Genomic DNA, 55,031 nt, shown 5'->3' on the forward strand with positions numbered 1-55,031 from the left:
AGCAGCATCATGGTCTTGTTGACGATGTTCAACAGGATGCCGAACAGGATCAACCCACAGAGCATGGTGATCGCCGCCACGATCCGCCCGCCGACGGTGACCGGGTACATGTCGCCGTAACCGGTCGTGGTCATCGTCTCGATGCACCACCACATCGCGGCCGGGATCGAGGTGAAGTTGCGCGAGGCGGCGGGGATCGGGCTGCCCGAGATCGGATCGACCGGCACGAAGACGCCGGCATGGGCCCCCGCCGGGGCCGCCGCATCCAGCGCCGCCTGTCCGGCCTGCATCGCATCGGGCGAATAGAGCGAGCCTTCGACGTAATACATCGAGGTCGAGGCCAGCATGAAGACGGCGAAGAAGATGATCACATAGATCTTGAGATTGGCCAGGATCGGGTTGGCCTGGGTCACATCGGCGCCATCCGCCGCCGTCCGTGCCAGCTTCAGCACCCGCAGGGCGCGCACCACCCGGACCAGCCGCAGCATCTTGGTCGAGCGCAGCGAGGTGAGGTTGACCAGCATGAAATAGGACGGCACCACCGAGATGATGTCGATCAGCCCCCAGATCGAGAAGACATAGCGCCAGGGCTTGGGCGAGAAATAGACATTGGCCACCGCATCGATGGTGAACATGACCACCGTGCTCCATTCCGACCAGGTGAAGAGGGCGGCGTGGTTGTCGGCCAGGTCGCGGACGCTTTCGAGGGCGAGGTCGATGCAGGAGCCGATGGTGAAGGCCATGATGATCATGTGCCAATAGCGGTAGCCGGCATAATGCGGATCGGTGAAGACCCGCCGCAGACCAAAGCCCTTTGCGCCCGTGCTCACATCATCCATCCGGCCGATTCCCTGTGGTGGCAGGAGGGCACCCTAGTCCGGCGGCGGCTGGACCTGCCAGAGGTTAGCGAAAGCCTAACGGAAATTTGAATTTCCTTGATGATCAATAGTTTGTGACGGATTGCACGCGTGCAAAGGCCAGCCTCCGGCATGGGCCGGGGACAGCGCCGCAGCCCTGCCAGCCTCAGCCGAGGATGGCCAGGACGTAGTTCTGGGTTTCCTGGTATTCCGGCACGCCACCCGCGGCCTCGACCGCCTCGGGGCCGGCGTTGTAGGCGGCCAGGGCGAGCTTCCAGCTGCCGAAGCGGGCGAACATCATCGAGAGATAGCGCGCCCCGCCCTCGAGGTTCGATTTCGGGTCGGTCTCATCCACGCCAAGGTGATCCGCCGTGGTCGGCAACAGCTGTGCCAGCCCCACCGCGCCCTTGGCCGAGACGACATCCGGGTTCCAGCCGCTTTCCTGCTGGACGAGCTTGAGGAAGATATTCTCCGGCACGCCATATTTGGCGGCGGCGGCCTTGGCCATGTCGAGATAGACGCCGCGGTAGCGCCCCGAATAGCGGACCGAGGCGACGCTGACATCCTTGCCGGCGCCGGGCTTCAGCCGTGCGGAGTTGGAATATTGCTGGGCAAGCTTGCCGTCGAGCAGGGCAAGCTGGTTGCGGAACTGCGCCGTGCGTCCCTTGCCCGCCCCACCCAGCACCAGACCCTCTGCCAAGGCAGGTGCGCCAAGCGCCACAATCACCGCCCCCGCCACGACCGCCGCAGCGATCCGGCGCCCAGGCCTTGATCCGATCACACGCATTTTGCCCCCAACCGCAGGAACCAGCGGCTTGCTGCTGCGTTAGTCATAGGAAATTGATCGGCCTTGGCAAGCGAAATTGCCAAGGCTCGGCGGCAGCCTGCCCAGATTTCAGGGTTTGGCTGCCCGCGCCTCGCCGACCAGCGCACCACGGAACAGGTCCTCGACCAGGACCGAGACCAGCTGCGCCCGCCCCGCCGTGCCGGATTTGCGATAGATCGCGTTGAGATGGGTCTTGATCGTGCCCTCGGCCGAGCCGCGCAAGGAGGCGATCTCGGCGATCGAATAGCCCTTGATGGTGAAGGCCGCCACATCGGCCTCGGTCGGGGTCAGGGCCCAGCTGCGGAAATAACCCTCCATCAGATCCGACAGCGCCCCGGTCGCCACGGTCAGGCTTTGCTGCATCCGGTGCTGGCGGTGCATCAGGCGCCAAAGGACCAGCACCTCGAAGACCAGCCCCAGAATCAGCCCCAGCGAGGCGGCAAGCTCCGAGAGGTTCGAAGGATTGGTCAGGGCGGCCATGCCCTGCGGCAGGATGTCGGTCGCGACATCGGCCATGAAGATCACGGTGCAGATCGCCTGGATGATGATCAGGGCCAGGACGGGCCAGACGCCCCTCGCGCTCAAAAGCTCTTTGCCGCTCATAAATCGCCCTCTGGAACTGCCCTTCGGCCCAGGCTGCCCAATCCGGCGGCCTGACGCCTGATTAGCGGCAAGCCGGCAGCGCCGGAAGGGGGGCGCCCATCACAAGGCTGCAACCGGCGCGCCTCTGCCCGCGGCGCAGGCAGAGGCGTGCCGGAAAAGAGGCAGGGCGAAAGGGGCCGCACCAAAACCGGCAGGCGCATTGCAGCCGGGACGCTGCTCGGTCTATAGGTTTTCTTAACCAAGTCCGGCGACCCTGCCGGCACAAACGGAATCAGGGAGAGCAGTATGGCGGGTTCGGTCAACAAGGTCATCATCGTGGGCAACCTCGGGCGCGACCCGGAAGTGCGCAGCTTTCCCAATGGCGGCAAGGTGGTGAACCTGCGCATCGCCACCTCGGAAACCTGGCGCGACAAGGCCAGCGGCGAGCGCAAGGAGCGCACCGAATGGCATTCGGTCGCGATCTTCAACGAGGCTCTGGGCAAGATCGCAGAGCAATATCTGAAGAAGGGCTCCACGGTCTATATCGAGGGCCAGCTGGAAACCCGCAAATGGCAGGACCAGTCGGGCGCCGACCGCTACACGACCGAGATCGTGCTGCGCCAGTTCCGTGGCGAGCTGACCCTGCTCGGCGGCCGGGATGGCGGCGGCGGTGGCGGCAGCTATGACGACCGTGGCGGCGAGGACCCGGGCTATGGCGGCGGCGCGCCCTCGGGTGGCGGCTATCGCGGCGGCGCCTCGGGTGGGGCTTCGGGCGGCGGCTATGGCGGCGGCCGCTCGGGCGGCGGCGGTGGCGCGGGCGGCGGGCGTTCGGATCTGGACGACGAGATCCCGTTCTGATCGGGTCCTCCCGGCTGCTCTGGACCTTTGGGGGATATTCCCTATATAATCGCTCAACAACCCAAGTGAGCGCGTCATGACCGAGCAGCCGGACAAGATCGAGGGCACCCCCCTGATCCGCCCCTCCACCACCGAACATGCCCTGTACGAACAGGTCGTCGACGCCTGTCGTACCGTCTATGACCCTGAAATCCCGGTCAATATCTTTGATCTGGGCCTGGTCTACACGATCGAGATCTCGGCCGAGAACGCGGTGGAGATTCACATGACCCTCACCGCGCCCGGTTGCCCCGTGGCGGGCGAGATGCCCGGCTGGGTCGAGGCCGCGGTCGAATCCGTGCCCGGCGTCAAGGAGGTCAGCGTCCTGATGACCTTCGATCCGCCCTGGGGCATGGAGATGATGTCCGACGAGGCCCGTCTGGAACTCGGCTTCATGTGACAAGCCTCAAGGCTTGATTTTTAAACTTTAAAGCCTTATAACTTGATTTATGCAGATCAAGCCAAGGGGCTTTCCATGCCACGGATCTACGCCGTCCTGACCGGCGATCTCATCGGCTCGACCGCGGCGGGGGCCGAGGCGCTGAGCGCCGCCATGACCGAAATCGCAGAGGTGGCAGGCGAGATCGCGGCCTGGCAAGGTGGCGCGGACAGCCGCTTCACCCGGTCGCGCGGCGATGCCTGGCAGATGGTGCTGCACACGCCATCCCAGACGCTGCGCGCTGTCCTGATGCTGCAGGCCCGGCTGCGGGCGCAGGAAGGCGGCATCCCGACCCGGATTTCGCTGGCCATCGGCCCGGTCGACAGCCTCGGCACAAGGGATCTTTCCGATGCCGGAGGTGCCGCCTTCACCGCCTCGGGCCAGGGGCTGGACCACATGCCCCGAATGCAGAGGGTCGCGGTCAGCGCCGGGCCGGAGACGCCCCTGCTGCAGGCCATCCTGACGCTCGCCGATGAACTCGCCCGCCGCTGGAGCCGCGAACAGGCCGAGGCCATGGCCATGGCGCTCGCCCCGGCCCAGCCGACCCTCGCGGCGATGGCGACACGGCTTGCCATCTCGGCACAGGCGGTCAACTATCGGCTGAACGGCGCGGGGTTGCGCGCGATCCGCCAGGCCCTGCAGGGCTGGGAAGCGGCCTTGGCGCCGAAGGAGCATGACCGATGATCGCCACATTCGCCGCCCTGCTTCTCGCCCATGCCCTTGCCGATTTCGTGCTGCCCATGGGCAAGACCGAAGGACCGGGCGCGCGGGCCCGGCAGAGCCTGCTTTTCCTTCTGATCGCCAGCCTGACCACCGGCAGCGCCTCGCTCTGGCTGCTGGTCCTGGCCGCGGTGCACCTTGCCATCAAGGCGGGCCTCGGATTTGGCACGCGCAAGTTCGGGGCCAAGGCCGGGCTCACCACCTTCCTCGTCAGTCAGGCCGCCCATCTGGCCATCCTCCTCGCCTTCGCCGCCCTCGCGCCGGGCCTCTGCTCCGGCGGCTTCTGGGCCGCCTGCCCCCGCCTTGCGCCCCTGATGGCGCTGGTCGCCGGGCTGATCCTGACCACCCGCGCCGGCGGCACCGCCGTGGGCCTTCTGATGGAGCCCTGGGCCGCCGAGGCCCCCGCCGGCCTGCCCGGCGGCGGAAGGATGATCGGGCTTCTGGAGCGCGGGCTGATCTTCGCGCTGATCCTGACCGGCCAGTCCCAGGGCATCGGCTATCTCGTCGCGGCCAAATCCGTGCTGCGTTTCGGCGCCGTCGGCGATGACCGCAAACTGTCGGAATATGTGATCATCGGCACGCTGGCCTCGGTTTCCTGGGCCATCGTGATCTCCGCCGCGATTTCTGCCCTGCTTCACCACCTGCCCCCGCTTGGAATTCCCGATCTGACACCCTAGATTGGGACTCTACAGGAGATCTCCCCATGTTTGGCATCCCCGGCAAAGCCGCCGTCACCCTCTCTCCCACCGCCGCCCGCCAGATCGCGGGGCTCATGGCCACCAAGGGGGCCGAAGGCCTGCGCATCGGCGTCAAGAAGGGCGGCTGTGCCGGCATGGAATACACGATGGATTACGTGACCTCGGTCAATCCGCTCGACGAGGTCGTCGAACAGGACGGCGCCCGCGTGCTGATCGCGCCGATGGCGCAGATGTTCCTGATCGGCACCGAGATCGACTACGAGGTGGGCCTGCTCGAAAGCGGCTTCAAGTTCCGCAATCCCAACGTGGCCGAGGCCTGCGGATGCGGCGAGTCGATCAAGTTCAAGGACGCCCCCGCCGCCTGACCGGCGCCCCCCCCCGCCATTCCAACATCTCCCCAATTCCCCCTGCCCCCTTCATTGGTCCATAAATATCCCACGGGGGTCTGGGGGTGTGAAACCCCCAGCCGGGTCCGCCGAGCGCCCTCCCCCGTTTTCCGCTTCCCAAGCCGCGCCCTTTTGGCTACCCCTCGGACACCGAAATGGAGGGGCAGATGAAGAAACTCGCAGCAGGCAATTGGAAGATGAACGGCAGCAAGGCGGCGCTGGCCGAATTGACCGCCCTGGTGGCGGCCCACCCCGCCCCGGCCTGCGAGATGCTGATCTGCCCGCCCGCCACCCTGATTGCCGCCGCCAGCGCCCAGGTCGCAGGCGCTGCCCTCAGGATCGGCGCGCAGGATTGCCACGCCAAGGCCTCCGGCGCCCATACCGGCGACATCTCCGCCGCCATGCTGGCCGATGCCGGGGCCTCCCATGTCATCCTCGGCCATTCCGAACGCCGCGCCGATCATGGCGAGACCGATGCCCTGGTGAAAGCCAAGGCCGAGGCCGCCCTGGCCGCCGGCCTGATCGCCATCGTGTGCGTCGGCGAGACCGAGGCGCAGCGCGATGCCGGCGACACGCTGGCCCATTGCGGCAGCCAGCTCACGCTTTCCCTGCCCGCAGGTGCGACCTCTGCCAACCTGGTGATCGCCTATGAACCGGTCTGGGCCATCGGCACCGGCCGCACGCCGACGCTCGACCAGATCGCCGAAGTCCATGCCGCCCTGCGCGCCGGTCTGGTGATGGCGCTCGGTGAAGACGGCAACGGCGTCCGCATCCTTTACGGCGGCTCGGTCAAGCCCTCCAACGCGCGCGAGATCTTTGCGGTCAGGCACGTCGACGGCGCCCTCGTCGGCGGGGCCAGCCTCAAGGCCGCCGATTTCGGCGCCATCGTCGCGGCGCTGTCGGCCGCCTGAGCACCGGCGCCAAAATCCCTTAACGACACCCCGGGTCGCATCCGGCGCAGAGCGCGCCCGGCGGCCCGGTTAGGCTCCTCCCATGTCCATCGCCATTGCCCCCCCGCGCAGCGCGCTTGTCGCGAACCTGATCTGTCTGGCCTCGATGCTGACCTGGGCCGCAGGTCTGCCCGCGGCGCAGCTGGTCATTCCCCTGATCCCGCCGGTCACGCTGACGGCGCTGCGCGCCTCGCTGGCCGCAGCCTTCCTGATCCCGCTCTGGATCGCGATGGAGGGTTTTGGCCCGCTCCGTTCGGCCAATTGGGGCAAGGGCATCCTGGTCGGCGGCATCTGCATCGGCCTTGGTGCCGTGCTTCTGGTCATCGCCCAGGCCAAGACCGACCCGGTCACCGTGGCGGTGATCACCGCGATCATGCCGGTGATCGGCATCGCGCTGGAGGTGATGTTCGACGGCCGCCGCCTGACCATCGCGCTGATCCTCGGCCTCGCGCTTAGCCTGTTCGGCGGTTTCATGGCTTACGGCGCGGGCATGGGCTCGATGAAACTCGGGCTCGGCGCGCTGGCGGCCTTTGCCTCGGTCCTAGCCTTCACCTGGGGCTCGCGCGCCACGGTCACCGCCTTCCCGACGCTGACGCCCCTCGGCCGCACCGCGATCACCGTGACCGGCGCCGCGATCCTGATGAGCGTGGTGGCCGTGACCTACAGCGCGCTCGGCGGACCTGCGACGCAATGGCAGGCGATGGGATTGCCGCAATGGTCGGCGCTCATGCTCTTCGGCGTGGGCTCGCTTGCGATCAGCCAGGTGCTCTGGATCATGGCGGTGGGCCAGCTTGGCATCGGGCTTTCGGCGCTGCACATGAACGCGGTGCCCTTCTATGTGATGATCATCATGTTCGCGCTCGGCGCCGGCTGGAACTGGCCGCAGGCTTACGGCGCGGTCATCGTGGCGGTCGGCGTGCTGATCGCGCAAGGACTGATCCGACTGCCCAAATGATCACGCTCTCGCAATCCCCGACCGATCCGGATTTCGTCCAGAACCCCTATGAATTCTACGAAGCCGCCCGCAAGGCCGGCCCATTCTTCCGCTGGGCCGAATATGACCGCATCTGCACCGGCAAGGCCGCCGCCTGCAGCGCGATCTTCCGCGACCGCCGCTTTGGCCGCGAGGCCCCGGCCGAACGCGCCCCGGCGATCCCGGCCCATCTCGCCCCCTTCTACGCCGTCGAAGCCCATTCGATGCTGGAGCTGGAACCGCCACGCCACACCCGCCTGCGCAGCCTCGTGCTGCGCGCCTTCACCTCGCGCCGGATCGAGGCGCTCAGGCCCGAAATCGCCACCCTCAGCCATGACCTGATCGACGCCTTCCCCGCGGGCGACTTCGACCTCATCGCCGAGTTCGGCCAGAAACTGCCGGTCATCATCATCGCCCGCCTGCTCGGCGTGCCCGAGGCGATGGCGCCGGACCTCTTGCGCTGGTCCAATGCGATGGTCGGCATGTATCTCGGCGGCCGCGGCGACAAGGCCGAGATCCGCGCCCGCGAAGACCGCGCCGTGGCCGCGACCGAGGCCTTCGTGGCCTTCCTGCGCCATTACGTCGAGGAACGCCGCGCCAGCCCCGCCGATGACCTGATCACCCATCTCATCGCCGCCGAAGAGGCCGGCGATCGCCTGACCACGGACGAGCTGATCACCACCTGCATCCTCTTGCTGAACGCCGGCCACGAGGCCACCGTCCACACCATCGGCAACGGCGTCAAACTGCTGCTGGAACAGGGCCAGCAAGCCGCCCTCGCCACGCCCGAAGCCACGGTCGAAGAGATCCTGCGCTTCGATCCCGCGCTCCACATCTTCAGCCGCTGGGCCTATGAGGATGTCGAGGTCATGGGCCACACCTTCCACCGCGGCGACCAGGTGAACCTGCTCCTCGGCATGGCCAACCGCGACCCGCAAACCTGGGACGCGCCCGCGATCTTCGACCCGACCCGCCCGCTCAAACCCAATGTCTCCTTCGGCGCCGGCCTGCATTTCTGCGTCGGCGCCCCGCTCGCCCGGCTGGAACTGCAAACCGCCCTGCCGATCCTCTTCGCGCGCCTGCCCGGCCTCCACCTCGCCGAGGCCCCAGCTTACGCCGATATCTACCATTTCCACGGCCTGAAACGCCTGACGGTCCGCCGCTGACCCTTCATCCAGATCCAAATATCCCCGCCGGAGGCTAGACCCTGAATGCGGGAGCCTCCGGCGGGGATATTTGGGCCAAAATGAAATCGCAAGGCAAGGCCCCAAGCCACGACGGGGGGCGGTAGGATGGGCAATCTGCCCATCTTCGGGGCGTCACAGCGGCAGGGCGGTGGTCATCTTGATCTCTTCCATGCTCAAAAGCGCCGTGACGTTGTAGATCTTCACCTCGGCGATCAGCGCCTGGTAGAAGGCGTCATAGGCGCGGGCGTTCTTGACCCAGACTTTCAGGATGTAATCGACATCGCCTGCCAGGCGGTGCGCCTCCAGCACTTCCGGGCGGCGGCGGACCACGTCGAGAAAGCGTTTCTCCCAGCCGACCTCGTGTTCCGAAGTGCGGATCAGGACGAAGAAACAGGCCTCGAGCCCAAGCCCCTCCGGATCGCAGATCGCCGTGGTGCGCTTGATCACCCCGGCGTCGCGCATCCGCTTGATCCGGTTCCAGACCGGGGTCTTGGAAGAGCCGACCTTGCGGGCGATTTCATCCAGCGATTGCTCGGCATCGGTCTGCAATTCGCCGAGGATCTTCCGGTCCAATTCGTCAACTTGGGCTGCCATTCCACCATTCCCTCAAAACGCGGAACCGCGTTCCATTTCGCCGGACTATCAGAACAAACGTCCTTATTGGCAAGGGTCTATGGCGCAACCATGGGAAAATATTCTATATTGGGACAGGAAATCGAGGGATCCGATGTCAGACCTGCCGCACTTCACCCCTGTCACCGCCGCCGTCACCTTCGTGGGGGCCGGGCCGGGTTCGGCCCAGCACCTGACGCTCGGCGCCTTCCGGGCGCTGCAGGGCGCCGATGTGGTCATCCATGACCGCCTCGTCGGACCCGAGGTCCTGGCCCTGATCCCCGCCACCACCCGCCGCATCGACGTGGGCAAGGAAGGCTTCGGCCCTTCCACCGCGCAGGCCGACATCAACGCGCGTCTCGTCGCCGAAGCCCTGACCGGCGCCCGCGTCATCCGCCTCAAGGGCGGCGATTGCGGCATCTTTGCCCGTCTCGACGAAGAGATCGAGGCGCTGGAGGCGGCTGGCCTCTCCTTCACCATCCTGCCCGGCCTGACCTCGGCCAGCGTCGCCGCCGCCACCATCGGCCAGAGCCTGACACGGCGCGGCCGCAACGCCTCGCTGCGCATCGTCACCGGCCATGACATGGCCGGCTTTGCCGATCAGGACTGGCGCGGCATGGCGCGCGAGGGCGAGGTCACCGCGATCTACATGGGCAAGAAATCCGCCCGTTTCGTCCAAGGCCGCCTGATGATGCATGGCGCCGCGCCCGAAACCCCGGTCACCCTGGTCGAAAACGTCTCGCGCCCCGAACAGCGGATCGTCTCGGCCACCCTTGCAACCCTGCCCGAAGCTGCCCAGATGCTTGAAGGCCCCGCCGTCATCCTTTATGGCCTCAAGCCCAGACGGGCTGCAGCCGCCCTGTCCCAGTTGAAAGAGGCACGCGCATGAGCCGCCAGTTCACCCCCAAAGTCGTCACCGCCAACCGCCTGCGCGAAGGCGATGTCGTCTACCTCACCGCCGATGACCGCTGGTCGCCCCTGCACCGCGAAGCTGAGCTGATTTCAGACGAAGCCCATGCGCAACTGCGGCTTTTGCATGCCGCGGCGCAGAAACTTCTGGTCGTCGGGCCTTATCTGGCGGATGCTAAGCTTGGCGCCGATGGCCCCGAGCCGATCCACTTCCGCGAGGCCTTCCGCACGCGCGGCCCCTCGAACTACAACCACGGCAAGCAAGCGGATTACGACCATGTATGATTACACCGACTTCGACGAGGCCTTTGTCCGCGCCCGCGTCGCACAATTCTCCGACCAGGTCGCGCGTCGTCTGGATGGCAGCCTGACCGAGGACGAGTTCCGCCCGCTGCGCCTGATGAACGGGCTCTACCTGCAGTTGCATGCCTATATGCTGCGCGTGGCCATTCCCTATGGCACGATCAACCCGCGCCAGATGCGCCAGCTCGCCTATATCGCCGACACCTGGGACAAGGGCTATGGCCACTTCACCACGCGGCAGAACATCCAGTTCAACTGGCCGAAGCTGCCTGACGTGCCGGCGATCCTGAGCGCCCTGGCCGATGTGGGCATGCATGCGATCCAGACCTCGGGCAACACCGTCCGCAACGTCACCGCCGACCACTTCGCCGGCGCCGCCGCGGATGAGATCGAAGACCCCCGCCCCTATGCCGAACTGCTGCGCCAATGGTCCACCGACCACCCGGAGTTCCAGTTCCTGCCGCGCAAGTTCAAGATCGCCATCACCGGCAGCCCACATGACCGCGCCGTCACCGCCGCGCATGACATCGGCCTGCGTATGACCCGCAATGCCGAGGGCGTGCCGGGCTTTGAAGTCTTCGTGGGCGGCGGCCTGGGCCGGACGCCGATGATCGGCCATCTGGTGCGGAACTTCCTGCCGATCGAGGATCTGCTGCCCTATGTGGAATCCGTCCTGTCGGTCTACAACACGCTCGGCCGGCGCGACAACAAGTACAAGGCCCGCATCAAGATCACCCTGTTCGAGACCGGCCAGGCCGAATTGACCCGGATGATCGAGGAGCGTTTCGCCGAGGTGCGCCCGCTGTTCGGCGGCGCCGACCAGAAGCTTCTGGCCGATATCCGCGCCGCCTTTGCGCAGCCGGACCTCAAGACCGCGCCGATCGACGGGTATGAGGCCTTCTACAAGGCCGACCCGGTGTTCCGCGCCTGGGCTGACACCAACCTGGCCGCCCATCGCAAGGATGACCACGCCATCGTCACCGTCTCGGTCAAGGCCCCGGGCGAGACGCCCGGCGACGCCTCCTCCGACCAGATGCGGGTCATCGCCGATCTGTCGGAAAAATATGGCTATTCCGAATTGCGCATCAGCCACGAGCAGAACGTGATCCTGCCGCATGTCCACAAGGGCGACCTGCCGGCGGTCCATGCCGCATTGGCGCAGGTCGGCCTCGCCACGGCCAATGTGGGCCTGCTGTCCGACATCATCGCCTGCCCCGGCATGGATTACTGCGCGCTGGCCACCGCCCGCTCGATCCCGGTGGCGCAGGAGATTGCCACCCATTTCGAAGCGCTGAAGCTGGAGCATGAGATCGGCCCCTTGAAGATCAAGATCTCGGGCTGCATCAACGCCTGCGGCCACCACCATGTCGGTCATATCGGCATTCTCGGCCTCGACCGCGCCGGGGTGGAAAACTACCAGATCACCCTCGGCGGTGACGGCACCGAACGCGCCGCCATCGGCGAGAAGACCGGCCCGGGCTTTGCCTATGACGAGATCGTGCCCGCGATCGAACGTATCCTGCGCGCCTACCTGGGTCTGCGGACCCATCAGGAGGAAACCTTCCTCGACACCTTCCGCCGCGTCGGGATGGAGCCGTTCAAGGCCGCGCTCTATCCTGAGGAAGGCGAAAAGGATGCCGCATGATCTGCACCAGGGCCCGGTGGCCGAACGTGTCGCCGCCCTGAACGCCCGTTACCGTCACCATTCGGCGACGGCGGTGGTCGAACATGCGCTGAAGGACCATGACCTGGGCAAGGTGGCCCTGGTCTCCTCCTTCGGTGCCGAATCGGTGGTGCTGCTGCACCTCGTCTCGGTCATCGCACCCGAGACGCCGGTCCTGTTCGTCGATACCCAGATGCTCTTTGCCGAGACGATGGAGTATCAGCGCGAGGTGGCCGAAAAGCTGGAGCTGCGCGACCTTCGGGTGATCCGGGCCAAACAGGCGACGGTGGATTTCGAGGACCCCGACGGCACGCTGCACCAGTTCAACACCGATGCCTGCTGCGCCATCCGCAAGGTCGAGCCGCTGGAACGCGCCCTGTCGGAGTTCGATGGCTGGATCACCGGCCGCAAACGCTATCAAGGCGCCAGCCGTCAGGCGGTGGAGTTCTTCGAGAACGAGGGCGATCTTCGGATCAAGGTCAATCCTCTGGCCCATTGGGGCCGCGAGGATATCGAGGAATATATGGTCAACAACCGCCTGCCGCGCCATCCCCTGGTCGCCAAGGGCTATCCCTCCATCGGCTGCGCGCCCTGCACCACGCCTGTGAAACCGGGTGAAGATCCCCGTGCAGGCCGTTGGCGGAACACGGAAAAAGTTGAATGCGGCATCCATTTCATCAATGGCAAGGCCGTCCGCATTCCCCTGAAGCCCACTGAGGAGTCCGCCGCATGAGCGTGATCGTCACCGACACGGGCTTTGCGCCCGCCACCGCCGTCGAAGCGGTCAAACTGGCCGATATCGCCGGCCACAAGGGCGTGCTGGATCTGGCCCATACCGATGATCCGACCCTGGTGGAGCCCTATCTGGCCGACCTCACCCTGATCCGCGTGGCCTTTCCGTCCTTCAGCGACGGGCGGGCCTTCACCATCGCCCGGCGTCTGCGGATGGCAGGCTACAAGGGCAAGTTGCGCGCGCTCGGGCCGGTGATCGCCGACCAATATGCGATGGCCCGCCGCGTCGGCTTTGACGAGGTCGAGATCCCCGACGACCTCGCCGCCCGCCAGCCCGAGGCGCAATGGCTGTTCCGTGCCGATTGGAAGGCCCACGACTATCTGTCGCGGCTGAAGGCGTAAATAACGCTTCCCAAAGCCCCCCGATCCGCATTATAATTGTTCGCATACAAACGATCCAAGTGAGCGCCATGACCGACGCGATGCCCGCCGTTGCCCCCGCCAAACCGCACCTGCCCGATGCCCAGACCGTGACCGCGGTCACCCATTGGACCGACCGGCTGTTTTCCTTCCGGGTGACGCGGCCGAAGAGCCTGCGCTTCCGCTCGGGCGAGTTCGTGATGATCGGGCTGATGAACGACAACGGCAAGCCCTTGCTGCGCGCCTATTCCATCGCCTCGCCGGCCTGGGATGACGAGCTGGAGTTCTATTCGATCAAGGTGCCGGATGGCCCGCTGACCTCGAAGCTGCAGCATATCAAGGTGGGCGACGAGATCATCCTGCGCCCGAAGCCGGTGGGCACCCTGGTCCATGACGCGCTTCTGCCCGGCAAGAGGATCTGGTTCCTGGCCACCGGCACCGGCTTTGCCCCCTTCGCGAGCCTCCTGCGCGAGCCGGAGACCTGGGACAAATACGATCAGGTCATCATGATGCACACCTGCCGCGAAGGGGCGGAGCTGGCCTATGGCAAGGCGCTGGTCGAAAGCCTGAAGGATGATCCGCTGATCGGCGAACTGGTCGGCGACAAGCTGAAATACTACCCGACCACGACGCGCGAGGCCTCGCCGCTGATGGGGCGGATCACCGATAATCTGACCTCGGGCAAGGTCTTTGCCGATCTCGACCTGCCGCCTATGAACCCGGAAGACGACCGGGCGATGGTCTGCGGCTCGCTCGCCTTCAACCATGACGTCAAGGCGGTGCTGGAGAAATTCGGCCTGCATGAGGGCGCCAATTCCGAGCCGCTGGAATTCGTGGTGGAAAAGGCCTTCGTCGGCGACGGGATCTGATTTCCGGCCTTCGGGCCACAAATTTTCTGCGAAAATTTGACGCGCGGCGGCTTAGGCCGCGCGCAAACGCTCCTTCGGGAAGCCGGCAGCGGCGAAGCGCGCCCAGATCTCCGCCTCCAGCCCCGGCGTGCCGAGGCGCAGGCAGTGTCGCAGGAAATACCAGGCGAGGTATTGCGCATAGCCGCCGCGCCGAGCAAGCTGGCTTTCCAGCACGGCGGGGAAGTCCTCGGGGTTTTGCACGGTCCCCGCGAAATGGTGGAAATCGGCCCGACCGAAGAGAACGGCGGGACGGCGGTGCAGGAAGCCCTCCAGGGCGACGGTCGAATTGATCGAGACGGTGGCGGCGCAGGCCTCCAGGATGTCATGCACATTGGCATCGGTCAGCGTCACCCGCGCGTCGCCGTGCAGGCGGGCATGGAGCGCGGCCAAGGTGAAGGGGTTCTTCACCAGGGGATGCGGCTTGACCACGATGGGGCGATCCCCGGCATGGGCCAGCACGACCTCCAGCATGGCCATGTCGTCATAGCGCGTCACCCCCTGCCGTATCGGAAATTCGCCCTGCAGGAAAATGGCCAGCGCGCCCTTGGGCAGTGCGGTGGTTTCGGGCTTCTGGCCGTATTTCGACCGGCGCGGCGCGACCAGACGGGTGCGCTGGGTGTCAAAGAAGCTTTTCGCCCGGGCAAAGGGCATCGCGGCGGGGTCGTAGTCCAGCTGGCCTATCGAGGACAGCGCCTTGGTGCCGACCGGGTCGAGGTGCCAGAACTCCCAGAAATAGGCGACGGCGGCGTTCAGCACGCCTTCGGCCTGGACCGAGCGGTCGTCGATGATGTGCAGATTGCCATCGGCAAAGCGGTCGTCGCCGACATGGCGGGTGGCGGGGGTCAGATCCTCGGCACGGCGGCGGATCTGCAGGGCAATCCCCTCGGCCCGGGCCATGTCGCGGATCACCCGGTACAGCCGCAGGTGGCGCCCGCCGAGGTCGGGGCCGGCTGTCTCGGGCAGGTGCAGCACGATTTCGGGCAAGGGGCTTCCTTCGGACCGCTGGGGCCTCCCCTGCCTATCCAAAGCGGACGCCGCCGCCAAGCGGGCATGAAAAAGGCCGCAGGGCAATGCGCTGCGGCCTTCCTTCCGGGTCCGGTGGCATGAGCCGCCGGGGGCACTTACATGCCGAGGGCTTTCTGGACGGCGGCGACGGCTTCCGGCACCTTGGTGGCATCGGAGGCGGCGGCGGCGACCGAGGCCTTCAGCGAGGCCTTGGTCGCGTCATCAAGCGAGGAATCGTCGATCAGCTTGGTCACCTTGGCGGCGTCGAACTTGGTCGGGTCGAGCGTCGCCATCATTTCGGCCATCGAGGAGGCGGCGCTGGTGGCGGCGGCCCCGGCGGCATCGGCCCCGGCCTTGGCGGCATCGGTCACCGCGGTGGCGGCTGCGGCTGCGGCGGCAGCGGCGTCGGCTGCGGCCTTGTCAGCGGCGGCCTTGTCGGCAGCGGCCTTGTCGGCGGCGGCTTTCTCGGCGGCGGCGGCATCTGCGGCGGCTTTGTCGGCAGCAGCCTTGTCGGCGGCGGCCTTCTCGGCTTCCATGGCGGCCTGTTGCTGGGCTTCAGCCATCTTGTTGGAATTGTACTTGTAGTACGCTCCGGCGGCTGCCGCGATCAAGATGATGGCGAGGATGGTTTTTCTGTTCATTTTGGTCTCCAAACCGGCGGTTAAGCATGCTGCGGCCATATGACAGAGGATACCACCGAAGGAAAGCCTTGGGAAAGGCTTTGCTGAGGCCCCCAATGAGGCCCTGAAGACCGCTTTGCCCGCGCCTATTGGGTTGAAGCCGGCGCAGAGGAGGTCTATCTTGCGCCATCATGTCAACGATGAAGGACCACAACCATAGCACGCCGCCCTCACAACGCTCCGCCGCAACGCGAAACCGGCCCGCGTATCAATGACCGCATTCGCTCGCCCGAAATCCGCCTGATCGGCGCGGATGGTGAGAATGTGGGTGTCGTGACCCCCGCTCGCGCGATGGCCATGGCCGAGGAAGCAGGTCTGGATCTGGTCGAGATTTCCCCCACCGCCGAACCGCCGGTCTGCAAGATCATGGACTTCGGCAAGTACAAGTATGAGCAGCAGAAACGCGAGGCCGAGGCCCGCAAGAAGCAGCACATCATCGAGATCAAAGAGATCAAGTTCCGTCCCGGCACCGACACCAACGACTATGAAGTCAAGATGCGCTCGGTCCTGAAGTTCCTGGATGAGGGCGACAAGGTCAAGGTGACCCTGCGCTTCCGTGGCCGCGAGATGGCCCACCAGGAACTGGGTCTGGCGCTGCTGCAACGTGTCGCCGCCGATGTCGGCGACAACGGCAAGGTCGAATCGATGCCGCGCCTCGAAGGCCGCCAGATGGTGATGATGATCGGGCCGAAATAAGCCCCCTCATCCCGCAGGAAAGAACCGGGGCCGTCTGGCCCCGTTTTTTTATCTCATCATTCCACCTTTCGGTTGACCGACTCGGCGAGAGAGGATAATTCAACTATATGGTTGAACAAGACCCCTCCCCCCAGCCCGACCTGACCGAGATCCTGAAAGCCGCCAGCGACCCGTCGCGGCGCGCGATCCTGACCCTTTTGGCCCAGGCCGGACCGACCCGCGTGACCGAGATTGCCGCCAGGTTCGACATGAGCCTCAACGCCGTCTCCAAGCACATCAAGGTTCTGGAGGCGGCGGGCCTGGTCAGCCGGAGAACGCTCTGGCGCGAGCATCTGATCGAAGTGCAGCTCGGTCCCCTGTCCGAAGTGGACAAGTGGTTCCGCCAGCTCCGCTCGATCTGGGAATTGCGGCTGGAGGCCCTGTCCGATCTTTTCGAGGAGAAAAAGGATGAATGAGATGACCCAGACCGCGATTGACCCCGATGCCCTCAGCCTGACCCTGCAACGCCATATCAAGGCGCCGGTGCAGCGGGTCTATGATGCCTGGCTCGACCCGGCCACGCTGACCCGCTTCATGAGCAATTGCCAGGGCATGACCCTGGCCTCTGCCGAAACCGACCCCCGGGTCGGCGGCCGGTTCCTGCTGGGCATGAACACCGGCAGCCGCGTCATCGACCACCGCGGCACCTATCTGGAACTGGTGCCGCACAGCCGGATCGCCTTCACCTGGGAATCGGAATATTCCACCGTCGAAGGCAGCCGCGTGACGCTGGATCTGGTGCCCGAGGGCGAAGGCACGCTGCTGACCCTGACCCATGTCCGCTTTGCCAATGCCGACAGCCGCGATGGCCATGCCGGCGGCTGGACCACGATCCTCGACGGTCTGGTTGCAACCAGCCTCTGAAACGCGAAACGCCGCCCCGTGACGGGCGGCGTTTTCATGTCCTGGCTTATGGGCCCGACCTCAGAAGCCCGGATCACCGCCGCCACCGCCCTGCCACTTCTGCGCGAGGTTGCCAAAGCGGGTGAAGCGGCCTTCGAAGCTCAGCTCGACCGAGCCGATCGGGCCGTGGCGCTGCTTGCCGATGATGACCTCGGCCTTGCCATGGACCTGCTCCATGATGCTTTGCCACTGGGCCATCTTTTCCAGTTCGTGATCGCCGGGCTTTTCGCGTTCCTTGTAGTATTCGTCGCGGTAAACGAACATCACCACGTCGGCGTCCTGCTCGATCGAGCCGGATTCGCGCAGGTCCGACAGCTGCGGCCGCTTGTCCTCGCGGCTTTCGACCTGGCGGCTCAGCTGCGACAGGGCGATGACCGGGATGTTCAGCTCCTTGGCGATGGCCTTGAGGCCTTGGGTGATTTCGGAGACTTCCTGCACCCGGCTTTCCTTGGACGAGCCTTTCAGGAGCTGCAGATAGTCCACCACGATCAGATCCAGCCCATGGGTCCGCTTCAAGCGGCGCGAGCGGGCGGCGACCTGGCTGATCGGCAGGGCCGGGGTGTCGTCGATGTAGAGCGGGCAGGATTCCAGCGACTTGGCGGCTTCGACGAAGCGGCGGAATTCTTGTTCGGTCATATCCCCGCGGCGGATCTGTTCGGAGGGCACTTCGGACGCTTCCGACAGGATACGCGCCGCCAGCTGTTCGGCGCTCATTTCCAGGCTGAAGAAGCCCACCGCGCCGCCTTCGATCGTGCCCTCGCTGCCATCGGGCATCCGGCCGCGCTTGTAGGCCTTGGCGATGTTGAAGGCGATGTTGGTGGCAAGCGAGGTCTTGCCCATCGAAGGCCGCCCGGCGAGGATCAGAAGGTCGGAGGGGTGGAGCCCGCCGAGCTTCTTGTCCAGATCGATCAGCCCGGTCGAAATGCCCGCCAGCCCGCCATCGCGCTGATAGGCGGCGTTGGCGACGTTGACGGCCTCGGTCACGGCCTTCAGAAAGCTCTGGAACCCGCGCTCCGCGACGCCCTGTTCCCCCAGCTTGTAGAGCCGCTGCTCGGCCTCGATGATCTGCTCGCGCGGCTCTGAATCGACCTCGACCTTGCCCGCCCTTGCGGCGATGTCGCGGCCAAGCCCGATCAGTTCGCGCCGGACGGCAAGGTCATAGATCATCTGGGCATAGTCGCGCGCCGCATAGGCGCTGATCGCCGCCCCGGCCAGACGCACCAGATAGGCCGGCCCGCCGAGCTCCTTGAGCCCCGGGTCATCCTCGAAGAAGGGTTTGAGGGTCACCGGGCTCGCCAGGGCATTCTTCTGGATCCGCGCCGCCATCCGTTCGAAGATGCGCTGGTGGACGGGGTCAAAGAAATGCTCGGCCCGCACCAGGCTCGAGACCCGGTCGAAGACCTCGTTATTGGTCAGGATGGCGCCCAGAAGCTGCTGCTCGCCCTCGATATTATGGGGCATGGCCTCGGTTTCGGGAAGCGCCGGCAAGGCCTGCCGCAGCGTGGCCACTTCATTCATGCTCGTCCCCATTACTTTTTTAAGCCTGCGACATAGCCCCCGGACCTGCCCCAAAGCAAGCCATGAACAAGTCGGTGGATAAGTCCGGTACAAGACTCACGCCACAGCACATCCTACCACATCTGGCGGGGCTTGAGGCTACAAACCCCAACCCCGCGATTCGGATCAGCAGTTATCCCCAATCTATCCCCAGAAGCGCCCCCCACTTTCCCTTGCTCCTTTGGAAATACTCTCGGGGGGGGCAGGGGGGCAGACAGCCCCCCTGCGGCGGGGACAGATCACTTCGCCCGGGCCGCCTGCCAGGCGCGGGGGTCATGCAGGAAGGCCTCGACCTCGCTCAGCGTCGCCTCATCAAAGACGCCCTGCGCCCGCGCCTCGGCCAGAACGTCCCACCAGGTGCAAAGGTGGTGCAGCGCCACGCCATGATCGGCCAGCTTGCCCACGGTTTCCGGGAAGATCCCGTAGTAGAAGATCACCGCCGTATGGGCGCAAGTCGCCCCGGTCTCACGGATCGCATCGACGAAGGAGAGTTTCGAACCGCCATCCGTCGTCAGATCCTCGACCAGAAGCACGCGCTGGCCCTCGGTCATCGCGCCCTCGATCCGGGCATTGCGGCCATAGCCCTTGGGCTTCTTCCGCACATAGGTCATCGGCAGCGCCAGCCGCTCGGCCACCAGCGCGGCAAAGGGGATGCCCGCCGTCTCGCCGCCGGCGATATTGTCGAACGCCTCCATCCCCGCATCGCGCAGCACGGTGACCGAGAGGAAATCCATCAGGACCGAGCGGATGCGCGGATAGGAGATCAGCTTGCGGCAGTCGATATAGGTCGGCGAGGGCAGGCCCGAGGCGAGGGTGAAGGGCGTCTCGGCGTTGAAATGCACCGCCTTGATCTCCAAGAGGGCGCGGGCGGTCAGGCGGGCGATTTCCTCTTTCGGGGGGAAGCTTGCAGGGATCATGCTCTCTCTCTTTGCGCTGTCATCTTGGCTGTTTGCGGTTTCATTCTGGTCCAAATATCCCCCGCGGAGCGGCCGGCATCGGCCGAAAGAGCCTCCGGCGGGGATATTTTCGCCAGAATGAAATCAGCTTGCCACGCGCCAGAAGACGGGGAAGCCGGGGTTGAAGACGGTGACCGGGCCTTGGCCCGTGGTGATCTTGTCGGGGAAGGTGCTCGCCTCGGGGGCCTTGACCAGGGTCAGGGTCGCCGCGTTGGGCGGAAGGCCGTAGAAGGCCGCGCCGTTGAGGCTGGTGAAGGCTTCGAGCTTGTCGAGCGCGCCCTCTTCGTCGAAGACATGGGCCAGAAGCGGCATGGTGTTGGTCGCGGTGAAGCAGCCGGCGCAGCCGCAGGCATGTTCCTTCAGCGCATCGGTGTGCGGCGCGCTGTCGGTGCCGAGGAAATAGCGCGGGCTGCCCGAGGTGGCGGCGCGGCGCAGCGCCAGGCGGTGCTTCTCGCGCTTGGCGACCGGCAGGCAGTAGTAATGCGGCTTGATCCCGCCCACGAGGATATGGTTGCGGTTGATGATCAGGTGATGCGTGGTTATCGTCGCGGCAAGGTTGGTGCCCTCGGCGGCATAGGCGACACCTTCCTCGGTGGTGATATGTTCCATCACCACGCGCAGTTCCGGCAGGCTGCGGCGCAGGGGGTCGAGCACGGTGTCGATGAAGACCGCCTCGCGGTCGAAGATATCGACCTCGGGCGTCGTCACCTCGCCATGGGTGCAGAGCGGCAGGCCGATCTCGGCCATCTTTTCCAAGACCGGCATCACCTTGGCGAAATCGCGCACCCCGCCGTGCGAATTGGTCGTCGCACCCGCGGGGTAAAGCTTGACCGCTTTGACAAGGCCGGAGGCCGCCGCGGCCGCCACATCGGCGGGGTCGGTGTCTTCGGTCAGATAGAGCGTCATCAGGGGCTCGAACACGGCGCCCTCCGGCAGGGCGGCGAGGATGCGGTCGCGGTAGGCGGCTGCCTGCGCCCCGGTCACCACCGGGGGCACGAGGTTGGGCATGATGATCGCGCGGGCGAAATCGCGGGCGGATTCGGGGGCGACGGCCGCCAGCATCGCGCCATCGCGCAGATGCAGGTGCATGTCATCGGGACGGCGGAGCGTGAGGTTCTGGTGCATGGCGCCCGCCCTAGCGCAAGGGGGCGCGAATTTCCAGTGGGATTGCGCCGCGCCCTGCCCTCCGTCTAAGCTGCAGCCTCCTTTGGAGACCTTTGTGATGAAAGCCTTTGCGCCCCCGATCCTGGCCATGTTCCTTTGCCTGACCGCCCTGCCCCTTCAGGCCCAGGAGGTCGATTGCGCCAATGCCACGGCCCAGGTCGAGATGACCGCCTGTGCCGAACAGGACTGGAAGGCCGCCGATGCCAAGCTCAACGCCGCCTACAAGGAGGCGATGGCCGCGATGAAGCAGACCGACCAGCAGCTTGACCCCGCCGATCAGGGCGCGGCCCTCGCCTTGCGCGATGCGCAGCGCGCCTGGGTCGGCTTTCGCGACGCCACCTGCGCCGCCGAGGGCTGGGCCTATCACGGCGGCTCGGCCGAGCCGATGGTGATCTATGCCTGCCGGGCGAGGGTGACCCAGAGCCGGGCCGAGGAATTGGTGAACATGGCGGCAGCCGACTGAGCACGCCCGACCGGACATGCCCGACTGCACGCCGGCCCTCAGGAAGCCGCAGTCAGTTCGGCCAGACGGCGCTTGAACCGGTTCTGGTTCAGCCGCGCCACGACATTGCGGCAGAGCATCGCCTCTCGGGCGGGATGGTCGACCGTGGCGGCCTGAAGCTGGCGCAGATAGGTCGTATCCTCGCGCCGCTTGCGCCAGAGCGAACCGAAGCGCGCCTCATCCAGGACCCCGTCCATCGCCGCCACGATCAGGTGGTTGAGGATGCCCAGCCGGGCGAGGCAAGCCTCGAGGTCGGGGCCGCCGAAACGGGCGCTCAGATGGGCGACATGGGGCGCGTGGAACAGCGACGCCTGCATCGCATCCGCCGGGGAGACCGGATCACAGATCACCGTGGCGGCCAGCGCGCCGTCCACCATGTCGGGCGCAAAGCCGAAGCGCGAGGTGAAGTCGAGCCGCCTCGCCGCGCGGTAGCGCGTCTCCCACGAAGCGAGGCCGGGGTTCAGCGTCGCCACCGGATTGACCAGCAGCACCCGCGCGCCGGGCGAGGCGATCGAGAAGGCCGCCGCCGCATGGCCCGACGGGCCCGCGCCATAGAAGAGCACGCGGTCGAAATCCTCGAAGAAGCCATCGTCGATCAGGCGGTCGAAATGGGCATAGACTGCTGGATCGCGGTACCAGGGACCGCCTTGCGACAGAAGGCAAAGGTGCGACCAGTCGCAGTCATCGGCCAGATCCATCCCGACCGGCAGCTTGCGCGGCCGGGTCTGCGCCGTCTCGAACCGGTCGAAGCTGACCAGAAGCGTCGCGGAATTGTCGAGGAACACCGCCTTGTGCTGGTCGCCGATGGCGTGGAAATGCCCGGCCTCCTCCCCGATCCGGGCGAGCATGCTCAGCCATTCCTCCTGCGAGGTGGCCGCAGAGGCATCAAGCTCCAGGTCGCTGTCAAGATCGATCATACCGGCTGTCATCTTACCAAACGCACTGAACCAGGGACACTTGCCATCGTGGTAGCGCCCCGGTGCCCGGCTGTTCAACAAAATAAGTCTTTGCATTGCAGGGATTGGCTGAACAGTGCCGGTCCATTGTTGCCGGCCTCCCGCCTAACCGCGGTAAAGCTGCAGCAAAGCCGCCTCGGCGGGGCCAAGGCTGCGGCTCGGCCCGGTCATCAGAAGGCGGCCGAAAAGGGCGCGCCAGGGCTCCTCGGCCATCAGGGCGGCAAAGCGGGCCTGCCGCCAGGCCACCGCCTGGGCATGCAAGGGGCCGAGCACCGGATCGCCGCGCAGTTCCACCCGCAAGCCGCCCGCATCCAGCGCCAGGATCGAGCGGTCCTCGGCCTCGCAAAGGTTGCGCTCCACCCAATAGCCCATGTCGAAGGCCGAGGCCTCGCGGTTGGCCCGGCCCCGGTCACATTTGACCAGATAGCTTTCCGCCGCCCCCAGGGCGTAATGGTTCAGCTGCACCAGCCGGTAATTGTCCTGCCGGTAATCCGAGAAGAGCCGCTGCCCCAGCGCCACCTCGCGCCCCGAACCGTCGAACCAGCGGGCTTGGGTCCCGGGTTCGGGCGATTTCGGGCGGTGGACGCCGAGCTTGCGGAAAAGGCCGGGGCGGAACAGCGTCTTGAACATCTGCGCCCGCCACGGCCAGGCGAGGGTCACCGGGGCGGCCCGGTGGAAGACCTCGGTCACCGGGCGGTCCTCGTAGCGGACGACGCCCGCATTGCCGAACATCCGCCAGGTCAGGGTGATCGCATCGGCCTGCGGCAGGGCCGCCAGAAGATCGCTCAGGCGGCGCGCGCCGGCATGGATGTTCACATATTCGTCGATGTCGCAGAACAGCACCCAATCGGCCTCTCGCACCAGGGGATGCCGGTCCGCCGCCTTCAGGGCCGCCCATTGCGGGCCCTCGGCATGGGGGCCGTCGTTGCGGACATGGGTCAGCCAGCCCATCGCCTGCAACCGGTCGAGCATTGCATCGGTGCCATCGGCGCAGTCGTTGGAAAAGACCAGCACATCGCTAAACCCGCGGGCGCGATGATGGGCGAGCCAGTCCAGCAGGAAGGCTGCCTCATTCTTGACCGTCATGACCAGGGTGGCGCGCATGGCCAAGGCCTAGCATCCCGCACCCCCGCGCGCAAACACCTTGACCCCGGGGCAAAGCCCCCGCACCTTGGCGCGATGACCCAGCATCTGCGCATCTTCGAACCCCATCCCGGCCTTCTGGCCTTCTATGACGGCCGCATCGAAGGCCACCGGTTCCTGCCGCAGGACAATTGGGTGGATGACGGGGCGATCTCGCTCGGCATCGCCTCTTACGCCCTGATCCGGGGGGCAGAGGCGCTGGTCTATGACACCCATGTCTCGCTGGATCATGCCCGCGCGATCCGTGCGGCGCTGGAGGCGCGGGGGGTCAGCCGGATCACGGTGATCCTGTCGCATTGGCATCTGGACCATGTGGCGGGCACCGGAGTCTTTGCCGATTGCCCGGTGATCGCCAATGCCCGCACGGCGGCGCATCTGACCCGCCACCGCGCCGCGATCGAGGATGGCAGCCTCAAGGGCCTGCCGGTGATCGCCCCGCTGATCCTGCCCGACCGGGTGTTTTCCGGCGAGATGACGCTGGACCTTGGCGGCACCAGGGTCGTGCTGATCGAGGCCAATATCCATTCCGACGATGCCACGCTCCTGTGGCTGCCCGAGACCGGCGTGCTGCTGGCGGGCGATACGGTCGAGGACAGCGTGACCTATGTCGGCGAGCCGGCGGATTTTGCCACCCATCTGGCCGATCTGGACCGGATGGCGGCGCTGCAGCCGCGTTTCGTGCTGCCCAACCACGGCGCGGCAGAGACCATCGCCGCGGGCGGCTATGACGCCGGGCTGATCACCGCCACGCAAAGCTATATCCGCTGGCTGCAAGGCCTGCAGCATGACCCCGCCCGCGCGGGCGAGCCCCTGTCGCAGGTGATCGGCGCCGATATCGCGGCGGGCAGGCTCGGCTATTTCGCGCCCTATGAGGCCGTCCACGCCCAGAACATCCGCCGCAGCCTGGCGCTCTGGGCCTGAGCCTGTCGCGGGGGCATGGCCCTTGCGGCTAAGCGCGGGCGGCTCTTTGCCGGCGCGGGCGGCCCATGGGCACAAAGGCGCTTAAACCTGCGCGGGACATCGGCTTTCATCACAACGATATCGCATATCAGCCCGAAAATCCGGCTAGTGACCCCATGCAAGCGGCAAGAATCGGGCCCTTTGCAAAAATGCACGGAGAGTGCGGGAACGGCGCGCCGTCTTGCGCGTTTGCCCCGCAACTGTCCTTCACTTCGAAAGGTGTGCGAATGAGAAGACTGATCAACACAACCACGATCCTGTCGCTGGCCCTTTATGTCGTGCCGCCCTTTGCGGCACAGGCGCAGGACCTGCAGAAGGTGAACGTGGGTGACAAAGAGGTGATCTGCCTGCCCAACAAGGCCGCAGCCTGCCCTGACGGCGCCTTTTGCGTGATCGCGAAAAACCCCAACAATTGCCAGACCAATGCCGAGAAGGCCGTGGCCGAGGGCAAGGCCTCGGCCGGCGCTTCGGCGGATGCCACCGCGACCGCCGATCCTTCGGCAACCGATCAGGCGGCAAGCGATCAGGCGATGGCCGACAAGCTGGCCGCCGACAATGAAGCTGCCGCGAAAGCCGCGGCCGCCGATCAGGCCGCGGCTGAGAAGGCCGCTGCCGACAAGGCCGCTGCCGATCAGGCCGCCGCTGACCAGGCTGCCGCCGATCAGGCCGCCGCGGCCAAGAAAGCCGCTGCCGACCAGCTCGCCGCCGATCAGGCCGCTGCCGAGAAGGCTGCTGCCGACAAGGCCGCCGCCGCCGACGCGGCTGCTGCCGATGCGACCGCTTCCGGCACCGCCACCGCCGATGCGACCACCACACAGCCCGTCACCACTCCGCCGGTGATGAACCCCGACCGCAAGACGGTCACCGTCAAGGGTGTCACCGTGATCTGCCTGCCCAACAAGGCCGCCTCCTGTGGCGATGGCGAGATCTGCGTCGTGGCGCCGAAGACCGCGCATTGTGAAGATCTGGCCACCAAGAAGGTCGGCAAGATGACCGAAGCCGAGATCGCCGCAGCCGGCGGCGCTTCTGTCGGTGCTGCGACCACCGGTGGTGCGACCGATGGCACGATGGCCACCGCCACGGCGGATGTGACCGCCAATGCCCAAGCCAATGCCCAGACCGATGCCGCGGCTGATCCGAATGCCGCGCTGACGCCGGAACAGAAGGCCGCCAAGAAGGCCGCTGCCAAGAAAGCCCGCGAAGAGCAGGCTGCGATGGACGCGGCAAGCATTGCTGCCGCCAAGAAGGCGCAGGAAGAGGCCGCCAAGGCCGCTGCCGCCGACCCGAACCTGAAGCCGGTCGAAGCCCCGGTTCCCGATGCGAAAGCCGTGCAGACGCTGGAAACCGTTCTGGACGCGCCCGCCGTGGCCGACCCCTCGGACCCGAGCCAGGCGCCCGAAGTCGCCGCCGCCGCCGGTGAGTCGACCGACCTGACCAAGGCGCCGACCGAACAGACGGCACCCAAGGATGCCCAGGTCACCACCGAAACCGTGACCGAAGCCGATACCCGCACCTCGGCCGAGAACTTCACCGCCGCCCCCGCGACCGTGGCCCCGGGCAAGAAATCCGGCCTCTCGGATCTGGAAAAGGTCGGTCTGGTCGCCCTCGGTGCGCTGGCGATCGGCGCGATGCTGAAGGGCAACAAGGAAGTCGTCTCCAACACGGGTGACCGGGTTGTGGTGCGCCAGCCTGACGGCACCTACCAGGTCTACAAGGACGACAACGCCCTCCTGCGCGAGCCGGGCAACAAGGTCACCACGCAAAGCTTCAAGGACGGTTCGACCCGGACCATCGTGGTGCGTGAAGATGGCAGCCAGATCGTCACCGTGCGTGACGCCTCGGGCCGGGTGCTGCAGCGGATCGCCTATGACCGCGATGGCCGTGGCACCGTGCTGATCGACGACCTGCAACCCGAACAGCGCGTGGACGTGACCCGTCTGCCGCGCAGCCAGCCGCAGGGCAACCTGATCGAGATCGACCAGAGCGACGCCGCGATGCGGGCGGAACTCGCCTCGGCCAATGCCGCGGATTACGGCCAGAAATTCTCGCTGCGCCAGATCCGCACGATCGCCGAGGTGCGCTACCTTGCGCCCACGATCAACGTGAACAACATCACGTTCGAGACCGGTTCGGCCGCGATCCTGCCGAGCGAGGCCAAGAAGCTGAACAAGCTCGGCTCCTTCATCACCCAGATGATCCGCACCAACCCCGGTGAGGTCTTCCTGATCGAGGGCCATACCGATGCCGTGGGCTCGGCCGCGTCCAACCTCGCCCTGTCGGACCGTCGCGCCGAATCGGTGGCCAAGGCGCTGACCGAATACTTCCAGGTGCCGCCGGAAAACCTGGTGGTGCAGGGCTATGGCGAATCCGAGCTGAAGATCGACTCGGCCGGTGACGAACGCGCCAACCGCCGGGTTGCCGTCCGGATAATCACGCCCCTGCTGCGCCAGTCGTCGAACTGACGCACCAGCACCGTGACAGAACGCCGCCGGGTTCGCGCCCGGCGGCGTTTCCTTTTGCCGCGCCCGGGTGCATGCTGGCAAAAACCCGAGGCGCGGCCCTGCCGGCGCCCCTCCCCCCGCATGACGGAGCATCCGATGTCGCACCCCAGCTTTTCGCCCGACCAGATCCCGGAGATCGCCCTCGATTGGTACAGCGCCGGCCGCAAGCCCTGGGTTGCGACGGTGATCGAGACCTGGGGCTCGGCCCCGCGGGCTGCGGGCAGCCAGATGGTGGTGGATGCCGGGGGGGCGATGATGGGCTCGGTCTCGGGCGGCTGTGTCGAGGGCGCCGTGGTGGCCGAGGCGCAGGCGGGTGGCGCGGCGCGGGTGCTGACCTATGGCGTCTCGGATGACGAGGCCTTTGCCGTGGGTCTCGCCTGTGGCGGCACGATCCGCGTGCTTCTGGTGCCGGTGGCCAAGGGCGCGCTCGACCCCGATCTTCTGGCCAGGCTGGTCGCCGCCCGTGCGGAGCCGCGGGCCGTGGCGCTGGAGGTCGGCCTTGAGGATTTCGCCCACCGCCTGGTGCCTTTGGGCGCCGATCCCGCCGTGGACGCCCGCCTGCGCGCCGACCGTTCCGGCGTGGAGGAGGGCTGCTTCATCGGGGTCCACAACCCGCCCCTGCGGCTGTTCGTGGTGGGGGCGGTGCAGATCGCGCAAAGCCTGGTGCCGATGGCGCGGGCTTTGGGCCATGCGGTGACGCTGATCGACCCGAGGAGCGCCTTCGGCTCTGCCGCGCGCTTTCCCGGTGAGGCCCTGGAGGAGGACTGGCCCGACGAGGCCCTGCCCCGCCTCGCCCCCGATGCCCGCAGCGCCATCGTGACGCTGACCCATGACGCCAAGCTCGACGATCCGGCCATCGCCTTTGCCCTGCGCTCGCCGGTCTATTACCTCGGCTGCCTCGGCTCGACCCGGACCCATGCCAAGAGGCTGGACCGGTTGCGCGCCCTGGGCTTCGCCGAGGCCGATTTCGCCCGCATCCATGCGCCGGCGGGGTTGAACATCGGCGCGAAATCCCCGGCGGAGATCGCGCTGTCGATCATGGCGGAGATCACCCAGGTGTTGCGCAAGGGCGGCTGAGGCGGGGAGGAGCGACGGCGGGGGGCGCTCGGCGGACCCGGCCGGGGCTCTGCCCCGGACCCCGGGATATTTGGGCCAGAATGAAAGGGGGGGCCCGGGGGGGATCGTGCCGGGGGCCGGGGGTCAGCGTTTCGGTTTGCGGATCGGGTCGGCGAGGAGGCGCAGGCCGTTCAGCACCACGAGGAGGGTGCCGCCTTCGTGGCCGACCACGGCCATGGGCAGCGGCAGGTGGAAGAAGAGGCCGCCGGTGACCAGGACCAGCATGGCGCCGATAGCGAAGGTCAGGTTCTGGTGGATGATCCGCATCGTGCGTCTGGCCAGCCGCCGGGCCTCGGCGAGGCGGGCCATGTCCTCGGAGAGGAGCGCCACATCGGCGGCCTGCAGGGCGACCTCGCTGCCCGCCGCCCCCATCGCGATGCCGACATCGGCGCGGGCCAGGGCTGCGGCGTCGTTCACCCCGTCGCCGACAAAGGCGACCTTGCCCTTGGCGGCCAAGGCATCGACCAGCGCCACCTTGTCCTGCGGCAGAAGGTCGGCGTGGACCTCCTCGGGCGCGAGGCCGAGGCGGGCGGCGATGCGCAGGGCCACCGGGCGGCGGTCGCCGGTCATCATCACGATCTGCGAGACGCCGCCACGCCGCAGGGCCGCCACCGCCGCCGCCGAACTGTCGCGCGGCTGGTCGGCCAGGGCGACCGCGCCGAGCAGCTGGGCGCCGCGGCCAAGGTAGATCAGCGTCTCGTCACCGTCGCGCAGGGCTTGCAGGCCGGGATGATCGGCCTCTGCCCCCATCCGCGCCAGCATCCGCGGGTTGCCGGCCCAGAGCGGGCCTGCGGCATCCCTTCCGGTGATGCCTTCCGAAGGCGCGGTCGTCACCTCGGCCACCGGGGTCGGCGTGAGCCCGCGCCGGGCCACCTCGCGCTTCAGCGCGCCGGCGATCGGGTGTTCGGAATGCGCCTCGATCCCGGCCAGCAGGCTGAGGAAGCTGTCCTCGTCCCCCTCCAGCGCCAGAACCTTCGTGACCTCGGCCCGGCCCGTGGTCAGGGTGCCGGTCTTGTCGAAGGCGAAATGGCGCACCTCGGCCAGGCGTTCCAGCGCCGCGCCGCCCTTGAAGAGCACGCCGCCGCGCGCCGCCGCCGACAGCGCCGACAAGATCGCCGCCGGGACCGAGATCACCACCGCGCAGGGCGAGGCCGCGACCAGCAGGGTCGCCGCCTGATACATCGCCTGTCTGACCGCCACCCCGAGCCACAAGAGCACAAGAAAGGCCGCGACCGAACCCAAGAGCACCGCCACCGTATAGCGCTGGCCGAACCAGTCGCTGAAACGTTCGGAGGGGGCCTTCATCCCCTGCGCCTCGGTCACCAGGGTGATCATCCGGGCGACGGTGCTTTCCTCGAGCCGCCGCGCCACCTCCATCACCAGAACCGCGTTCAGGTTCACCGTGGCCTCGTGCAGCTTGGCACCCGGCTCCTTGGCGACCGGCACCGATTCCCCGGTGATCGTGCTTTCGTCGATCTCGCCCTGCCCTTCGGCCAGGAGGCCATCGACCGGCACCCGCGCGCCGGGGCGCAGGACCACCCGGTCGCCGGGTTCCAGATCGCCCACCGGCACCTCGACCGCTGCACCATTCATCAACTTCAGCGCGGTTTCCGGGCGGAGCGCCATCAAGGCCTCCACCGCGCGACGGGCCTTGCCGAGGGCGCGGTGTTCCAGCGTGCCCGAAAGCGAGAAGAGCGCCAGCAGCACAGCCCCTTCCAGCACCGCGCCGACCGAGGCCGCGGCGAGGGCCGCCACCACCATCAGAAGGTCGATGTCGAGGCGGAACTTGCCGAAAAGCTCGCGCAGCGCCTCGACCCCGGCAGGCACGCCGCCGCAGAGATAGGCGAGGATCAGCGCCCCGGTCACCACGACCTCAGGCAGGGGCACGAGAAAGGCCGAAAAGGCCGCCAAGGCGAGGCCCGCGATGGTCAGAAGGGTCAGGGTCATGTCGCGGCTGTCTTGGGTCACGGGCGCTCTCCGGTTGCCTTTCGCTTAAGCTATCCGATTTCGGCCCGCTTCCCCATCGGCGGTAACGCCGCAGGGGCGAACTTTCCCCCTTGACCCCAGACGCCCGCCTGTCAAAACCCCCGCATGGCAGTAGCAACTCTTTCCATCGACCTCGATGCGCTGGCCGCGAACTGGCGGGCGCTGGACCGTGCCTCGGCCTCGGGCGTGCAAACCGCCGGAGTCGTCAAGGCGGATGCCTATGGCCTGGGCGTCGCCCCCGTGGTGCGCACCCTGGCCAAGGCGGGCGCGCGGCGCTTTTTCGTGGCGGCCACCGAAGAGGGGGTCCTTGTGCGCAAGGCCCTCGGGCCGGGGCCGCAGATCAATATCCTGTCGGGTCACATGGCGGGCGACACGGCGCTGATCCGCGACCATGACCTGACGCCAATGCTGAACTCGCTCGACCAGGTCACCCGGCACCTGGAGGCGCTGCACGGCCATGCCTTCGGCGTCCAGCTGGATACCGGCATGAACCGTCTGGGCATGGAAGAGGCCGAGTGGGAGGCCGCCGCCCCCTTCGTGCTGGAGGCCGGGCCTGACCTTCTGATGTCGCACCTCGCCTGCGCCGATGACCCCGATCACGCCATGAACGAGGTGCAGCTGGCGAATTTCCACGCCATGACCGATGGCACCGGCGTGCCGCGCTCGCTTGCCGCCACCGGGGGCATCCTGCTTGGCCCCGCCTATCATTTCGACCTGACCCGACCCGGCATCGGCCTTTATGGCGGGCGGCCCTATGAGGGGGCGGCGCCGGTCGTGGCCCTGTCCCTGCCGGTGATCCAGACCCGCCCGGTCGCGGCGGGCGAGGCGGTGGGCTATTCCTGCACATGGACGGCAGATCGCCCCTCGATCATCGCCACGGTGCAGGGCGGCTATGCCGATGGCATCATCCGCAGCCTGTCCTCCAAGGCGACGCTCTGGGCTGGCGATGTGCCCTGCCCCTTGGTGGGCCGGATCTCGATGGACCTGATCACGGTGGATGTGACCCACCTTTCCCATGTGCCCGAGGCCCTGGACCTGATCGGGCCGGAGCAGGGCGTGGACCGGCTGGCCGATGTGGCGGGCACCATCGGGTATGAATTGTTGACCCGGATGGCCCCGCGCCTGAACCGGCGCTATCTGGGGGGCGTGCGATGATCACCACACCGGCAAGCGGCACCGCAGGCACGGGTCCGGGCAAGCTGCTCGGCAGCATCCTGGCCGGGATCGGCCGCCCGGTGCTGGCTGCACTTTCGGCCTTTGGCCGGGTGACGCTGTTCGGCTTGAGCACCCTGCGCCATCTGGTCACCCCGCCGTTTTACTGGCGCGAGTTCGGTCAGGCCCTGCTGCAGATCGGCTGGTTCTCGCTGCCGGTCGTGGCGTTGACCGCCTTCTTCACCGGCGGGGCGCTGGCCTTGCAGATCTATGCCGGCGGCTCGCGCTTTTCGGCCGAGGCGGTGGTGCCGCAGATCGTGGCCATCGGCATGGCGCGCGAGCTTGGCCCCGTGCTGGGCGGCCTGATGGTGGCGGCGCGGGTCGCCTCCTCGATCGCGGCCGAGATCGGCACGATGAAAGTGACCGAGCAGATCGACGCCCTCGTCACCCTGTCCACCCATCCGATGAAATACCTGACCGTGCCGCGGGTTCTGGCGGCCACCATCGCCGTGCCGCTTCTGGTGGCGGTGGGTGACAGCATCGGGATTTCGGGCGGCTGGATCGTGGGGATCAGCAAGCTTGGCTTCAACTCCGCCACTTACCTCAAAAACACCAGCGATTTTCTGGAGTTCTGGGACGTCGGCTCCGGCCTCGTCAAGGGCGCGGTCTTTGGCTTCATCGTGGCGCTGATGGGCTGCTACTTCGGGATGAACTCGGGCCGGGGCGCGCAGGGCGTGGGGGCTGCGACCAAATCCGCCGTCGTCGCCGCCTCGATCCTGATCCTGGCCGCCAACTTCCTGCTGACACAGGCGTTCTTCTCCTCATGATCACCCTCAACGGCGTGCACAAGACCTTTGGCCAGAACCGCGTGTTGCGCGGGGTCGACCTGACCCTGCCCAAGGGCGAGAGCATGGTGATCATCGGCGGTTCGGGCACCGGCAAGTCGGTGCTCTTGAAATGCGTGCTGGGCCTTGTGACGCCCGACAGCGGCACCATCACGCTGGAGGGCCGCGATGTCACCGCCAAGGGCCAGTCGGGGGCCGAGCGCGATGCCTTCCTCGCCCGCTTTGGCATGCTGTTTCAGGGCGGCGCCCTTTTTGACTCGCTGAAGGTCTGGGAGAATGTCGCCTTCCGCCTGCTGCGCGGCGCCAAGGCCCTGCCCAAGGATCAGGCCCGCGCCGTGGCCATCGAAAAGCTGCGCCGCGTCGGGCTGAAGCCCACGGTCGCCGATCAATACCCGGCAGAGCTGTCGGGCGGCATGCAGAAGCGCGTGGGCCTCGCCCGTGCCATCGCCGCCGAGCCCGAGGTGATCTTCTTCGACGAGCCGACCACCGGGCTTGACCCGATCATGTCCGGCGTCATCAACACCCTGATCCGCGAGATCGTGGTGGAGATGGGGGCGACCGCCATGACGATCACCCATGACATGTCCTCGGTCCGCGCCATCGCCGACCGGGTGGCGATGCTGCATGACGGGCTGATCCGCTGGACGGGTCCCGTGGCGGAAATGGACACGGCGCCAGACCCTTACCTGCAACAGTTCATCCACGGCCGCGCCGAAGGCCCGATTGAATCGGTGCGTTAACCGAAGCTTTTTGGGTATGATTGATTGGGCAGTCTGCTGGAATGGACCATGGGGATCTGGCTGCCATTCGCCGTGGCCATTTGGGCCGCGTACAAGGCCCCGTTGGCGACGGTTGGCAAGTGGCCGGCCCTTCTCAGGTTCGAATACCGCTCACTCCGCTTCGGATCTTTTGTACCGACCTATGCGGCTTACTTCCTCTATTTGACGCTGGATACCTTTCTGGGGTTCTTCCCCAAAACGCATGCCTGGATTACCCTGTTCACCGCAGCGGTGTCGCTTTCTGCAGGCTTTATCGTCCTTTGGGCGATCCTCCGCGTTACCTATCTCGCACGATCCATTGGCGGCGCCCTCCTCGCAGGTGCATGGATGATGATGATGCTACAGGTTATAGCCATCTATCGGTTTGGCTTCATAAACTGACCAGACGACGCCACCGCGGCAGTGCGGGGACGGCTTTCGCCAAGCCATATCCCCCTGCCAATATCACCTTTCTCTGAATATCTCCGCCGGAGACTCCCGCGCACCTTGACCCCGAACCAGCCTGCCGCCACCCTCAATTCCATGAAATACGCCAATCTGGCTCTCCTGATCCTCTACCCCATCGCGTGGTTCGCGCCGCTGATGCGGGCGGCTTTGCTGCCGATCTTCGGCATGACGGAGATTTCGGTCATCTCGGGGCTGCAATCGCTCTGGGCCTCGGACGCGGTGTTGGCGCTGCTGGTGACCTTCCTCGCGGTCTTTGCGCCCTATGCCAAGACGATCCTGCTGGCGCTGGTGCAGTTCGGGCTGCTGTCGGGGCGGGTCATGCCGGTCCTGCACCTGCTGGGAAAGCTCGCCATGGCGGATATCTTTCTGGCCGCCCTCTACATCGTGCTCGCCAAGGGCATCGGCCATGCCACGGTGGAGGTCGCCTGGGGCCTCTGGCTTTTCACCTTCTGCGTTCTGGGCCAGATCGCGCTGTCATGGGGTACGCGTCCCACCAAGGCTTGATGCGGCCCCGCTTTCATAGCATCAAGGGACATGAGCAAAGCGACCCATAGTTTCACCTGCACGGCCTGCGGCGCGAGCCACAAGAAATGGAACGGCCAGTGCGATGCCTGCATGGCATGGAACACGCTGGTCGAGGAATCCCCGCTTTCTGCCGGACCGAAGGGCCCCGTCGCCAAGGGCCGCACCATCCCCCTGACCGATCTTGCCACCCAAGCCGAAGCGCCGCCCCGCGCCGCCTCGGGCCTGGGCGAGCTGGACCGCGTGCTGGGCGGCGGGCTGGTGCCGGCCTCGGCCATTCTGGTCGGCGGCGATCCGGGGATCGGCAAATCCACCCTTCTGTTGCAGGCCACGGCGGCTTTCGCGCGCTCCGGCCTCAAATGTATGTATGTCTCGGGCGAGGAGGCGGCGGCGCAGGTGCAGATGCGGGCGCAGCGGCTTGGGCTGCAGGACGCCAAGGTGCAACTTGGGGCCGAGACCAACCTGCGCGACATCCTGACCACACTGGACCGCGAACGCCCGCATCTGGCGGTGATCGATTCGATCCAGACCATGTGGCTCGATTCCATCGAAAGCGCCCCCGGCTCGGTCAGCCAGGTCCGGGCGGCGGCGCATGAGCTGGTGACCTTCGCCAAGAAGCGCGGCGTCTCGATCGTGCTGGTCGGCCATGTCACCAAGGATGGCCAGATCGCCGGCCCCCGCGTTGTCGAACACATGGTCGACACCGTCCTCTATTTCGAGGGCGAGCGTGGCCACCAGTTCCGCATCCTGCGCGCGGTCAAGAACCGCTTCGGCCCGGCGGACGAGATCGGCGTCTTCGAGATGACCGGCGGTGGCCTGTCCGAGGTCACCAACCCCTCGGCCCTGTTCCTGTCCGACCGCGAGAAGGCCACCCCCGGCTCTGCCGTCTTCGCCGGGATCGAGGGCACGCGGCCGGTTCTGACCGAGATTCAGGCGCTTGTGGCGCCCTCCACCCTCGGCACGCCGCGCCGGACGGTGGTCGGCATCGACGGCGGCAGGCTTTCCACCATCCTCGCCGTGCTCGAGGCGCGGGTCGGCATCTCCTTCGCCGGGCTCGATGTCTTTCTCAATGTCGCAGGCGGGCTGCGGGTCAACGAGCCTGCCGCCGATCTCGCCGTGGCAGGCGCGATCCTTTCCGCGCGCGAGGATGTGGCAATTCCGCCAGACATGGTGCTTTTCGGCGAGATCAGCCTGTCGGGCGCGCTCCGCCCGGTGGGTCAGACGGAAAACCGGTTGAAAGAAGCCTCGAAACTTGGTTTCACACAGGCCGTGGCCCCGCGTCTGTCAAAGTATACCCAGGCAAGCGGAATCACGCTGCGCGAGATGCCGGACCTGACGGCTTTCGTGGGCGAAATGTTCGGGGCGGGTTAAAAGGCGCCGGGTATAAGGCGCGGGTTGAACGGCGCAGGTCAAGCGGCGCCACGCATGGCGCGGGAGAGAGTGATGAACGGATTTACCCTAGTCGATGGCGTCGTGGCCGGTGTGATCGTGCTGTCGGCGATCCTCGCCTATTCGCGCGGCTTTGTTCGCGAGGCGCTGGCCATCGCAGGCTGGGTCGGGGCGGCGGTGCTGGCCTATCTCTTCGCGGCCTCTGCCCAGCCCCTGGTCAAGGAAATCCCGGTGATCAACAAGGTCATCGGCGAGAATTGCGAATTGTCGATCATCACCGCCTTTGCCCTGGTCTTTGCGGTGGGCCTGATCATCGCCTCGCTCTTCACGCCGCTGTTCTCCTCGGTGGTGCAGCGGTCCTTCCTCGGCGGGATCGACCAGGGCATCGGCTTTCTCTTCGGTGCGGTGCGCGGCATCGCACTGGTGGCGGCGGCCTTCCTGATCTATGACATGGCTCACCAGTCGATCGACATGGTCGACAAGTCGCGCGCGGCCAAGGTCTATGCCAGCTTCAAGGATGGCATCCAGTCCGCCCTGCCCGACAATATGCTGAACATGGTGGTCGACCGCTACAACACCCTGACCGCGACCTGCCCGACCGTGGGCGGCACGCCGGTCGATCCCACCGCCACTGGTACCACGGGGGATTCTTCAACCACCCCGAGCAACTGATCTGTGCAATGCCGCAATGCGGCAAATGCCTCCATTACGAGCGTGACTTCTCGCCCGCAAAGTCCTAAACCACGCGCAGATTCACCCGCCCCCCGGAGGAACCATGCAACGTCACCTGGCCAACCCTTTTGACGACGACAAACTGAAGGAAGAATGCGGCGTCTTTGGCGTGATCGGGGTGGGGGACGCTTCGAACTTCGTGGCGCTCGGCCTGCACGCCCTGCAGCATCGCGGGCAAGAGGCGGGCGGCATCGTCAGCCATGATCCGGGCTCGGGCTTCAACTCGGCCCGCCGCTTCGGCTATGTCCGCGACAATTTCACCAAGGCCGATGTGATGAACACCCTGCCCGGGCCCCTGGCCATCGGGCATGTGCGCTATTCCACCGCCGGGTCGAAAGGCGCCACCGCGATCCGCGACGTGCAGCCTTTCTTCGGCGAGTTCTCGATGGGCGGCGCGGCCATTGCCCATAACGGCAACCTGACCAATGCCGCCGCCCTGCGCAAGGAACTGATCGAGCGCGGCTCGATCTTCCAGTCTTCCTCGGATTCGGAATGCATCATCCACCTGATGGCGCGCTCGATCCAGAAGACCATCCCCGAGCGGATGAAGGACGCGCTGCGCCGCGTCGAAGGGGCCTTCTCGGTCGTCGCCATGACCCGCACCAAGCTGATCGGCGTACGCGATGCCTTGGGCGTGCGCCCGCTGGTTCTGGGCCGTCTGGGTGACAGCGCCTGGGCCCTGTCCTCGGAAACCTGCGGTCTGGACATCATCGGCGCCGAGTTCGTGCGCGAGATCGAGCCGGGCGAGATGGTGGTGATCGAGGATGGCAAGATCACCTCCTCGCGGCCCTTCGGCGCCCCGGCCTCGCGCTTCTGCATCTTCGAACATGTCTATTTCTCGCGCCCCGATTCCATCCTCGGCGGTCGCTCGGTCTATGAGACCCGCCGCCAGATCGGCGTTGAACTGGCGCGCGAGGCCCCGGTCGAGGCCGACCTCGTCTGCCCGGTGCCCGACAGCGGCACCCCGGCGGCGATCGGCTACAGCCAGGAATCGGGCATCCCCTTTGCGATGGGGATCATCCGCAACCAGTACATGGGCCGGACCTTCATCGAGCCGTCGGAAAGCATCCGCAACATGGGCGTGCGGTTGAAGCTGAACGTGAACCGGGCGCTGATCCGCGGCAAGAGGGTCATCCTCGTCGACGATTCCGTGGTGCGCGGCACCACCTCGCGCAAGATCAAGGACATGATCCTTGAGGCCGGTGCGGCCGAGGTCCACTTCCGCATCGCGAGCCCGCCGACGGCCTGGCCCTGCTTCTACGGGGTCGACACGCCGGAACGCTCGAAACTTCTGGCCGCCACCATGTCGGAAGACGAGATGCGCGACTGGATCGGGGTGGACAGCCTGAAATTCGTGACACTCGATGGGCTTTACCGTGCCGCAGGCGAGGTCAATGGCCGCGATCCCAAGGCACCGAAATACTGCGACGCCTGCTTCTCGGGCGAATATCCGATCATCCCCTCCGACAAGATCGACGAGGGATTCGAGATGAAGGCAGCGGAGTGAGGGCGGACACTCCAGACTGGACAGGTCTGGAGTGGATTTTCGACGCATCATTGATCTGCCCCTGCTGTGGCGTGCCAGGACAGCTTTTGCTGTCATGGGCCTTCGACCGGCCCGGTCCCTGTGATCTTTCCGTTCCGATCCAACCGAACGGCGCGATCCTGTTCACTGATGGCGATGTTCTGACGGAAGATTTCTGCCGCATCTCCACAGACTGTTTTGTGCGCTGCGTTATGGAATTCCCCCTGAAAGGGCGCGAAGAGACTTTTCATATCGGGGTCTGGGGCTCGCTTTCCCCGGCGAATTTCCAACTTTACGTCGATATGTTCGACGAAACCGGCGGCTTTGGCCTTGATCCCATGTTCAGCTGGCTCGCGAACAGAACGCCTCTAGATCGCAACCTCACCCCCTGCATGATGGAACCACGACCAAGGCGCCAAAGACCCATCCTGAGCGCGAAGCAAGACACTCCACTTGGCATCCTTCAGTCCGACGGATTGGCTCCAGCGGATCTGCGCGGGGTTTTGGAATTCATGGGCCACCAGCCCCTGATGCGACATTGAGATGTCTGCAAGCTCGCGGTCGCCGCTTGTCGCTTCGCCTTGCCAGCTGACCTGCGCGTGAGCCTACGCCCACACACCATCGGTCAATTCCCCGAGGGGGCCAAGGATCTCGACATCGGGGGCAGCGCCGTTTCATTCCCGCCCATCCTTTGCCCGAATCTCTGACCACGGCCTTTATCCTCGTTCGCCGCGCCGAAATCGCCATCACCGGACGCTGACCTCGCCTTGCCCTTTCAGTCCCGCTCACATAATTCAGAAGGGTGCGGGGTGTTCAGACCTTGCGTCTTTTCCCCTGCGCCGGGCCCCGCCTTGCGCCTCGTCTGACCGGAGCCCTCTATGACCCAGAACATCGCCCCCAAGGTGGCTCTCGTCACCGGAGCCTCGCGCGGTCTTGGTGCGGCCTTTGCCGAGCAGCTGGCGGCGCGGGGCTGGCAGGTGGTGGCGGTGGCGCGCACGGTGGGCGGGCTCGAGGATCTCGACGACCGGGTCAAGGCGCTGGGTCTGCCGGGGGCTGGCGGGGTGACGCTGGCACCGATGGACATCTGCCAGGACGATGCGATGCAGCATCTCTGCCTGTCGATCCACCAGCGCTGGGGCAAGCTGGACCTCTGGGTCCATGCGGCGATCCATGCCACGCCGCTGTCGCCCGCAGGCTCGCTCGCCGTCAAGGATTGGGAAAAGGCGCTGGCCACCAATATCCGCGCCACGGGCCAGCTGATCCCCTTGGTCGAACCCCTGCTCAAGGCCGGTCAGGGCACCGCGCTCTTCTTCGATGACCCGCGCGCCGGGCAGAAGTTCTTCGGCGCCTATGGCGCCTCCAAGGCCGCGCAGATCGCGCTGGCCTCCAGCTGGCAGGCCGAGACCCAGCGCATCGGCCCCCGCGTCGTCATCGCCTCGCCACGCCCGATGCCCACCGCCACCCGCGGCCGTTTCTTCCCTGGCGAAGACCGCAAACCCTTGGCCGCCCCCGCGGCCGAAGCCGACCGCATCCTGCGCGAGATGCTCCCCAAGGCCTGACCCCGCCCGCCCCTGCACCTGCTGCGGAAGCCTCCGGCGGGGATATTTTGATCTGGATGAATGGCAAGAAGGCGCGCCCCCGAGATCAGGAGTGCGCGCCAAGTGTCTTCATCCAGACGAAAATATCCTGGGGTGAGGCCCGCAGGGCCGAGGGGCAAAGCCCCTTTTTGCGCTACTTCAGCCAGTCCTCGTAATCGCTGACCAGAAGATGGGTCGGCGCCACGTCTTCCTCGATCTTGGCAAAGCGGCCGATCGGCTCGCGGAAGATGTTGTCGGTGACATCATCGTTCACCGTCGAGACCTCGCCGATCAGCACATCGCCACCCTCGCCCCAGAAGGCATGCCAGTCGCCCGGCTTCAGCGTGACGCTCTCGCCCGGGGCGAGTTTCAGCTTCTGGCCTGGCGCATAGGGCACGTCGATCCCGTCGCAGCGCACGAGGCCGCCGCGGTCCTCGGCCCAGTTGCCCTTGTCGTCCGAGCCGTAGAGCTCCACGACCAGCGTGGCCCCGCCGCGGTTGATGATATCCTCGGCCTTGATGACATGGGTGTGCATCGGCGAGAGCTGATCCTGCCGCGAGATCAAGAGCTTCTCGGCATAGCACATGCCGCCGCCGCGTTGCAGGTCGGCCAGTTCGCCATTGCGCAGGGTGAAGAGGAAGAGACCCATCTGGTCAAACCGGCCCTCGCCGTAATCGGTGATATCCCAGCCGCAGCGCCCCTCGATCACCCGCCGCGCGCGCGCGGCATTGGCCTTGAACTCCCCGGGCGACCAATTGGCGAAGGGCGGCAGGACAAAGCCGTAGTGGCGGATCATCTCATCCGCCGCCGCCATGATCTCGTTGACGCGTGAGCGTTTCATCTCGTCCTCCCCAATGGTTTGGCCGCGACTATAGCGAGAGTCGCTGGGCCAACAAGGGGCGGATCAGGCGCTCAGCCGCAGGGGGCGGCGGGCTTCGGCCCAGGCGCGGGCGGCCTGACCGAAGGCCGTGAAGAGCGGGCGCGACACCGGGTCATCGGCGGCGTTCCATTCCGGGTGCCATTGCACCGCCAGCGTGAAGCCGGGCGCGTCCTTGACATAGGTCGCCTCGGGCGTGCCGTCCGGGGCCCAGCCGTCGATCACGATCCGCTCGGCCGCGCGCTGGATGCCCTGGCCGTGCAGCGTGTTCGTCATCACCTCGGGCGCGCCCATCAGGCGGGCGAAGACCCCGCCCTCGGTGAAGCGCACCGCATGGCGCGGGGCGAATTGTTCTTCCAGCTTGGCATCGGGCGGCATCCGGTGGTTCATCCGGCCCGGGATCTCGCGGATCTCGGGGTGGAGCGAGCCGCCGAGTGCCACGTTGATCTCCTGAAAGCCGCGGCAGATGCCGAGGAAGGGCTGGCCGCGCGCCACGCAGGCCCGCACCAGCGGCAGGGTGATCGCATCGCGGGCGCGGTCGAAGGCGCCATGGGCCGGGGTCTCATCCTCGCCATATTCGCTGGGGTGGACATTGGGCCGCCCGCCGGTCAGCAGGAAGCCGTCGCAGGCCTCGAGCAGTTCCTCGACCGAGACGAGGTTCGGGTCCGCCGGAATGATCAGCGGCATCCCCCCCGCCACATGCGCCACGGCACAGGAGTTCATCGTGCCTGCGGTATGCGCCGGATAACGGTCATTGATCGAGAAAAGGTTTCCGATGATGCCGATGACGGGTCTGTGGGATGTGAGGCGTGTCATGATCATGTTTTGCGGATTTGCTTCATACTAGGCCCGCAATTCTGCAGGGGAAAGCCTTGAAATCGCACTAATGCCTCAAGATGACTTGATCGGTGCAGCGGGCTGCTGCCAATCTGGGCGCATTGCCTGAAATAAGGACCCTGCCCATGCCCAAACCCCGCGCCCGCGACCTTGGCCTGCCCTTTCCCGGCCAGACCGGGGCCTTCAACGCGATCACCGATGTGCCGGGGGTCAAGGTCGGCTTCTGCACCCTGACCGATCCGGCCAAGGCGATGCGGACTGGGGTCACCGCGATCCTGCCGCGCAGCGAGCATGGCGTGCCTCAGCCGGTCTGGGCCGGGCAGTTCACGCTCAACGGCAATGGCGAGATGACGGGCACCCACTGGATCAACGATGCCGGCTATTTCATCGGCCCGGTCTGCATCACCAACACCCATGGCGTCGGCGCCGTCCACCACGGCGTGACCGAATGGATGATCGAGACTTACGCCGCCTGGTTCGAGACCGCGCATTCCTGGGCCATGCCCGTGGTGGGCGAGACCTATGATGGCATCCTCAACGACATCAACGCGCTGCATGTGACGCCCGACCACGTCAGGGCCGCCATCCGCGCGGCAAAGGGCGGCCTGGTGGAGGAGGGTTCCTCGGGCGGCGGCAACGGGATGATCGCCTACGAGTTCAAGGCCGGCACCGGCACCGCCTCGCGCCGGGTGACCCTCGGCGGGCAAGGCTTCACCCTCGGCGCGCTGGTTCAGGCCAACCACGGGCGGCGCGACTGGTTCCAGGTGCTGGGCAAGCCGGTGGGCAGGCTGATGCCCGAGGGCGCCTTTCGCGACAAGGAACAAGGCTCGATCATCGTGGTCATCGCCACCGATGCGCCGCTGTCGGCCCTGTCGCTGCGCCATCTGGCGCGCCGCGCCAGCATGGGCGTCGCACGGGGCGGCACGCCGGCGGGCAATTCCTCGGGTGATATCTTCCTCGCCTTTTCGACCGCCAATGCCGGGCCGATGCCCCAAGCCGCCTGGCCGCTGCTGACCAAGGTCGAGCTGAACAACGAGATCCTCGATCCCCTCTACCTCGCCGCCGTCGAGGCGGTGGAGGAGGCCGTGGTCAATGCGATCGTGGCGGGCGTCGATGTGGCCGCGGTCAAGCCCAAGGGCCTCATCGTGCCCGGCATCGACAGCGCAAGGCTGGCCGCCCTGTTCCAGGCCTGATCCCGCCTTCTACCGGTGAGTCTCCCGGCGCCCGGTGTCACCGCCCGCAGGCGGTGGCGGCAGCTTGCGCAAAAGGCCGGGGAATTTCGCCCCGCCGTCCCGGCGCAGAATATTCTCGTCGCTTGGGCGAAATCTTTGAAATGGACCGACAGGGCTAATAGGCGTAAATCTCTACCAACTAAGTAGATATTTGGAGCGCATGATGCCACACCTCTCCCTGATCGGCCTGTCCGGCAACATTTCTGCCCCGTCCAAGACCCGAAAACTGGTGGAAACCGCGCTGGCCATCGCCGCAACGCGGTTGAATGTCGCGGTGGAAGTCATTGAAGTCAATGACTTTGGCGACCAGCTTGGCCGCGCGCGGCGTCTGGACGATCTGGATGCGCGGGGTAAGGAGCTTCTGGGCCGCATCGTGGCGGCGGATGCGCTGGTCGTGGCCACGCCGATCTACAAGGGCTCTTACCCCGGCCTCTTCAAGCATCTGATCGACCTTCTCGACCCGACCGCCCTGCAGGGCAAGCCGGTGCTGATCGCGGCCACCGGCGGGGGCGAAAAGCACGCCCTTGCCGTCGAACACCAGCTGCGCCCGCTGTTCGCTTTCTTCGAGGCGCAAAGCCTCGCCACCGCCGTCCATGTCTCGGACAAGGATTTCGAGGAGGGCCGGCTTACCAGCCCCGCCGCCCTCGCCCGGCTGACCCGCGCCGTGGCGCAGTTCCATCCCCTTTTCCCGCAACACCTCCGCGTCGCCGAAGCGGCCGAATAAGCAGGAGCCCATCATGACCGAACCCGTCAAATTCGCCTATTGGGTGCCCAATGTCTCGGGCGGCCTCGTGATCTCCGACATCGAGCAGCGCACGGACTGGAGCCTCGATTACAACGTCAAGCTGGCGCAGATCGCCGAGGCTGCGGGCTTTGACTATGCCTTGAGCCAGATCCGCTTTACCGCGGGCTATGGCGCGGACAGTCAGCATGAGCCGGTGTCCTTCAGCCAGGCCCTGTTGCAGGCGACCCAAAAGCTGAAAGTCATCGCGGCGCTGCTGCCTGGCCCCTGGAACCCGGCGCTGGCCGCCAAGCAGATCGCCACGATCTCGGTCCTCAGCAAGGGCCGCATCGCGATCAACGTCGTCTCGGGCTGGTTCCGGGGCGAGTTCCACGCCATCGGCGAGCCCTGGCTCGACCATGACGAACGCTACCGCCGCTCGGAAGAGTTCATCCGCGCCCTGCGCGGCATCTGGGGCCAGGACGATTTCACCTTCAAGGGCGATTTCTACCGCTTCACCAATTACACGATGAAGCCGAAGCCGGTCGATCCGCAACCCGAGATCTTCCAGGGCGGCTCCAGCCGGGCGGCGCGCGACATGGCGGCGCGGGTGTCGGACTGGTATTTCACCAATGGCAACACGCCGGAAGGTCTGGCGGCCCAGGTCGATGACATCCGCAGCAAGGCCAAGGCCGAGGGGCGCCACGTCAAGGTCGGCATCAACGCCTTTGCCATCGCAAGGCCGACCGAATCCGAGGCCCGCGCCGTGGTGGACGAGATCGTGGCCAAGGCCAATCCCGAAGCCGTCCAGGGCTTTGCCCATGAGGTCAAGAACGCCGGCAAATCCAGCCCCGAAGGCGAAGGCAACTGGGCGAAGTCCAGCTTTGCCGATCTTGTCCAGTACAACGACGGCTTCAAGTCCAACCTGATCGGCACGCCGCAGCAGATCGCCGAACGCATCCTTGCCCTGAAGGACGCCGGGGCCGACCTGATCCTTCTGGGCTTCCTGCACTTCCAGGAAGAGGTCGAATTCTTCGGGCGTCACGTCATTCCGCTGGTCCGCGAGCTGGAAGCTTCGCGCGCACAGGCGGTCGCGGCCGAATAGGCCGCCCCTCACCCACCATCGAAGGAAGACGAGAATGACGGGCGTGACTTTGCGCACGGCGGCTTCGGCCACCCCGAGGGAGGCGGCCATCGCGGCCGCCTATGCTCCCCCCCATCCGATGGCGATGACGGGCACGGCGCTGGCGATGAGCGGGATCAGCCTGTCATTCGGCGGCATCCGCGCTTTGCGCCATGTCTCCTTCCACGTCGCCCCGGGCGAGATCCGGGCGGTGATCGGGCCGAACGGGGCGGGGAAATCCTCGGTCCTGAACGTGATCTCCGGGCTCTATCCGGCGGATGCCGGCAGCCTGGTGATCGGCGCCAAGGCCTTTTCCCATGTGCGGCCGCAGGACCTCGCCCCCCTGGGCGTGGCGCGGACCTTCCAGAACCTCGCCCTCTTCCCCGGGCTGACGGTCGCGGCCAATATCGCCGCCGGCTTGACCTTTCAGCGGCAGAGCGGCCTTCTGGCCCAGGTGCTGCGCCTGCCCCGGGCAAGAGCCGAGGCCGCGGATGTGGCGGAGCGCGTCGCCGAAGTGGCCGCCGATCTGGACCTTCTGCCGCATCTGGGCCAGCTGGTGGCGACCCTGCCTTACGGCGTACAAAAGCGCGTCGAACTGGCCCGCGCTTTGGTGGCAACCCCGCGCCTTCTGCTGCTGGACGAGCCGATGGCCGGGATGACCGCCAGCGAGAAGGCCGAGATGGCCGGCCATATCCGCGCCGCGCGCGACCGGTCCGGCCTTGCGGTGGTGCTGATCGAACATGACATCGGCGTCGTCATGGGCCTGTCCGACCGGGTGGCCGTGCTGGACCACGGCGTCAAGATCGCCGACGGCACCCCGGCCGAGGTGCAGCGCGACCCCGATGTGATCCGCGCCTATCTGGGTGCCGAAGCCGGCGGGGTGGCCGCCTGATGGACTGGCTCGATTTTCTCTTCGCCGTCGAGGTGACGCTGGGCGGGCTTCTGTCCGGCGTCATGTATGCCCTTGTCGCAATTGGCTTTGTGCTGATCTACAAGACCTCGGGCGTACTCAACTTCGCGCAAGGGGCCATGGTCCTTTTCGCGGCCCTGACCTTCGTCAGCCTGGTGGAGCGGGGCGTGAACTTCGCGCTGGCCCTGGGCGTGACCATCGCGATCATGACGGCCCTCGGCTTTGCCATCGAACGCACGGTGCTGCGCCCCCTTGCCAACCGCGCGCCGATGACGCTGTTCATGGCGACGCTGGGCCTGTCCTATGTGATCGAGGGGGCGGCGCAGCTGATCTGGGGCACCGGGGTGCACCGGCTGGATCTTGGCATCTCCAACGCGCCGTTCGAGGTGGGGGGCGTCTTCATCTCCACCTTCGATCTGGTGGCGGCGGGGATTGCGGCGGCGCTGGTGGCGGGGCTTACGGGCTTCTTCCGCTGGACCCGCACCGGCCTCGCCTTCCGCGCCGTGGCCGATGACCAGTTTGCCGCGCTGGCGGTCGGGCTGCGGCTGGACCGGATCTGGGCCACGGTCTGGGCCGCTGCCGGGATCGTGGCGCTGGTGGCGGGGCTTTTGTGGGGCGCGCGGCTGGGGGTGCAATTCTCCCTCTCGCTCATCGTGTTGAAAGCCTTGCCGGTTCTGGTGCTGGGCGGGTTCGACTCGGTCCTCGGCGCCATCGTGGCGGGGCTTCTGATCGGCGCCTCCGAGAAGCTGGCCGAGGTCTATCTTGGCCCCTTCGTCGGCGGCGGGATCGAGGGCTGGTTTGCCTATGCCGTGGCGCTTCTGGTGCTGCTGGTGCGTCCGCAGGGCCTGTTTGGCCAGAAACTGGTGGAGCGGTTCTGATGTCGCATCTTGCCGAAACCGAGGCCGCACCGCTGCAGCTGACCCGCCACCTGCCGCTGATCGCCGTGCTGGCCCTCGCCTACCTGATCGTGCCGCGCTTCGCCTCGCCCTATGTGATCGAGGCGATCCTCTTGCCCTTCCTGGCCCTCTCCCTCGCCGGGGTCGGGCTGAACCTTCTGACCGGATTTGGCGGCCAGGTCTCGCTCGGCTCGGCGGCTTTCATGGCGGTGGGGGCCTTTGCGGCCTATAACTTCACCCTGCGCCTGCCTTACCTGCCCCTGCCGGTCACGATGCTGCTGGCGGCGGGGACGGCTGCGGCCCTGGGCCTGGTCTTTGGCCTGCCGAGCCTGCGCCTGCGCGGCTTTTATCTTGCGGTTTCAACGCTTGCCGCGCAGTTCTTCGTGCAATGGGCGCTGACCAAGTTCGGCTGGTTTTCCAATTACAACCCTTCCGGCATCATCTCGGCCCCGGCGCTCAATCTCTTCGGGATCAGCCTGGACGGGACCGAGGGGCGCTATCTTCTGGCCCTGACCACGGTCAGCCTGGTCACCCTTCTCGCCTGGGCGCTGACCCAAGGGCCGTTTGGCGCCGATCTGATCGCGATCCGCGACAACGAGACCGCCGCCCGCGTGATCGGCGTGCCGGTGCTGCGGACGAAACTGGTGGCCTTTGCCCTGTCCTCGGCGATCATCGGTCTGGCGGGGGTGCTCTGGGCCTTTGCCTATCTGCGCACGGTGGAGCCTGCGGGCTTCGACCTCGACCGGTCCTTCGACGTGCTTTTCATCATCATCATCGGCGGGCTGGCCACGATCCGCGGCGCCTTCCTCGGTGCCGGGCTGATCGTCGTCTTCCCGCTGCTTCTGTCGCGCCTTGGTGGCCTGGTCCTTGGCGGCGTCATCGACAGCGGCATGCAGGAGCTGATCCAGCGGATCGTGCTGGGCGTCCTCATCCTGATCTTCCTCATCGCAGAGCCCGAGGGTCTGTCGGCGATCCTCGACCGCCTCACCCGGGCCTTGCGGCGGGCCTGACCCTATCCAACCTGTGGAGTTATCATGTCTTTCCTGAAACGTGTCACCGCGGCGGCCCTGGCCTTCGGCCTTCTGTCGGCGGCTTCCGCCCGGGCGGATGAGCAGTATTTCCCCCTGCAATCCTACCGCGTCGGTCCCTATGCGGCAGGCGGCACCGGCTTTTTCGGCGGCTTCATCGACTATCTGAACCTGATCAACATCCGCGATGGCGGGGTCAATGGCGTCAAGCTGACCTGGGATGAATGCGAGACGGAATATGCGGTGGAAAAGGGCGTCGAATGCTATCAGCGCCAGAAGAGCCATGCCGACACCGCCGCCTGGAACCCGCTGTCGGTGGGCATCGCCTATGCGATGATCGACGGGGTGACGGCGGACAAGACCCCGCTCATCACCATCAACCACGGCCGCACCGACACGACCGATGGCCGGGTCTTCCCCTACGTCTTCCCGCTCCTTTTGAACCCCTATTCGGAAACCTCGGGCATCATCAACTACATCGCGGGCAAGGAAGGCGGGCTGGAAGGCCTGAAGGGCAAGAAGATCGTCGTCCTCTACCACGGCTCGCCCTATGGCAAGGAAACCATCCCGATCTACGAGCTTCTGGCCGCGAAATACGGCTTCACGCTGGACCAGATCGAGGTGCCGCATCCCGGCAACGAGCAAAGCGCGCAATGGCTGCAGATCCGGCGCGAGCGGCCCGATTGGGTCGTGCTGCGCGGCTGGGGCGTGATGAACCCGGTGGCCCTGACCACGGCGCAGCGCAACGGCTTCCCGGCGGATCATATCGTGGGCAACGTCTGGTCGAACTCGGAAGAGGACGTGCGCCCCGCGGGCGATGCGGCGATCGGCTATACTGCCATCACCACCCAGGCCTCGGGCAACCAGTATCCGGTGCTGCAGGACATCATCAAGACGGTCTATGACGCCGGCAAGGGCAACCTCGAGGACAAAAGCCGCATCGGCTCGGTCTACCACAACCTAGGCATCGTCAACGGCATCCTGAACGTCGAAGCCATCCGCATCGCGCAGGAGAAGTTCGGCCACCGGACCCTGACCGGGGACGAGGTGCGCTGGGGCTTCGAACACCTGCAGCTCGACCCGGCCCGGGTCAAGGCTCTGGGGGCCGAGAACCTCTTCCACTCGATCAACGTGACCTACGACAACCACGAGGGCGACGGTTACGTCACCTTCCAGCAGTGGGATGGCCAGAAGTGGAAGGTCGTCTCCGACTGGATCGCCCCGGATTGGGCGCTGTTGCGGCCGATCATCGAAAAGTCGTCCGAGGCCTATGCCAAGGAAAAGGGCCTGCCGATCCGCACCGCGGAAGAGGCCGACAAGGTCACCCAGTAAGCCCACCAAAAGATCAGGCCGGCCCCGATCCGGGGCCGCCTTCCCCCGAACCGGAAGAAGAACATGTCCCAGGTCATCCTCGCATTCGAAGCGGTCTCTGCCGCGTATAACGGTGCCATCAAGGCGCTGCATGGCGTGAGCCTTGAGGTCCGCAAGGGCGAGATCGTGGCCCTCCTCGGCGCCAATGGCGCGGGCAAGACCACGCTTCTGAAAGCCGCCTCCAACCTTCTGCCGGCCGAGCGTGGCCGGGTGACGGCGGGCCAGATCACCTTCAAGGGCCGCGATGTCACCTCCGACAGCCCGGCAGAGCACATCCGCAACGGGTTGGTGCCGGTGCTGGAGGGGCGGCGCTGTTTCAAATCCCTCACGGTGGAAGAGAACCTCACCACCGGCGCCATCGGGCGCGGTCTGGACCGGGCGCAGATCGCCCAGGGGCTGGAGCAGGTGTACGACCTCTTCCCCCGGCTGAAGCTGCGCCGCCGGTCGCTCGCCGGCCTCACCTCGGGGGGCGAGCAGCAGATGGCCGCCATCGGGCGCGGCCTGATGGCGCGGCCCGAGGTCTTCCTTCTGGACGAACCCTCGATGGGCCTCGCGCCCCTCGTCGTGGCCGAGATCTTCGAGGCGCTGGCCCGGCTGAACCGCGAGACCGGGCTGACCCTTCTTCTGGCCGAACAGAACGCCGCGATCGCGCTGAAACATGCCCACCACGCCACGGTCATCGAAAATGGCCGCTCGGCGCTGGCAGGCCCCGCCTTCGACCTCGCCGCCCGCGCCGACATCCGCGCGCTGTACCTCGGCGGCAATCAAACCCAGGACCTGGAAAGGATCTGACATGACCATCCATGACACACCGAAAACCCCCGTCCCGCCGGTGGCCCGCCCCGAGGGCTTCGCGCATAACATCAAGAGTGACGCGGAAGCCATTGAGATCGCCCACAAACTCGCCGAAGTCTTCGCCAGGGGCGCCTCGGAGCGGGACCGTGGCCGGATCTGGCCGCAGGCGGAGCTTGACGCCTTCTCGCAATCCGGCCTCTGGTCGATCAACGTGCCCAGGGAATACGGCGGGCCGGGCCTGTCCTATGTCACGCTGAACCGGGTCATCGCGATCATCTCAGAGGCCGACCCGTCCCTGGGTCAGGTGCCGCAGAACCATCTGGGCGTGGTGGCCGCGATCAACACCGTGTCGGACCCGGCGCAGAAGGCGCTTCTCTTTGGCGAGGTGCTGAAGGGCACCCGCTTTGGCAATGCCTTTTCCGAGTTTGGCTCGAAGCGCGCGGTGGATTTCGAAACCAAGTTCACCGACCACGGCGACCATGTCGTGGTGACGGGGCGCAAGTTCTATGCCTCGGGTGCGCTTCTGGCGCATCTGGTGCCGATCGTGGCCTTGGATAATCAGGGCCGCGCCTGGTACGCCATCGCCGACCGCGGGGCCGAGGGCCTCAGCGTCATCGACGACTGGTCGAGCTTCGGGCAGCGCACCACCCTCTCCGGCACGGTGATCCTTGACCATGTGAAAGTGCCGAAGACCCATCTGGTGCCGGGCTGGAAGGGCTATGCCGAACCTTCCGCCGATGGCGCGATCTTCCAGGTGATCCAGGTTGCGGTGGACCTTGGCATCGCCCGCGCCGCGATCAAGGACACGCGGGAGTTTGTCCTGCACCGCAGCCGGGCTTGGGTCGATTCCGGCCTCGATCACGCGTCGCAGGACCCCTACACGATCCAGGCCTTCGGCGATCTGCAACTGCGCGCCAATGCGGCGGCGGCGCTTCTGGACCTCGCAAGCCTTGCGATCGACGAGGCGGTGGCCCGGCCCACCGCCGAAAGCGTGGCCAAGGCGCAGATCGCGACGGCAGAGGCCAAGGTCCTGTCGACCGAAATCGCGATCCTCGCCACCAACAAGCTGTTCGAACTGGCCGGCACGCGGTCAACCCTCGGCGAGCACAACCTCGACCGCCACTGGCGCAACGCCCGCACCCATACGCTGCACGACCCGGTGCGCTGGAAATACGCGATCCTTGGCAATTATTACCTGAACGGGGTCAATCCCCCCTTCCACGCGTGGAGCTGACATGACTATTCCCAGCAAGATCAACGTCCTGTGGTTCATCCCCACCCATGGCGAAAGCCGCTACCTCGGCACTTCGGAGGGCGGGCGCCAGGTCGATCTGGCCTATCTGACGCAAGTGGCCAAGGCTGCTGACAGCCTCGGCTTCTACGGTGCGCTGCTCCCCACCGGCAGAAGCTGCGAGGACAGCTGGGTCGTGGCCTCGGCCCTGGCGCCGCAGACCGAAAGGCTGCGGTTCCTCGTCGCCGTCCGCCCCGGGTTGCAATCGCCGACGCTGGCCGCAAGGATGACGGCCACGCTGGACCGCATCTCCAACGGCAGGCTTTTGATCAACGTGGTGACCGGGGGCGACCCGGCCGAGAACCGCGGCGACGGGATCAACCTGCCCCATGCCGAACGCTATGAGATCACGGAGGAATTTCTCGGCATCTACCGCGCCCTCCTGCGCGGCGAGACGGTCAACCACAAGGGCAAGCATTTCGACATCGCCGAAGGCCGGGTGCTTTATCCCACGGTGCAAAAACCCTATCCCGACCTCTATTTTGGCGGCTCCTCCGAAGCAGGCTTCCGCGTCGCGGCCAAACATGTCGACAAATACCTGACCTGGGGTGAGCCCCCGGCGCTGGTGGCCGAAAAGATCGCCACCATGCGCGCCCATGCCGAACGCGAGGGGCGAGAGGTCAGCTTCGGCATCCGCCTCCATGTCATCGTGCGCGAGACCACGGCCGAGGCCTGGGCCGCCGCCAACCGCCTGATCTCGCGCCTCGATGACCAGACCATCGCCGAGACGCAAAAGGTCTTCGCCCGGATGGACTCGGTCGGTCAGGCAAGGATGAGCGCGCTGCATGGTGGCCGCCGCGACAGGCTGGAGATCAGCCCCAACCTCTGGGCCGGGGTCGGCCTCGTCCGCGGTGGGGCGGGGACGGCGCTGGTCGGCGACCCCGCCACGGTGGCCGAGCGGATCGACGAATACCGCCGCATCGGCATCGACAGCTTCATCTTCTCGGGCTACCCGCATCTGGAAGAGGCTTACAGCTTTGGCGAGCAGGTCCTGCCGCTGCTGCCGCTGAACCACCCGATCCCGCGCCGCGATCTGCAGGTGAACATGGGCCCCTTCGGCGAGACGGTCGCGGGCGATCACAAGCCCAAGCTGCAGGCCGCGCAATGAGCGGGGTCCCGACCCTTGCCGTGATCGGCGGCGGCCTCTCGGGGGCGGCGGTGGCCTATCACCTCGCCGCCCTGCTGCCGCCGGGTGCGGTGGACCTCGTGGTGATCGAACCGCGCGCGGAACTGGGCCGGGGCCTCGCCTATTCCGCCGCCGATCCCGACCACCGCCTGAACGTGCCCGACCACAAGATGAGCCTGCGGAGCGACCGGATGGACCATTTCCGGTGCTGGCTGGCCGCACCCAAGGCGCCGCCCCTGCCGCCCGGCGCGGCCCGGCTGAATGGCGAGATCTTTGCCCCGCGCGCCGTCTTTGGCACCTATGTGGCGGCCCAGCTGGCGCCGCTTCTGGCCTCCGGTCAGCTGCGGCATCTGCGGGCGGCGGTGACGGGGGTGGCGCGGCGCGGCGCCTATGATCTGCGCCTGTCGGATGGCACGACCCTGCGCGCCGATGCGCTGGTTCTGGCCGCAAGCCACCCCAAGCCCGCGCTGCCGCGCGAACTGGCCGCGCTGTCCGGCGACCCTGCCCTGATCGCCGATCCCCTGGCACCCGGCGCGCTGGCGGGGATCGGGCCGGAGGAACGACTGGTGATCATCGGCAATGGCCTGACCTCGGCCGATGTTCTGGCGACCTTGAGCGCGCGGGGCCATCGGGGCCAGATCACCGCCCTGTCGCGCCACGGCTGGCGCTCGCGCCCGCATGGGCCGTCCCAGGCCGAAACCTCGGCCGATTTCGCCCAAGCGCCATCCCGCACCGCCCTGCAGCTTCTGCAACAAGTGCGCCGGGCGGTGCAGGCGGATGCGGCGCAGGGCCTGACCTGGCATGCCGTCTTCGACCGCCTGCGCGCGCAGGGCCCGGCGATCTGGGCCGCCCTGCCCTTGGCCGAGCGGCGGCGCTTCCTGCGCCATCTGCGCGCGCTCTGGGATGTCCACCGCTTTCGCGTGGCGCCCCAGACCGAAGAGGCGCGCCTGCGGCTGGAGCGGCAGGGCCGCCTCGTCCACCTCGCCGCCCGGATCACGAGGCTGCGCCGCGGTGCGCCGGTCGAGCTGCGCGTGGTGGAACGTCACAGCCGGATCAGCTTTCCCGTCACGGCGGACCGGGTCATCCTCGCCACCGGCCCGGCGCATGGCCGGGTGATCGAGGCGACGCCGGTGCTCGCCGATCTTGCCGCCCTGGGGCTGCTGGCGCCCGACCCCCTGGGCCTTGGCCTGCACACCTCGCCCCTTGGCCATGCCATCCCGACCCGGGGCCAGCCCGATGGCAGCATCCTGATCGCCGGCCCCCTGGCCCGCGGCACGGTGGGCGAGCTGATGGGCGTGCCCGAGGTGATCACCTGGGCCGAACATATCGCCCGCGAGTTGGCTTCCCGCATCCTGCGCCGCCCAAGCCTTGCCGCGGCGGAATAGACCGCGCTGCGGGGCGCGGTGCCGCATGGCCGGGAAAGCAAGGAGGCGGAGGAGGCAGGACCCTGTGCGTTGCTTCAGCAACCCCCGAACGGCTTGGGTCCCGGCCCTCGCCAACTCGGTCAGCCGTTCTGGCCCGAATCGATGCGCGAAGCCCGGTTGAGGGTGCGGAGCTGCGGGAGGTCGATTTTGCGATTTCGGCTTCGTTACCGCCGGAGAGACCCAGGCTCCCGCCATCATGATCGGCGAGAAAGCCAGCGAACAGGCCTCGCAAGACCGTCGCGCCGGAAATCTGCTTGCCGTCCAAGTGGGGTCAGAAGAACCCCATTTCAAACTTTGCCAAGGGACAGAATGCCATTTCCCTGCATGGACCGAACATGGCCAGGCACATCAGACATTATTATTTATAATCAATTAGATAAACGTCAATCCTCACCTGAATTATCAAGAAGAAAAGCCGCACTTCACCTAACTTGACAATATCTACCAGATTAATAGAGATTTACGCCATACGCAGCAGGCAGCCGCGCCATACCCCTCCCAAAGGCGCGACCTGCAGAAGAATGGAGAGAAGAATGACCCGTCTCACTCGTCGCGCCTTCGGGGCCAGCGTGCTGGCCATGACGGCGGCCCTCGGCCTTCCCGCCCTGGCCGGGAAAGCCACCGTGTTGAAGGTCGGCTATCAGAAGACCAACCTGCCGGTGATCGCCAAGAAGCTGGGCGTGATCGAAAAGGCGCTGGAACCGCAGGGGATCAAGGTCGAATGGGTCGAGTTCCCGGCCGGCCCGCCGCTGGTCGAGGCGCTCAACATCGGCGCCATCGATGTCGGCTGGACCGGTGATGCGCCGCCGATCTTCGGCCAGGCTGCCGGAGCGGCGCTGGTCTATACCGCGGCCCTGCCCTCCAACGGCGCGGGCGAGGCGGTCTTTGCCAAGGAGGCCTCGGGCCTCAAGGCCATCGCGGACCTCAAGGGCCGGAAGGTCGCCGTGGGCAAGGGCACCAGCGCCCATAACGCGCTGATCGCGGCGCTGGAGAAGAACGGGCTGAGCCTGTCCGATATCGAGGTGGTCTACCTCGGCCCCGCCGATGCCGCCGCAGCCTTTGCCGCCGATCAGGTCGCGGCCTGGGCGGTCTGGGACCCGTTCTTCGCCATTGCCGAGACGAAGTACAAGCTGACCATCCTGTCGCGCACCTCGGATGTGCTGGCGGTCAACACCTATTTCCTCGCCAACCGGGATTTCGCGGCCGCAAACGGTGATCTGATCACCACGACCATCGCGGCCCTGGGCGAGGCGGCCGCCTGGGCCGACGCCAACCGCGACCAGGTGGCCGAGGCGGTATCGGGCGTGACCAAGGTGCCGCTCGATGCGACCAAGCTGGCGGTCAGCCGAGCGACCTTCGGCATCTATCCCCTGACCGATGCGATCGTGGCCAGCCAGCAGGCCACCGCCGACCGCTTCTTCAAGCTTGGCCTCATCCCCAAGGAGGTGAGGATCGCCGACGCGATCTGGAAGATCGGCTGAGCGCAGCCTGCCCCCTTACCCCCGGCCCGATCCCCCCGGCCTGATCCCCCCGGCCGGGCCATTCCAGGATGACTCATGATGACCTCTGTCCGCTTTTCCGCCGTCGCGGGCTGGTTGCTGCCCGCCGTGATCCTTGTCCTTTGGGAGGGGTTGAGCCGGGTCGGCTTCATCACGCCCAATGTCCTGCCCGCGCCGAGCCAGGTCTTCGCAGCCTTCTGGAACCTGCTTCTGTCGGGGGATCTTCTGGCCAATATCGGCATCAGCACTTGGCGGGCGCTGTCGGGCTTTCTCATCGGCGGCAGCATCGGGCTCGCCTTCGGCTTTGCCAATGGCCTGTCCAGCCTCAGCCGCGATCTGACCGACACCACGCTGCAGATGGTGCGCAACGTGCCGCATCTGGCCTTGATCCCGCTGGTCATCCTGTGGTTCGGCATCGACGAGGAGGCCAAGCTCTTCCTCGTCGCGCTCGGCGTGTTCTTTCCGATCTATGTCAACACCCTGCTGGGCATCCAGAGCGTCGACCCCCAGCTGATCGAGATGGGAAAGACCTATGGCATGGGGCGCGGCACCCTCCTCGCCCGGGTGATCCTGCCCGGCGCGCTGCCCTCGATCTTCACCGGCTTGCGCTATGCGCTTGGCATCATGTGGCTGACGCTGATCGTGGCCGAGACGATCTCGGCCAGTTCGGGCCTTGGCTACATGGCAATGCAGGCGCGCGAGTTCCT

The 55,031-nt window shown here is 66.5% G+C and carries 58 protein-coding genes (2 of these 58 only partly in view); 44 read left to right on the plus strand and 14 right to left on the minus strand.

All coding sequences use genetic code 11. The features are described from left to right. The 3 genes from AC1DZT_RS03820 to AC1DZT_RS03830 form a co-directional block, all read right to left on the minus strand. Positions 1-839, minus strand: partial view of an ion transporter gene (locus AC1DZT_RS03820; protein ID WP_478005272.1) — the 5' portion only. 28 nt of this gene lie to the left of the window's left edge; 839 of the gene's 867 nt are visible here — the first part of the coding sequence; its start codon is at positions 837-839; the stop codon falls past the left edge of the window. A 184-nt stretch (positions 840-1,023) separates the two neighbouring features. Beyond that, positions 1,024-1,644, minus strand: a complete 621-nt coding sequence (locus AC1DZT_RS03825) for a lytic transglycosylase domain-containing protein (protein WP_478005273.1) — start codon at positions 1,642-1,644, stop codon at positions 1,024-1,026. A 108-nt stretch (positions 1,645-1,752) separates the two neighbouring features. Continuing rightward, a complete protein-coding gene (locus tag AC1DZT_RS03830) occupies positions 1,753-2,286 on the minus strand; it encodes a helix-turn-helix transcriptional regulator (protein WP_478005274.1) in 534 nt (177 codons plus the stop codon). Positions 2,287-2,571: 285 nt separating this feature from the next. Here AC1DZT_RS03830 and ssb point away from each other — a divergent pair, with 285 nt between their 5' ends. The 8 genes from ssb (at position 2,572) to AC1DZT_RS03870 (ending at position 8,494) form a co-directional block, all read left to right on the plus strand. Continuing rightward, entirely contained in the window at positions 2,572-3,123 is a 552-nt protein-coding gene (gene ssb, locus AC1DZT_RS03835; RefSeq protein ID WP_478005275.1) for a single-stranded DNA-binding protein, read from the plus strand. Positions 3,124-3,199: 76 nt separating this feature from the next. Continuing rightward, positions 3,200-3,562 (plus strand): SUF system Fe-S cluster assembly protein, encoded by a 363-nt coding sequence (locus AC1DZT_RS03840; RefSeq protein ID WP_478005276.1) that lies wholly within the window; start codon positions 3,200-3,202, stop codon positions 3,560-3,562. 75 nt (positions 3,563-3,637) lie between these two features. Then, a complete protein-coding gene (locus tag AC1DZT_RS03845; RefSeq protein WP_478005277.1) occupies positions 3,638-4,285 on the plus strand; it encodes a hypothetical protein in 648 nt (215 codons plus the stop codon). Continuing rightward, entirely contained in the window at positions 4,282-4,998 is a 717-nt protein-coding gene (locus tag AC1DZT_RS03850) for a DUF3307 domain-containing protein (RefSeq protein WP_478005278.1), read from the plus strand. Before AC1DZT_RS03845 ends, AC1DZT_RS03850 begins: the two co-directional genes overlap by 4 nt. Positions 4,999-5,024: 26 nt before the next feature. Further along, positions 5,025-5,384, plus strand: coding sequence for a HesB/IscA family protein (locus AC1DZT_RS03855; protein WP_478005279.1), 360 nt, complete (start codon positions 5,025-5,027; stop codon positions 5,382-5,384). 188 nt (positions 5,385-5,572) lie between these two features. Continuing rightward, entirely contained in the window at positions 5,573-6,316 is a 744-nt protein-coding gene (gene tpiA, locus AC1DZT_RS03860; RefSeq protein WP_478005280.1) for a triose-phosphate isomerase, read from the plus strand. 82 nt (positions 6,317-6,398) lie between these two features. After that, positions 6,399-7,310 carry a DMT family transporter gene (locus tag AC1DZT_RS03865; protein WP_478005281.1) on the plus strand — a complete coding sequence of 304 codons (912 nt, stop codon included), beginning with the start codon at positions 6,399-6,401 and terminating at the stop codon, positions 7,308-7,310. Further along, the gene (locus tag AC1DZT_RS03870; RefSeq protein ID WP_478005282.1) at positions 7,307-8,494 is read left to right on the plus strand and encodes a cytochrome P450; all 1,188 of its coding nucleotides are present in this window, start codon (positions 7,307-7,309) and stop codon (positions 8,492-8,494) included. The genes AC1DZT_RS03865 and AC1DZT_RS03870 overlap by 4 nt, the downstream gene beginning before the upstream one ends. A gap of 153 nt (positions 8,495-8,647) precedes the next feature. On the opposite strand, the gene AC1DZT_RS03875 is transcribed toward AC1DZT_RS03870, so the two are convergent. Continuing rightward, positions 8,648-9,109 carry an Lrp/AsnC family transcriptional regulator gene (locus tag AC1DZT_RS03875; protein ID WP_478005283.1) on the minus strand — a complete coding sequence of 154 codons (462 nt, stop codon included), beginning with the start codon at positions 9,107-9,109 and terminating at the stop codon, positions 8,648-8,650. 133 nt (positions 9,110-9,242) lie between these two features. On the opposite strand from AC1DZT_RS03875, the gene cobA reads away from it, so the two are divergent. The 6 genes from cobA (at position 9,243) to AC1DZT_RS03905 (ending at position 14,023) form a co-directional block, all read left to right on the plus strand. Continuing rightward, entirely contained in the window at positions 9,243-10,016 is a 774-nt protein-coding gene (cobA, locus tag AC1DZT_RS03880) for a uroporphyrinogen-III C-methyltransferase (RefSeq protein ID WP_478005284.1), read from the plus strand. After that, positions 10,013-10,321 (plus strand): DUF2849 domain-containing protein, encoded by a 309-nt coding sequence (locus AC1DZT_RS03885; protein WP_478005285.1) that lies wholly within the window; start codon positions 10,013-10,015, stop codon positions 10,319-10,321. The genes cobA and AC1DZT_RS03885 overlap by 4 nt, the downstream gene beginning before the upstream one ends. Then, positions 10,314-11,984 carry a nitrite/sulfite reductase gene (locus AC1DZT_RS03890; protein WP_478005286.1) on the plus strand — a complete coding sequence of 557 codons (1,671 nt, stop codon included), beginning with the start codon at positions 10,314-10,316 and terminating at the stop codon, positions 11,982-11,984. Before AC1DZT_RS03885 ends, AC1DZT_RS03890 begins: the two co-directional genes overlap by 8 nt. Next, a complete protein-coding gene (locus AC1DZT_RS03895; protein WP_478005287.1) occupies positions 11,974-12,735 on the plus strand; it encodes a phosphoadenylyl-sulfate reductase in 762 nt (253 codons plus the stop codon). The genes AC1DZT_RS03890 and AC1DZT_RS03895 overlap by 11 nt, the downstream gene beginning before the upstream one ends. Further along, entirely contained in the window at positions 12,732-13,136 is a 405-nt protein-coding gene (locus AC1DZT_RS03900; RefSeq protein ID WP_478005288.1) for a DUF934 domain-containing protein, read from the plus strand. Before AC1DZT_RS03895 ends, AC1DZT_RS03900 begins: the two co-directional genes overlap by 4 nt. A 68-nt stretch (positions 13,137-13,204) precedes the next feature. Beyond that, positions 13,205-14,023: a ferredoxin--NADP reductase gene (locus AC1DZT_RS03905; protein ID WP_478005289.1), complete on the plus strand. Its 819-nt coding sequence runs from the start codon at positions 13,205-13,207 to the stop codon at positions 14,021-14,023. Between the two features lie 51 nt (positions 14,024-14,074). Here the strand turns inward: AC1DZT_RS03905 and AC1DZT_RS03910 are convergent, their stop codons facing one another. Both AC1DZT_RS03910 and AC1DZT_RS03915 read right to left on the minus strand, forming a co-directional pair. Next, a complete protein-coding gene (locus tag AC1DZT_RS03910) occupies positions 14,075-15,046 on the minus strand; it encodes a capsular polysaccharide export protein, LipB/KpsS family (protein WP_478005290.1) in 972 nt (323 codons plus the stop codon). Positions 15,047-15,183: 137 nt separating this feature from the next. Further along, a complete protein-coding gene (locus tag AC1DZT_RS03915) occupies positions 15,184-15,708 on the minus strand; it encodes a hypothetical protein (protein WP_478005291.1) in 525 nt (174 codons plus the stop codon). A 246-nt stretch (positions 15,709-15,954) separates the two neighbouring features. Here AC1DZT_RS03915 and infC point away from each other — a divergent pair, with 246 nt between their 5' ends. The 3 genes from infC (at position 15,955) to AC1DZT_RS03930 (ending at position 17,346) form a co-directional block, all read left to right on the plus strand. Beyond that, entirely contained in the window at positions 15,955-16,443 is a 489-nt protein-coding gene (gene infC, locus AC1DZT_RS03920; RefSeq protein ID WP_478005509.1) for a translation initiation factor IF-3, read from the plus strand. 107 nt (positions 16,444-16,550) lie between these two features. Further along, positions 16,551-16,898 (plus strand): ArsR/SmtB family transcription factor, encoded by a 348-nt coding sequence (locus AC1DZT_RS03925; protein WP_478005292.1) that lies wholly within the window; start codon positions 16,551-16,553, stop codon positions 16,896-16,898. Beyond that, a complete protein-coding gene (locus tag AC1DZT_RS03930; RefSeq protein ID WP_478005293.1) occupies positions 16,891-17,346 on the plus strand; it encodes an SRPBCC family protein in 456 nt (151 codons plus the stop codon). Before AC1DZT_RS03925 ends, AC1DZT_RS03930 begins: the two co-directional genes overlap by 8 nt. A 60-nt stretch (positions 17,347-17,406) precedes the next feature. Here the strand turns inward: AC1DZT_RS03930 and AC1DZT_RS03935 are convergent, their stop codons facing one another. The 3 genes from AC1DZT_RS03935 to pyrC form a co-directional block, all read right to left on the minus strand. Continuing rightward, the gene (locus AC1DZT_RS03935) at positions 17,407-18,903 is read right to left on the minus strand and encodes a replicative DNA helicase (protein WP_478005294.1); all 1,497 of its coding nucleotides are present in this window, start codon (positions 18,901-18,903) and stop codon (positions 17,407-17,409) included. Between the two features lie 278 nt (positions 18,904-19,181). Then, a complete protein-coding gene (locus tag AC1DZT_RS03940; RefSeq protein WP_478005295.1) occupies positions 19,182-19,859 on the minus strand; it encodes an orotate phosphoribosyltransferase in 678 nt (225 codons plus the stop codon). A 123-nt stretch (positions 19,860-19,982) separates the two neighbouring features. After that, positions 19,983-21,023, minus strand: coding sequence for a dihydroorotase (gene pyrC, locus AC1DZT_RS03945; protein ID WP_478005296.1), 1,041 nt, complete (start codon positions 21,021-21,023; stop codon positions 19,983-19,985). A 97-nt stretch (positions 21,024-21,120) separates the two neighbouring features. On the opposite strand from pyrC, the gene AC1DZT_RS03950 reads away from it, so the two are divergent. After that, a complete protein-coding gene (locus tag AC1DZT_RS03950) occupies positions 21,121-21,525 on the plus strand; it encodes a lysozyme inhibitor LprI family protein (protein WP_478005297.1) in 405 nt (134 codons plus the stop codon). A 38-nt stretch (positions 21,526-21,563) separates the two neighbouring features. On the opposite strand, the gene AC1DZT_RS03955 is transcribed toward AC1DZT_RS03950, so the two are convergent. Together AC1DZT_RS03955 and AC1DZT_RS03960 are read right to left on the minus strand one after the other, a co-directional pair. Further along, positions 21,564-22,481 (minus strand): phosphoadenosine phosphosulfate reductase, encoded by a 918-nt coding sequence (locus AC1DZT_RS03955; protein WP_478005298.1) that lies wholly within the window; start codon positions 22,479-22,481, stop codon positions 21,564-21,566. Positions 22,482-22,625: 144 nt separating this feature from the next. Further along, a complete protein-coding gene (locus tag AC1DZT_RS03960) occupies positions 22,626-23,624 on the minus strand; it encodes a glycosyltransferase family 2 protein (protein ID WP_478005299.1) in 999 nt (332 codons plus the stop codon). 75 nt (positions 23,625-23,699) lie between these two features. Between AC1DZT_RS03960 and AC1DZT_RS03965 the strand changes: the two genes are divergently transcribed. The 3 genes from AC1DZT_RS03965 to AC1DZT_RS03975 all read left to right on the plus strand — a co-directional run bounded on the left by AC1DZT_RS03965 (position 23,700) and on the right by AC1DZT_RS03975 (position 28,201). Next, positions 23,700-24,584, plus strand: a complete 885-nt coding sequence (locus AC1DZT_RS03965) for an MBL fold metallo-hydrolase (RefSeq protein WP_478005300.1) — start codon at positions 23,700-23,702, stop codon at positions 24,582-24,584. Between the two features lie 266 nt (positions 24,585-24,850). Next, positions 24,851-27,085, plus strand: coding sequence for an OmpA family protein (locus AC1DZT_RS03970; RefSeq protein WP_478005301.1), 2,235 nt, complete (start codon positions 24,851-24,853; stop codon positions 27,083-27,085). 135 nt (positions 27,086-27,220) lie between these two features. Beyond that, positions 27,221-28,201, plus strand: a complete 981-nt coding sequence (locus tag AC1DZT_RS03975; RefSeq protein ID WP_478005302.1) for an XdhC family protein — start codon at positions 27,221-27,223, stop codon at positions 28,199-28,201. Between the two features lie 123 nt (positions 28,202-28,324). Here AC1DZT_RS03975 and AC1DZT_RS03980 read toward each other — a convergent pair whose 3' ends face one another. Next, positions 28,325-30,187 carry a heavy metal translocating P-type ATPase gene (locus AC1DZT_RS03980; RefSeq protein WP_478005510.1) on the minus strand — a complete coding sequence of 621 codons (1,863 nt, stop codon included), beginning with the start codon at positions 30,185-30,187 and terminating at the stop codon, positions 28,325-28,327. 144 nt (positions 30,188-30,331) lie between these two features. Here AC1DZT_RS03980 and alr point away from each other — a divergent pair, with 144 nt between their 5' ends. The 10 genes from alr (at position 30,332) to AC1DZT_RS04030 (ending at position 39,176) form a co-directional block, all read left to right on the plus strand. Further along, positions 30,332-31,381, plus strand: a complete 1,050-nt coding sequence (gene alr / locus AC1DZT_RS03985) for an alanine racemase (RefSeq protein ID WP_478005303.1) — start codon at positions 30,332-30,334, stop codon at positions 31,379-31,381. Next, positions 31,378-32,205, plus strand: a complete 828-nt coding sequence (locus tag AC1DZT_RS03990; protein ID WP_478005304.1) for an MlaE family ABC transporter permease — start codon at positions 31,378-31,380, stop codon at positions 32,203-32,205. Before alr ends, AC1DZT_RS03990 begins: the two co-directional genes overlap by 4 nt. Continuing rightward, positions 32,202-32,963, plus strand: a complete 762-nt coding sequence (locus AC1DZT_RS03995; RefSeq protein WP_478005305.1) for an ABC transporter ATP-binding protein — start codon at positions 32,202-32,204, stop codon at positions 32,961-32,963. Before AC1DZT_RS03990 ends, AC1DZT_RS03995 begins: the two co-directional genes overlap by 4 nt. Before the next feature lie 48 nt (positions 32,964-33,011). Continuing rightward, positions 33,012-33,383 carry a hypothetical protein gene (locus tag AC1DZT_RS04000; RefSeq protein WP_478005306.1) on the plus strand — a complete coding sequence of 124 codons (372 nt, stop codon included), beginning with the start codon at positions 33,012-33,014 and terminating at the stop codon, positions 33,381-33,383. A gap of 141 nt (positions 33,384-33,524) precedes the next feature. Next, the gene (locus AC1DZT_RS04005) at positions 33,525-33,953 is read left to right on the plus strand and encodes a paraquat-inducible protein A (protein WP_478005511.1); all 429 of its coding nucleotides are present in this window, start codon (positions 33,525-33,527) and stop codon (positions 33,951-33,953) included. 30 nt (positions 33,954-33,983) lie between these two features. Further along, positions 33,984-35,342 (plus strand): DNA repair protein RadA, encoded by a 1,359-nt coding sequence (radA, locus tag AC1DZT_RS04010; RefSeq protein ID WP_478005307.1) that lies wholly within the window; start codon positions 33,984-33,986, stop codon positions 35,340-35,342. Positions 35,343-35,414: 72 nt separating this feature from the next. Continuing rightward, positions 35,415-36,032, plus strand: coding sequence for a CvpA family protein (locus tag AC1DZT_RS04015; protein WP_478005308.1), 618 nt, complete (start codon positions 35,415-35,417; stop codon positions 36,030-36,032). Positions 36,033-36,135: 103 nt separating this feature from the next. Then, positions 36,136-37,599 (plus strand): amidophosphoribosyltransferase, encoded by a 1,464-nt coding sequence (gene purF, locus AC1DZT_RS04020; protein ID WP_478005309.1) that lies wholly within the window; start codon positions 36,136-36,138, stop codon positions 37,597-37,599. Continuing rightward, the gene (locus tag AC1DZT_RS04025) at positions 37,596-38,159 is read left to right on the plus strand and encodes a DUF2199 domain-containing protein (protein WP_478005310.1); all 564 of its coding nucleotides are present in this window, start codon (positions 37,596-37,598) and stop codon (positions 38,157-38,159) included. The genes purF and AC1DZT_RS04025 overlap by 4 nt, the downstream gene beginning before the upstream one ends. A gap of 336 nt (positions 38,160-38,495) precedes the next feature. Further along, on the plus strand, positions 38,496-39,176 hold the full coding sequence (locus tag AC1DZT_RS04030; protein ID WP_478005311.1) for an SDR family NAD(P)-dependent oxidoreductase: 681 nt from the start codon (positions 38,496-38,498) through the stop codon (positions 39,174-39,176). A 172-nt stretch (positions 39,177-39,348) separates the two neighbouring features. Here AC1DZT_RS04030 and AC1DZT_RS04035 read toward each other — a convergent pair whose 3' ends face one another. Together AC1DZT_RS04035 and AC1DZT_RS04040 are read right to left on the minus strand one after the other, a co-directional pair. After that, the gene (locus tag AC1DZT_RS04035; RefSeq protein ID WP_478005312.1) at positions 39,349-40,035 is read right to left on the minus strand and encodes a D-lyxose/D-mannose family sugar isomerase; all 687 of its coding nucleotides are present in this window, start codon (positions 40,033-40,035) and stop codon (positions 39,349-39,351) included. 63 nt (positions 40,036-40,098) lie between these two features. Further along, positions 40,099-40,887 (minus strand): gamma-glutamyl-gamma-aminobutyrate hydrolase family protein, encoded by a 789-nt coding sequence (locus AC1DZT_RS04040; RefSeq protein ID WP_478005313.1) that lies wholly within the window; start codon positions 40,885-40,887, stop codon positions 40,099-40,101. Between the two features lie 146 nt (positions 40,888-41,033). Between AC1DZT_RS04040 and AC1DZT_RS04045 the strand changes: the two genes are divergently transcribed. The 13 genes from AC1DZT_RS04045 to AC1DZT_RS04105 all read left to right on the plus strand — a co-directional run. Continuing rightward, positions 41,034-42,101: a P1 family peptidase gene (locus AC1DZT_RS04045; protein WP_478005314.1), complete on the plus strand. Its 1,068-nt coding sequence runs from the start codon at positions 41,034-41,036 to the stop codon at positions 42,099-42,101. A 202-nt stretch (positions 42,102-42,303) separates the two neighbouring features. Beyond that, entirely contained in the window at positions 42,304-42,864 is a 561-nt protein-coding gene (msuE, locus tag AC1DZT_RS04050; protein WP_478005315.1) for an FMN reductase, read from the plus strand. Positions 42,865-42,877: 13 nt separating this feature from the next. Beyond that, complete coding sequence (gene sfnG / locus AC1DZT_RS04055) at positions 42,878-43,966, plus strand: dimethylsulfone monooxygenase SfnG (protein ID WP_478005316.1); 1,089 nt, start codon at positions 42,878-42,880, stop codon at positions 43,964-43,966. 34 nt (positions 43,967-44,000) lie between these two features. Beyond that, positions 44,001-44,876, plus strand: a complete 876-nt coding sequence (locus AC1DZT_RS04060) for an ABC transporter ATP-binding protein (RefSeq protein ID WP_478005317.1) — start codon at positions 44,001-44,003, stop codon at positions 44,874-44,876. Further along, positions 44,876-45,772, plus strand: a complete 897-nt coding sequence (locus AC1DZT_RS04065) for a branched-chain amino acid ABC transporter permease (protein WP_478005318.1) — start codon at positions 44,876-44,878, stop codon at positions 45,770-45,772. The genes AC1DZT_RS04060 and AC1DZT_RS04065 overlap by 1 nt, the downstream gene beginning before the upstream one ends. Further along, the gene (locus AC1DZT_RS04070; RefSeq protein ID WP_478005319.1) at positions 45,772-46,800 is read left to right on the plus strand and encodes a branched-chain amino acid ABC transporter permease; all 1,029 of its coding nucleotides are present in this window, start codon (positions 45,772-45,774) and stop codon (positions 46,798-46,800) included. The genes AC1DZT_RS04065 and AC1DZT_RS04070 overlap by 1 nt, the downstream gene beginning before the upstream one ends. 24 nt (positions 46,801-46,824) lie before the next feature. Continuing rightward, positions 46,825-48,150, plus strand: a complete 1,326-nt coding sequence (locus AC1DZT_RS04075; RefSeq protein ID WP_478005320.1) for an ABC transporter substrate-binding protein — start codon at positions 46,825-46,827, stop codon at positions 48,148-48,150. 63 nt (positions 48,151-48,213) lie between these two features. Next, on the plus strand, positions 48,214-48,981 hold the full coding sequence (locus tag AC1DZT_RS04080) for an ABC transporter ATP-binding protein (protein WP_478005321.1): 768 nt from the start codon (positions 48,214-48,216) through the stop codon (positions 48,979-48,981). A 1-nt stretch (position 48,982) separates the two neighbouring features. Further along, complete coding sequence (locus AC1DZT_RS04085; protein WP_478005322.1) at positions 48,983-50,218, plus strand: SfnB family sulfur acquisition oxidoreductase; 1,236 nt, start codon at positions 48,983-48,985, stop codon at positions 50,216-50,218. 1 nt (position 50,219) lies between these two features. After that, positions 50,220-51,383, plus strand: coding sequence for an FMNH2-dependent alkanesulfonate monooxygenase (gene ssuD / locus AC1DZT_RS04090; protein WP_478005323.1), 1,164 nt, complete (start codon positions 50,220-50,222; stop codon positions 51,381-51,383). Beyond that, on the plus strand, positions 51,380-52,786 hold the full coding sequence (locus tag AC1DZT_RS04095) for an FAD/NAD(P)-binding protein (protein ID WP_478005324.1): 1,407 nt from the start codon (positions 51,380-51,382) through the stop codon (positions 52,784-52,786). Before ssuD ends, AC1DZT_RS04095 begins: the two co-directional genes overlap by 4 nt. A gap of 572 nt (positions 52,787-53,358) precedes the next feature. Next, entirely contained in the window at positions 53,359-54,306 is a 948-nt protein-coding gene (locus tag AC1DZT_RS04100) for an aliphatic sulfonate ABC transporter substrate-binding protein (RefSeq protein WP_478005325.1), read from the plus strand. A gap of 75 nt (positions 54,307-54,381) precedes the next feature. Beyond that, positions 54,382-55,031, plus strand: partial view of an ABC transporter permease subunit gene (locus AC1DZT_RS04105; protein WP_478005326.1) — the 5' portion only. It continues 130 nt past the right edge of the window; 650 of the gene's 780 nt are visible here — the first part of the coding sequence; it begins with the start codon at positions 54,382-54,384; its stop codon lies off the right edge, out of view.

This window comes from Rhodobacter sp. P1_C2 (genome assembly GCF_056406375.1).

Bases quoted from the DNA above. Each gene is read 5' to 3' on its own strand.
- AC1DZT_RS03895 (WP_478005287.1), top strand. From the start codon at position 11,974: ATGCCGCATGATCTGCACCAGGGCCCGGTGGCCGAACGTGTCGCCGCC.
- AC1DZT_RS03870 (WP_478005282.1), top strand. From the start codon at position 7,307: ATGATCACGCTCTCGCAATCCCCGACCGATCCGGATTTCGTCCAGAAC.
- AC1DZT_RS03960 (WP_478005299.1), bottom strand. From the start codon at position 23,624: ATGCGCGCCACCCTGGTCATGACGGTCAAGAATGAGGCAGCCTTCCTG.
- AC1DZT_RS04005 (WP_478005511.1), top strand. From the start codon at position 33,525: ATGAAATACGCCAATCTGGCTCTCCTGATCCTCTACCCCATCGCGTGG.
- AC1DZT_RS03930 (WP_478005293.1), top strand. From the start codon at position 16,891: ATGAATGAGATGACCCAGACCGCGATTGACCCCGATGCCCTCAGCCTG.
- purF (WP_478005309.1), top strand. From the start codon at position 36,136: ATGCAACGTCACCTGGCCAACCCTTTTGACGACGACAAACTGAAGGAA.
- AC1DZT_RS03995 (WP_478005305.1), top strand. From the start codon at position 32,202: ATGATCACCCTCAACGGCGTGCACAAGACCTTTGGCCAGAACCGCGTG.
- AC1DZT_RS03905 (WP_478005289.1), top strand. From the start codon at position 13,205: ATGACCGACGCGATGCCCGCCGTTGCCCCCGCCAAACCGCACCTGCCC.
- AC1DZT_RS03900 (WP_478005288.1), top strand. From the start codon at position 12,732: ATGAGCGTGATCGTCACCGACACGGGCTTTGCGCCCGCCACCGCCGTC.
- AC1DZT_RS03975 (WP_478005302.1), top strand. From the start codon at position 27,221: ATGTCGCACCCCAGCTTTTCGCCCGACCAGATCCCGGAGATCGCCCTC.
- AC1DZT_RS04070 (WP_478005319.1), top strand. From the start codon at position 45,772: ATGTCGCATCTTGCCGAAACCGAGGCCGCACCGCTGCAGCTGACCCGC.
- AC1DZT_RS03855 (WP_478005279.1), top strand. From the start codon at position 5,025: ATGTTTGGCATCCCCGGCAAAGCCGCCGTCACCCTCTCTCCCACCGCC.
- sfnG (WP_478005316.1), top strand. From the start codon at position 42,878: ATGACCGAACCCGTCAAATTCGCCTATTGGGTGCCCAATGTCTCGGGC.
- AC1DZT_RS04035 (WP_478005312.1), bottom strand. From the start codon at position 40,035: ATGAAACGCTCACGCGTCAACGAGATCATGGCGGCGGCGGATGAGATG.
- AC1DZT_RS04075 (WP_478005320.1), top strand. From the start codon at position 46,825: ATGTCTTTCCTGAAACGTGTCACCGCGGCGGCCCTGGCCTTCGGCCTT.
- AC1DZT_RS03970 (WP_478005301.1), top strand. From the start codon at position 24,851: ATGAGAAGACTGATCAACACAACCACGATCCTGTCGCTGGCCCTTTAT.
- AC1DZT_RS04065 (WP_478005318.1), top strand. From the start codon at position 44,876: ATGGACTGGCTCGATTTTCTCTTCGCCGTCGAGGTGACGCTGGGCGGG.
- AC1DZT_RS04015 (WP_478005308.1), top strand. From the start codon at position 35,415: ATGAACGGATTTACCCTAGTCGATGGCGTCGTGGCCGGTGTGATCGTG.
- AC1DZT_RS03850 (WP_478005278.1), top strand. From the start codon at position 4,282: ATGATCGCCACATTCGCCGCCCTGCTTCTCGCCCATGCCCTTGCCGAT.
- ssb (WP_478005275.1), top strand. From the start codon at position 2,572: ATGGCGGGTTCGGTCAACAAGGTCATCATCGTGGGCAACCTCGGGCGC.
- AC1DZT_RS03915 (WP_478005291.1), bottom strand. From the start codon at position 15,708: ATGAACAGAAAAACCATCCTCGCCATCATCTTGATCGCGGCAGCCGCC.
- cobA (WP_478005284.1), top strand. From the start codon at position 9,243: ATGTCAGACCTGCCGCACTTCACCCCTGTCACCGCCGCCGTCACCTTC.
- AC1DZT_RS03955 (WP_478005298.1), bottom strand. From the start codon at position 22,481: ATGATCGATCTTGACAGCGACCTGGAGCTTGATGCCTCTGCGGCCACC.
- AC1DZT_RS03965 (WP_478005300.1), top strand. From the start codon at position 23,700: ATGACCCAGCATCTGCGCATCTTCGAACCCCATCCCGGCCTTCTGGCC.
- radA (WP_478005307.1), top strand. From the start codon at position 33,984: ATGAGCAAAGCGACCCATAGTTTCACCTGCACGGCCTGCGGCGCGAGC.
- AC1DZT_RS03935 (WP_478005294.1), bottom strand. From the start codon at position 18,903: ATGAATGAAGTGGCCACGCTGCGGCAGGCCTTGCCGGCGCTTCCCGAA.
- pyrC (WP_478005296.1), bottom strand. From the start codon at position 21,023: ATGCACCAGAACCTCACGCTCCGCCGTCCCGATGACATGCACCTGCAT.
- AC1DZT_RS04060 (WP_478005317.1), top strand. From the start codon at position 44,001: ATGACGGGCGTGACTTTGCGCACGGCGGCTTCGGCCACCCCGAGGGAG.
- AC1DZT_RS03990 (WP_478005304.1), top strand. From the start codon at position 31,378: ATGATCACCACACCGGCAAGCGGCACCGCAGGCACGGGTCCGGGCAAG.
- AC1DZT_RS03875 (WP_478005283.1), bottom strand. From the start codon at position 9,109: ATGGCAGCCCAAGTTGACGAATTGGACCGGAAGATCCTCGGCGAATTG.
- AC1DZT_RS04030 (WP_478005311.1), top strand. From the start codon at position 38,496: ATGACCCAGAACATCGCCCCCAAGGTGGCTCTCGTCACCGGAGCCTCG.
- AC1DZT_RS04040 (WP_478005313.1), bottom strand. From the start codon at position 40,887: ATGACACGCCTCACATCCCACAGACCCGTCATCGGCATCATCGGAAAC.
- msuE (WP_478005315.1), top strand. From the start codon at position 42,304: ATGCCACACCTCTCCCTGATCGGCCTGTCCGGCAACATTTCTGCCCCG.
- AC1DZT_RS04085 (WP_478005322.1), top strand. From the start codon at position 48,983: ATGACCATCCATGACACACCGAAAACCCCCGTCCCGCCGGTGGCCCGC.
- AC1DZT_RS03865 (WP_478005281.1), top strand. From the start codon at position 6,399: ATGTCCATCGCCATTGCCCCCCCGCGCAGCGCGCTTGTCGCGAACCTG.
- AC1DZT_RS03845 (WP_478005277.1), top strand. From the start codon at position 3,638: ATGCCACGGATCTACGCCGTCCTGACCGGCGATCTCATCGGCTCGACC.
- AC1DZT_RS03980 (WP_478005510.1), bottom strand. From the start codon at position 30,187: ATGACCCTGACCCTTCTGACCATCGCGGGCCTCGCCTTGGCGGCCTTT.
- AC1DZT_RS03885 (WP_478005285.1), top strand. From the start codon at position 10,013: ATGAGCCGCCAGTTCACCCCCAAAGTCGTCACCGCCAACCGCCTGCGC.
- AC1DZT_RS03950 (WP_478005297.1), top strand. From the start codon at position 21,121: ATGAAAGCCTTTGCGCCCCCGATCCTGGCCATGTTCCTTTGCCTGACC.
- AC1DZT_RS04100 (WP_478005325.1), top strand. From the start codon at position 53,359: ATGACCCGTCTCACTCGTCGCGCCTTCGGGGCCAGCGTGCTGGCCATG.
- AC1DZT_RS03830 (WP_478005274.1), bottom strand. From the start codon at position 2,286: ATGAGCGGCAAAGAGCTTTTGAGCGCGAGGGGCGTCTGGCCCGTCCTG.
- alr (WP_478005303.1), top strand. From the start codon at position 30,332: ATGGCAGTAGCAACTCTTTCCATCGACCTCGATGCGCTGGCCGCGAAC.
- AC1DZT_RS03940 (WP_478005295.1), bottom strand. From the start codon at position 19,859: ATGATCCCTGCAAGCTTCCCCCCGAAAGAGGAAATCGCCCGCCTGACC.
- AC1DZT_RS03840 (WP_478005276.1), top strand. From the start codon at position 3,200: ATGACCGAGCAGCCGGACAAGATCGAGGGCACCCCCCTGATCCGCCCC.
- AC1DZT_RS04000 (WP_478005306.1), top strand. From the start codon at position 33,012: ATGGGGATCTGGCTGCCATTCGCCGTGGCCATTTGGGCCGCGTACAAG.
- AC1DZT_RS04080 (WP_478005321.1), top strand. From the start codon at position 48,214: ATGTCCCAGGTCATCCTCGCATTCGAAGCGGTCTCTGCCGCGTATAAC.
- AC1DZT_RS04045 (WP_478005314.1), top strand. From the start codon at position 41,034: ATGCCCAAACCCCGCGCCCGCGACCTTGGCCTGCCCTTTCCCGGCCAG.
- AC1DZT_RS03890 (WP_478005286.1), top strand. From the start codon at position 10,314: ATGTATGATTACACCGACTTCGACGAGGCCTTTGTCCGCGCCCGCGTC.
- AC1DZT_RS03925 (WP_478005292.1), top strand. From the start codon at position 16,551: ATGGTTGAACAAGACCCCTCCCCCCAGCCCGACCTGACCGAGATCCTG.
- ssuD (WP_478005323.1), top strand. From the start codon at position 50,220: ATGACTATTCCCAGCAAGATCAACGTCCTGTGGTTCATCCCCACCCAT.
- AC1DZT_RS04095 (WP_478005324.1), top strand. From the start codon at position 51,380: ATGAGCGGGGTCCCGACCCTTGCCGTGATCGGCGGCGGCCTCTCGGGG.
- tpiA (WP_478005280.1), top strand. From the start codon at position 5,573: ATGAAGAAACTCGCAGCAGGCAATTGGAAGATGAACGGCAGCAAGGCG.
- AC1DZT_RS03825 (WP_478005273.1), bottom strand. From the start codon at position 1,644: ATGCGTGTGATCGGATCAAGGCCTGGGCGCCGGATCGCTGCGGCGGTC.